At 72.1% G+C, this 57,671-nt stretch carries 45 protein-coding genes, 2 tRNA genes and 1 pseudogene (1 of these 48 running past the window's edge); 29 read left to right on the top strand and 19 right to left on the bottom strand.

Features of this window, described 5'->3' with window-relative positions; genetic code table 11:
* From ACIPYS_RS35995 to dnaB, 3 genes are all read right to left on the bottom strand, one after another.
* Positions 1–1,019, bottom strand: partial view of an acyltransferase family protein gene (locus ACIPYS_RS35995; RefSeq protein ID WP_400754226.1) — the 5' portion only. The gene continues 187 nt to the left of window position 1, outside the view; 1,019 of the gene's 1,206 nt are visible here — the first part of the coding sequence; the start codon lies at positions 1,017–1,019; the stop codon falls past the left edge of the window.
* Between the two features lie 186 nt (positions 1,020–1,205).
* Positions 1,206–2,876 (bottom strand): PKD domain-containing protein, encoded by a 1,671-nt coding sequence (locus ACIPYS_RS35990; protein WP_400754223.1) that lies wholly within the window; start codon positions 2,874–2,876, stop codon positions 1,206–1,208.
* A gap of 231 nt (positions 2,877–3,107) precedes the next feature.
* Entirely contained in the window at positions 3,108–4,598 is a 1,491-nt protein-coding gene (gene dnaB / locus ACIPYS_RS35985) for a replicative DNA helicase (RefSeq protein WP_093864984.1), read from the bottom strand.
* A 596-nt stretch (positions 4,599–5,194) separates the two neighbouring features.
* On the opposite strand from dnaB, the gene ACIPYS_RS35980 reads away from it, so the two are divergent.
* Positions 5,195–6,520, top strand: a complete 1,326-nt coding sequence (locus ACIPYS_RS35980) for an MATE family efflux transporter (protein ID WP_093861191.1) — start codon at positions 5,195–5,197, stop codon at positions 6,518–6,520.
* A 114-nt stretch (positions 6,521–6,634) separates the two neighbouring features.
* On the opposite strand, the gene rplI is transcribed toward ACIPYS_RS35980, so the two are convergent.
* The 4 genes from rplI to rpsF all read right to left on the bottom strand — a co-directional run bounded on the left by rplI (position 6,635) and on the right by rpsF (position 8,413).
* The gene (rplI, locus tag ACIPYS_RS35975; RefSeq protein WP_030392448.1) at positions 6,635–7,081 is read right to left on the bottom strand and encodes a 50S ribosomal protein L9; all 447 of its coding nucleotides are present in this window, start codon (positions 7,079–7,081) and stop codon (positions 6,635–6,637) included.
* A 17-nt stretch (positions 7,082–7,098) separates the two neighbouring features.
* Positions 7,099–7,335 carry a 30S ribosomal protein S18 gene (rpsR, locus tag ACIPYS_RS35970; RefSeq protein WP_030304537.1) on the bottom strand — a complete coding sequence of 79 codons (237 nt, stop codon included), beginning with the start codon at positions 7,333–7,335 and terminating at the stop codon, positions 7,099–7,101.
* Positions 7,336–7,412: 77 nt separating this feature from the next.
* Positions 7,413–8,027 (bottom strand): single-stranded DNA-binding protein, encoded by a 615-nt coding sequence (locus ACIPYS_RS35965; protein ID WP_030392447.1) that lies wholly within the window; start codon positions 8,025–8,027, stop codon positions 7,413–7,415.
* 95 nt (positions 8,028–8,122) lie between these two features.
* Positions 8,123–8,413, bottom strand: a complete 291-nt coding sequence (gene rpsF, locus ACIPYS_RS35960; protein ID WP_030304539.1) for a 30S ribosomal protein S6 — start codon at positions 8,411–8,413, stop codon at positions 8,123–8,125.
* Positions 8,414–8,712: 299 nt separating this feature from the next.
* On the opposite strand from rpsF, the gene ACIPYS_RS35955 reads away from it, so the two are divergent.
* From ACIPYS_RS35955 to ACIPYS_RS35945, 3 genes are all read left to right on the top strand, one after another.
* Positions 8,713–9,012, top strand: a complete 300-nt coding sequence (locus ACIPYS_RS35955) for a hypothetical protein (protein WP_093861192.1) — start codon at positions 8,713–8,715, stop codon at positions 9,010–9,012.
* A gap of 246 nt (positions 9,013–9,258) precedes the next feature.
* Positions 9,259–10,377, top strand: coding sequence for a peptidoglycan bridge formation glycyltransferase FemA/FemB family protein (locus ACIPYS_RS35950; protein WP_093861193.1), 1,119 nt, complete (start codon positions 9,259–9,261; stop codon positions 10,375–10,377).
* A 58-nt stretch (positions 10,378–10,435) separates the two neighbouring features.
* Complete coding sequence (locus ACIPYS_RS35945; RefSeq protein ID WP_093861194.1) at positions 10,436–11,470, top strand: alanine racemase; 1,035 nt, start codon at positions 10,436–10,438, stop codon at positions 11,468–11,470.
* Positions 11,471–11,636: 166 nt separating this feature from the next.
* Here the strand turns inward: ACIPYS_RS35945 and ACIPYS_RS35940 are convergent, their stop codons facing one another.
* Positions 11,637–13,175 carry a glycosyltransferase family 87 protein gene (locus tag ACIPYS_RS35940; protein ID WP_093861195.1) on the bottom strand — a complete coding sequence of 513 codons (1,539 nt, stop codon included), beginning with the start codon at positions 13,173–13,175 and terminating at the stop codon, positions 11,637–11,639.
* 201 nt (positions 13,176–13,376) lie between these two features.
* Positions 13,377–16,007, bottom strand: a complete 2,631-nt coding sequence (locus ACIPYS_RS35935; protein ID WP_400754214.1) for a transglycosylase domain-containing protein — start codon at positions 16,005–16,007, stop codon at positions 13,377–13,379.
* A 508-nt stretch (positions 16,008–16,515) separates the two neighbouring features.
* On the opposite strand from ACIPYS_RS35935, the gene ACIPYS_RS35930 reads away from it, so the two are divergent.
* From ACIPYS_RS35930 to ACIPYS_RS35910, 5 genes are all read left to right on the top strand, one after another.
* Positions 16,516–17,214 (top strand): PadR family transcriptional regulator, encoded by a 699-nt coding sequence (locus ACIPYS_RS35930; protein WP_093861197.1) that lies wholly within the window; start codon positions 16,516–16,518, stop codon positions 17,212–17,214.
* Positions 17,215–17,342: 128 nt separating this feature from the next.
* Complete coding sequence (locus ACIPYS_RS35925) at positions 17,343–18,425, top strand: inositol-3-phosphate synthase (RefSeq protein ID WP_093861198.1); 1,083 nt, start codon at positions 17,343–17,345, stop codon at positions 18,423–18,425.
* A gap of 129 nt (positions 18,426–18,554) precedes the next feature.
* Positions 18,555–19,892 carry an MFS transporter gene (locus tag ACIPYS_RS35920; protein ID WP_400754210.1) on the top strand — a complete coding sequence of 446 codons (1,338 nt, stop codon included), beginning with the start codon at positions 18,555–18,557 and terminating at the stop codon, positions 19,890–19,892.
* 110 nt (positions 19,893–20,002) lie between these two features.
* Positions 20,003–20,665, top strand: coding sequence for a hypothetical protein (locus tag ACIPYS_RS35915; RefSeq protein ID WP_400754207.1), 663 nt, complete (start codon positions 20,003–20,005; stop codon positions 20,663–20,665).
* Between the two features lie 34 nt (positions 20,666–20,699).
* Entirely contained in the window at positions 20,700–21,773 is a 1,074-nt protein-coding gene (locus tag ACIPYS_RS35910) for a hypothetical protein (protein ID WP_159424949.1), read from the top strand.
* 104 nt (positions 21,774–21,877) lie between these two features.
* Here ACIPYS_RS35910 and ACIPYS_RS35905 read toward each other — a convergent pair whose 3' ends face one another.
* Complete coding sequence (locus tag ACIPYS_RS35905) at positions 21,878–23,299, bottom strand: CCA tRNA nucleotidyltransferase (RefSeq protein ID WP_400754247.1); 1,422 nt, start codon at positions 23,297–23,299, stop codon at positions 21,878–21,880.
* Between the two features lie 380 nt (positions 23,300–23,679).
* Here ACIPYS_RS35905 and ACIPYS_RS35900 point away from each other — a divergent pair, with 380 nt between their 5' ends.
* From ACIPYS_RS35900 to trxA, 7 genes are all read left to right on the top strand, one after another.
* Positions 23,680–26,169 carry a DUF6049 family protein gene (locus tag ACIPYS_RS35900; RefSeq protein WP_400754204.1) on the top strand — a complete coding sequence of 830 codons (2,490 nt, stop codon included), beginning with the start codon at positions 23,680–23,682 and terminating at the stop codon, positions 26,167–26,169.
* Between the two features lie 56 nt (positions 26,170–26,225).
* Positions 26,226–28,781, top strand: a complete 2,556-nt coding sequence (gene murJ / locus ACIPYS_RS35895; protein ID WP_400754202.1) for a murein biosynthesis integral membrane protein MurJ — start codon at positions 26,226–26,228, stop codon at positions 28,779–28,781.
* 230 nt (positions 28,782–29,011) lie between these two features.
* A complete protein-coding gene (locus ACIPYS_RS35890) occupies positions 29,012–31,024 on the top strand; it encodes a protein kinase family protein (RefSeq protein ID WP_400754199.1) in 2,013 nt (670 codons plus the stop codon).
* A 43-nt stretch (positions 31,025–31,067) separates the two neighbouring features.
* Positions 31,068–31,805 carry an RNA polymerase sigma factor SigM gene (sigM, locus tag ACIPYS_RS35885; protein WP_400754196.1) on the top strand — a complete coding sequence of 246 codons (738 nt, stop codon included), beginning with the start codon at positions 31,068–31,070 and terminating at the stop codon, positions 31,803–31,805.
* On the top strand, positions 31,802–32,821 hold the full coding sequence (locus ACIPYS_RS35880) for an anti-sigma factor family protein (protein WP_400754193.1): 1,020 nt from the start codon (positions 31,802–31,804) through the stop codon (positions 32,819–32,821). Before sigM ends, ACIPYS_RS35880 begins: the two co-directional genes overlap by 4 nt.
* A gap of 173 nt (positions 32,822–32,994) precedes the next feature.
* The gene (trxB, locus tag ACIPYS_RS35875; RefSeq protein WP_093861206.1) at positions 32,995–33,960 is read left to right on the top strand and encodes a thioredoxin-disulfide reductase; all 966 of its coding nucleotides are present in this window, start codon (positions 32,995–32,997) and stop codon (positions 33,958–33,960) included.
* 133 nt (positions 33,961–34,093) lie between these two features.
* Positions 34,094–34,420, top strand: coding sequence for a thioredoxin (trxA, locus tag ACIPYS_RS35870; protein ID WP_045938899.1), 327 nt, complete (start codon positions 34,094–34,096; stop codon positions 34,418–34,420).
* Between the two features lie 126 nt (positions 34,421–34,546).
* On the opposite strand, the gene ACIPYS_RS35865 is transcribed toward trxA, so the two are convergent.
* The 9 genes from ACIPYS_RS35865 to rpmH form a co-directional block, all read right to left on the bottom strand.
* Positions 34,547–35,164, bottom strand: a complete 618-nt coding sequence (locus ACIPYS_RS35865) for a GNAT family N-acetyltransferase (RefSeq protein WP_093861207.1) — start codon at positions 35,162–35,164, stop codon at positions 34,547–34,549.
* Between the two features lie 123 nt (positions 35,165–35,287).
* Positions 35,288–36,355 carry a ParB/RepB/Spo0J family partition protein gene (locus ACIPYS_RS35860; protein ID WP_093861208.1) on the bottom strand — a complete coding sequence of 356 codons (1,068 nt, stop codon included), beginning with the start codon at positions 36,353–36,355 and terminating at the stop codon, positions 35,288–35,290.
* Positions 36,352–37,329, bottom strand: coding sequence for a ParA family protein (locus ACIPYS_RS35855; RefSeq protein WP_093861209.1), 978 nt, complete (start codon positions 37,327–37,329; stop codon positions 36,352–36,354). Before ACIPYS_RS35855 ends, ACIPYS_RS35860 begins: the two co-directional genes overlap by 4 nt.
* A gap of 268 nt (positions 37,330–37,597) precedes the next feature.
* Positions 37,598–38,443, bottom strand: coding sequence for a 16S rRNA (guanine(527)-N(7))-methyltransferase RsmG (gene rsmG / locus ACIPYS_RS35850; protein ID WP_093861210.1), 846 nt, complete (start codon positions 38,441–38,443; stop codon positions 37,598–37,600).
* 175 nt (positions 38,444–38,618) lie between these two features.
* Positions 38,619–39,149, bottom strand: a complete 531-nt coding sequence (locus tag ACIPYS_RS35845; RefSeq protein WP_093861211.1) for a R3H domain-containing nucleic acid-binding protein — start codon at positions 39,147–39,149, stop codon at positions 38,619–38,621.
* A gap of 84 nt (positions 39,150–39,233) precedes the next feature.
* Positions 39,234–40,433 (bottom strand): membrane protein insertase YidC, encoded by a 1,200-nt coding sequence (gene yidC, locus ACIPYS_RS35840; RefSeq protein WP_400754185.1) that lies wholly within the window; start codon positions 40,431–40,433, stop codon positions 39,234–39,236.
* Positions 40,430–40,801, bottom strand: coding sequence for a membrane protein insertion efficiency factor YidD (gene yidD, locus ACIPYS_RS35835; protein ID WP_045938903.1), 372 nt, complete (start codon positions 40,799–40,801; stop codon positions 40,430–40,432). The genes yidC and yidD overlap by 4 nt, the downstream gene beginning before the upstream one ends.
* Positions 40,798–41,226, bottom strand: a complete 429-nt coding sequence (rnpA, locus tag ACIPYS_RS35830; RefSeq protein ID WP_093861213.1) for a ribonuclease P protein component — start codon at positions 41,224–41,226, stop codon at positions 40,798–40,800. The genes yidD and rnpA overlap by 4 nt, the downstream gene beginning before the upstream one ends.
* Before the next feature lie 18 nt (positions 41,227–41,244).
* On the bottom strand, positions 41,245–41,382 hold the full coding sequence (rpmH, locus tag ACIPYS_RS35825) for a 50S ribosomal protein L34 (protein ID WP_030392420.1): 138 nt from the start codon (positions 41,380–41,382) through the stop codon (positions 41,245–41,247).
* A gap of 353 nt (positions 41,383–41,735) precedes the next feature.
* Here rpmH and dnaA point away from each other — a divergent pair, with 353 nt between their 5' ends.
* The 13 genes and pseudogenes from dnaA to ACIPYS_RS35760 all read left to right on the top strand — a co-directional run bounded on the left by dnaA (position 41,736) and on the right by ACIPYS_RS35760 (position 57,542).
* The gene (gene dnaA, locus ACIPYS_RS35820; protein WP_400754180.1) at positions 41,736–43,691 is read left to right on the top strand and encodes a chromosomal replication initiator protein DnaA; all 1,956 of its coding nucleotides are present in this window, start codon (positions 41,736–41,738) and stop codon (positions 43,689–43,691) included.
* Positions 43,692–44,644: 953 nt separating this feature from the next.
* Complete coding sequence (dnaN, locus tag ACIPYS_RS35815; protein WP_093861215.1) at positions 44,645–45,775, top strand: DNA polymerase III subunit beta; 1,131 nt, start codon at positions 44,645–44,647, stop codon at positions 45,773–45,775.
* Between the two features lie 194 nt (positions 45,776–45,969).
* Positions 45,970–46,866, top strand: a pseudogene (gene gnd / locus ACIPYS_RS35810) (phosphogluconate dehydrogenase (NAD(+)-dependent, decarboxylating)); the annotation flags it as partial.
* Positions 46,867–46,927: 61 nt separating this feature from the next.
* Positions 46,928–48,061, top strand: coding sequence for a DNA replication/repair protein RecF (gene recF, locus ACIPYS_RS35805; RefSeq protein ID WP_093861217.1), 1,134 nt, complete (start codon positions 46,928–46,930; stop codon positions 48,059–48,061).
* Between the two features lie 191 nt (positions 48,062–48,252).
* Positions 48,253–48,774 (top strand): DUF721 domain-containing protein, encoded by a 522-nt coding sequence (locus ACIPYS_RS35800; RefSeq protein WP_030392415.1) that lies wholly within the window; start codon positions 48,253–48,255, stop codon positions 48,772–48,774.
* Positions 48,775–49,033: 259 nt separating this feature from the next.
* Positions 49,034–51,055 (top strand): DNA topoisomerase (ATP-hydrolyzing) subunit B, encoded by a 2,022-nt coding sequence (gene gyrB, locus ACIPYS_RS35795; RefSeq protein WP_093864987.1) that lies wholly within the window; start codon positions 49,034–49,036, stop codon positions 51,053–51,055.
* Between the two features lie 121 nt (positions 51,056–51,176).
* Positions 51,177–53,723 carry a DNA gyrase subunit A gene (gene gyrA, locus ACIPYS_RS35790; protein ID WP_093864988.1) on the top strand — a complete coding sequence of 849 codons (2,547 nt, stop codon included), beginning with the start codon at positions 51,177–51,179 and terminating at the stop codon, positions 53,721–53,723.
* Between the two features lie 157 nt (positions 53,724–53,880).
* Positions 53,881–54,612, top strand: coding sequence for a DUF3566 domain-containing protein (locus ACIPYS_RS35785; protein ID WP_400754173.1), 732 nt, complete (start codon positions 53,881–53,883; stop codon positions 54,610–54,612).
* Positions 54,613–54,894: 282 nt separating this feature from the next.
* Positions 54,895–56,289 (top strand): cyclopropane-fatty-acyl-phospholipid synthase family protein, encoded by a 1,395-nt coding sequence (locus ACIPYS_RS35780; protein ID WP_093861218.1) that lies wholly within the window; start codon positions 54,895–54,897, stop codon positions 56,287–56,289.
* A 16-nt stretch (positions 56,290–56,305) separates the two neighbouring features.
* Positions 56,306–56,382, top strand: a tRNA-Ile gene (locus ACIPYS_RS35775).
* A gap of 158 nt (positions 56,383–56,540) precedes the next feature.
* Entirely contained in the window at positions 56,541–56,894 is a 354-nt protein-coding gene (locus ACIPYS_RS35770) for a DUF6191 domain-containing protein (RefSeq protein ID WP_353653577.1), read from the top strand.
* 256 nt (positions 56,895–57,150) lie between these two features.
* Entirely contained in the window at positions 57,151–57,279 is a 129-nt protein-coding gene (locus tag ACIPYS_RS35765) for a DLW-39 family protein (protein ID WP_014137031.1), read from the top strand.
* Positions 57,280–57,469: 190 nt separating this feature from the next.
* Positions 57,470–57,542: transfer RNA gene (locus ACIPYS_RS35760), tRNA-Ala, on the top strand.
* Positions 57,543–57,671 lie beyond the last annotated feature (129 nt).

The raw sequence follows: 57,671 nt of genomic DNA, 5'->3' as shown, positions 1-57,671 counted from the left end.
ACGTGCCAGAGGGCGAGGCCCTGCTGGATCGGGAACGCGTAGATGTAGACGCCGTAGGAGAGGTCGGCCTTGCTGCCGACCCTCGTCAGCGGGCGGGGCATGAAGCAGGCGAGCCAGATCAGCAGGTAGGCGAGGGCCGGCAGCCCGACCAGGTAGAACCCGCCGTACCGGGCGCTCCCCACCAGGAGGGCGAACGCCAGCAGCGCCAGGATCCCGTTCATCCGCAGGCTCTTCTTGTAGAGCTCGGCCACCGCCCCGAGACCGAACAACAGGCCCAGCGGCAGGAGCTTGTCCGTGCCCACCGTACCGAGGAAGGGCAGTCGCCAGTTCTCGAACCCCGTCGGGATGTAGATGGGTGACCGCAGACCGGGACCGTCGATCGCGAGGTAGACCATGAAGCAGTACAGGGCGACGACCGTTCCGAGCACCACCCAACGCGCCCGGTGCAGGACGCCCAGCGCGGCGAGGGCCGCCACCGCCAGGTAGCAGAGCACCTCGTAGACGAGCGACCAGAGCGAACCGTTGAACCCGGCGTCGGCGTTGTGGGTCAGCAGTCCGGAGATCCCCGGCTGACCGGTGCCTATCGACCAGTTCGCCATGACGTACCGCCACGGGCCCTGGGGGTGCGTCCAGAAGCCGTCCAGCAGGTGTTCCCGACGGGCCACGAGCGGCGCGACGACGAAGGCCGTGACCAGCAGGCAGACCCACAGGCCCGGCATGATCCGGATGGCCCTGTTCCACAGGAAGCGGGCCGGGGTGAGCCGCAGGCCGCTCCGGGTGATCAGGAGACCGGAGAGCACGAAGAAGCCGGCCACCGCGAGACCACCCAGCTCCACCTGCCCGCCCGACCAGTGCGCCCCGATGCTTCCCCTGCGCACGCCCAGCGGCATGGCATGGGCGAAGATCACCGACAGGGCCAGCAGGAGCCGCAGCAGACCGAACCCGTTCTCCCGGCCCAGCGCTTCGGACAAGGGCCGGGTGCCGAGCACGGCGGACCGGAACCGCGATATTCGAGACATGTGGGGGCATTCCTACGGAGCGGTGGGCGGCGACGGTGGGGGCGGAGCCACGGCGAGGACAGTAGCCCATCCGCGGAACCCGCCCTCCCGGGGCCCACCCGGTCCGGTCCACCGGGGCGGAACGCGGGGAAGCGCCCGGGAGCGGCCTCGCGGGGCCGCTCCCGGGCGTTCGGTCGCCCGCCGGGGTCAGCGGTTCATGTAGAAGCCGAACATGTCGACGACCAGGTCGGTGTTGCCACCGCTGGCGTTCCAGAAGTCGATGAGGCCGTCCGTGCCGAACTTCACCTGGACCAGGTTCGGCACCGTGTCGCCGGCCTTCCAGTTCAGCGTGGAGGCGTTCGGCTTGGCAGGCCAGGCCCAGGTGCCGTTGCCGTACTGCTGCCTGGTGTTCGGGTCCGGGAAGACGGTCAGGTGGCCGTCGGCCCGGGTGTTGGTCACCGTGCTGTTGAGCACGAGGTCGGTGTACTCCGGGGCCCACCCGCTCAGACCCATGTAGGAGTACCCCGGGCCGGGGACCTCGCCGTCCGGCACGTCCCGGGTGTCCCTCAGCCGCAGCGGCGTGACCGGGACGTAGGCGCTCCCGCCGGCCCCGTAGTAGCCGACGACGTCCACGATCACGTCCGAGGAGCCCTGGGCACCGTTGAGCACCTGGATCCGGCCGGACGCGTCGACCGGGACGATCACCGCGTTGGCGATGGTCTGGCCGCGGCGGAAGTTGAGGTTGGACACGCTCGGCGCCTGGCGGTCACCGGGGTGGACGGTCAGGTGGCCGTCGCTCTGCGGGTCGGTCACCGTGACGTTGAGCGCCACCGCGCCGACCCCGGCGGGAATGCCCGCCCGACCCGCGACCTGGACCGGGAAGGAGGTCCATCCGGGCACCTGGCCCTGGTCGGTGCCCAGTCCCTCGCGGGTGTCGACCAACCGGGTCGGGCCGACCGAGGTGTAACCGCCGGCCTCCGAGTGGCTGAAGTAGCCCGCGACATCGGCGAGCAGGTCGACGGCGGCGGCGCCGCGGTTGAACAGGTTGACGTAGCCGTCGGCGCCGACCGGGACGATGGCCAGGTTGGGGACCGTCTGGCCCGCGGTGTAGTTGACGTTCGAGGTCTCCGGGCGGTCCTCCCCACTGGGGTAGGCGATGAGGTGGCCCGCGCCGCCGGCCGGGTCGACCACGGTGAGGTTGAGCGCCACCGCGGTCACCCCCTCCGGGATCCCGCCGTTGCCGGCGATCTTCACCCGGGTCTCGCCCCAGGGCTGGACCCGGGCCGCCGGGGCGCCGGTGCCGTCCCGGGTGTCGAGCAGCCGGGTCGGACCGTAGGGGGTGAACTCCGAGCCGCCGGTCGCCACGGTGACACTGTTGGTCGCGGTCTCGCCGTTGGCGTCCGAGACCGTGACCGTGACCGTGTACTGGCCGAGGCCGGCGTAGGTGTGGTCGAAGCTGCTCTCGCCGGTACCGGCCCCGCTGACGCGGTCCGAGGAGCCGTCGCCCCAGTCGACCACCACGTCGAGCGGCGCGATGTCGCTGTTGATCCAGGTGTCCACGTGGACGTCGTAGGCGCTGGTGGCGTAGACGGAAACGTCCAGGGCCAGGCTCTCGTTGGCGGTCGCGGCGGCGGCGCCCTGGGCCTTGGCGGCCTTGCCCGGCTGCCGCACCGAGGCCCCGGCGGGGCTACGCACAGTGCCGAAGGCGGCGGAGGCGATGTCGGCGAGCGACTTGGCCGGCTGCGCCGGCACGGCGCCCGCCGCCGGGTGGGCCGGAGCCCCCGAGGTACCGGTTCCGGCCGCGACGGCCAGGCCGGGACCGACGACCAGGCTCGTCGCCACGGCGGCGGCGACGATGATGTGACGGTGACTGGGCACCGTACCCCCCATGGGTGTTGTCGAACGACGCACCGAACAGGTGCTCGCGCAGGCTACTGAAGGACCGCGTACGGAGCAATGGTTTTCCGCCAGTCCCGGTCCCTGCGCGGGGGCGTACCGGACAGAACGGTCCGGACCGCCAGCGGGACCGCTCGCGGCGCGGTCCCGCACTCACTCGCAGTCACCAACGGGCGTGGTTCGCGGGGTCGGTCCGGTCAGGCGTCGGTCCGGTCAGTCGCGCGTCATGTCGACGAAGCGCGAGTAGTGGCCCTGGAAGGCCACGGTGATGGTGGCGGTCGGGCCGTTACGGTGCTTGGCGACGATGAGGTCGGCCTCGCCGGCGCGGGGGGACTCCTTCTCGTAGGCGTCCTCGCGGTGCAGCAGGATGACCATGTCCGCGTCCTGCTCGATCGAGCCGGACTCACGCAGGTCGGAGACCATCGGCCGCTTGTCGGTGCGCTGTTCGGGACCACGGTTCAGCTGGGACAGCGCGATCACCGGCACCTCCAGCTCCTTGGCCAGCAGCTTCAGGTTTCGCGACATGTCGGAGACCTCCTGCTGACGGTTCTCGGCCCGGCGGGAGCCGCCGGACTGCATCAGCTGGAGGTAGTCGATGACGACCAGTTTGATGTCGTTGCGCTGCTTGAGCCGGCGGCACTTGGCGCGGATCTCCATCATCGACAGGTTCGGCGAGTCGTCGATGAACAGCGGCGCCTCGCTGACGTCGGGCATCCGGCGGGCGACCCTGGTCCAGTCGTCGTCCGTCATCGAGCCGGAGCGCATGTGGTGCAGCGCCACCCGCGCCTCGGCGGAGAGCAGACGCATGGCGATCTCGTTGCGGCCCATTTCGAGCGAGAAGATCACGCTCGGCAGCTTGTGGTGGATCGAGCAGGCCCGGGCGAAGTCCAGTGCCAGGGTGGACTTTCCCATCGCGGGACGGGCCGCGATGACGATCATCTGGCCGGGGTGGAGTCCGTTGGTGAGCGCGTCGAAGTCGGCGAAGCCGGTCGGGACACCGGACATCTGGCCGTTGCGGGAGCCGATGGACTCGATCTCGTCGAGGGCGCCCTCCATGATGTCGGCGAGCGGGGCGTAGTCCTCGTTGGTGCGCTGCTCGGTGACGGCGTAGATCTCCGCCTGGGCCGCGTTGACGATCTCGTCGACGTCGCCCTCGGCGGCGTAGCCCATGCCCGCGATCCGGGTGCCCGCCTCGACCAGCCGGCGCAGCACCGCGCGCTCGTGCACGATCTGCGCGTAGTACTCGGCGTTGGCGGCGGTCGGGACGGAGTTGACCAGGGTGTGCAGGTAGCCGGGGCCGCCGACCCGCTGGAGCTCGCCGCGCTTGGTCAGCTCACCGGCGACGGTGATCGGGTCGGCCGGCTCGCCGCGCGCGTAGAGGTCGAGGATCGCGCCGTGCACCAGCTCGTGCGCGGGACGGTAGTAGTCCGCGGGCTTGAGCACCTCGACCACGTCGGCGATGGCGTCCTTGGACAGCAGCATGCCGCCGAGGACGGACTGCTCGGCCGCGAGGTCCTGCGGGGGGACCCGCTCGAAGCCCTCCAGGCCGCCCTCCCCGGAGCGCTCGTCCTCGCCGCCCTGGCGCCGCTGACCGTCCCGCTTGAAGCCGCCGCCCGAACCGCCGGAGCCGCCCTTGCCGCCCTTCTGGAAGCCGCCGCCCTGTCCCTTGCCCTGACCGTTGTCACGGGCGCGCGAGACCGGCAGCCGGTCGCCGGGACCGTCCGGGAAGGGGGCGTCGGCGAAGGCACCGACCGGGAAGGGGTCGTCGGCACCCTGCCAGTCGTCCTCCGGCGGGGGCGGGGCGTCGTGGTCGTCGTACTGGGGGCCGGTCACGCGTGTTCCCCGATCAGCGAGTGGTGCGAGTTGGAGCGGGCCTTGCCGGTGGCGGCCGGGAGGGAGCGGAACCCGACTCCCCGCCACCGCATTTCTACGCCACCGCACCGACAAATCGGACGCCGGGGCGGGTGGGAGTGTCGGCCGGAGGCCCCACGCTAAGGCGCCGGGAGCCATTCGGCCAAGGCGGTTATCCACAGGGGGTGTGGACGAGTGCCCGATGGCTGTGGAGAAGTACCGCAAACCTGTGGACACCCCTGTGGAAAGCCCTGTGGATAACCAGACCATCGATCCACCGTCAACCCGCTGACCTGGGAGTCCCTCCTCCAGGGCCTGTGCATGAGAAATTCTTCACACACAGTCGGGTGGCGGTGGACACAGACCCGGACGGCCCGGTCGCCCAGGCGTACGAGTAAGTACTCCAATCCCCTGGCAACACTTACCTGTGGATGAGTAGCCTGGACCCCATGACCCTCACCGCCGACCGCCGCCGCCACGACCGGGAGATCCTCGCCCTCGCCGTCCCCGCCTTCGGCGCCCTGGTCGCCGAGCCGCTCTTCCTGATGGCCGACTCCGCCATCGTGGGCCACCTCGGCACGGCCCAGCTGGCCGGTGTCGGCGTCGCCTCGGCCGCCCTCGCCACCGCGACCGGGGTGTTCGTCTTCCTCGCCTACGCCACCACCGCCGCGGTCGCCCGCCGGATCGGCGCCGGGGACCGCCGGGCCGCGATCCAGCAGGGCATCGACGGCATCTGGCTGGCCCTGGTGCTCTCCGCCGCCGTGGTCGCGCTGACCCTGCTGCTCGCCCCCTGGACGGCCGACGTCCTCGGCGCCTCGGCGACCGCCGCCCCCTACGCGGTGACCTATCTGCGGATCAGCGCCCTCGGCATCCCGGCCGTCCTCATGGTGATGGCCGCCACCGGCGTGCTGCGCGGCCTCCAGGACACCCGGACCCCGCTGTACGTGGCCGTCGCCGGGTTCGCCGCCAACCTCGGGCTGAACGCCGGTCTGGTCTACGGCGCCGGGCTGGGGGTGGCCGGCTCGGCCTGGGGCACGGTGATCGCCCAGACCGGTATGGCCGCCGTCTACGTGTTCGTGGTGGTGCGCGGTGCCCGCCGGGAACGGGCCTCGCTCCGGCCGGACGCCGCCGGGATACGCGCGAGCGCCCGGGCCGGCGGACCGCTGATGGTCCGCACCCTGAGCCTGCGCGCGATCCTGATGATCGCCACCGCGGTGGCCGCCGGGCTCGGCGACAAGGAGATCGCCGCACACCAGATCGCCATGACGGTGCTGCTGTTCATCGCCTTCGCGCTGGACTCCGTCGCGATCGCCGGCCAGGCGATCATCGGCCGCTACCTGGGCGCCTCGGACGTTCCCGGCACCCGGGCGGCCACCCGGCGGATGATCGAGTGGGGCGTCGGCGCCGGGACGGTGCTGGGCCTGCTGATCGTGGTCGCCCGGCCGCTCTACGTCCCGCTGTTCACCCCGGACCCGGCGGTGCAGCAGGAGCTGGACACCGTCCTGCTGCTGCTCGCGCTCTGCCAGCCGGTCTCCGGGCTGGTCTACGTCCTGGACGGGGTGCTGATGGGCGCGGGGGACGGCACGTTCCTGGCCTGGGCGATGCTCGCCACGCTCGTCGTGTTCGCCCCGGCCGCGCTCGCGGTGCCGGCCAGTGGCACCGGGCTGGCCGGGCTCTGGTGGGCGCTGAACCTCTACATGCTGGTCCGCGCGGGCTTCCTGGTCCTACGGGCCCGGGGCGGCAAGTGGCTGGTCACCGGCGCCGTCCGGAGCTGAGCCCCGACGCGCTGCGGGGGGGCGTACCGGGTCGGGAGCCCGGGAACGACCGAGGGCCGGCCTCCCCCGAGGGGGAGACCGGCCCTGCGGCCACTGCTACCGCGTTGTCGCTGATCAGGCGGCGACGACGGCGATGTCCAGGTTGGCCTGGACGTCCGAGTGCAGCTTGACCGAGACCTTGTGGGTGCCCACGGTCTTGATCGGCGAGGCGATCGCGACGGCGCGCTTGTCGACCGCCGGGCCGCCGGCGGCCTTGATGGCCTCGACGACGTCGGCCTGGGTCACCGAGCCGAACAGACGGCCGGCGTCGCCCGAGCGAACGGCCAGCTTGACCTGGACGCCCTCGAGCTTGCCCTTGACCTCGTTGGCGGCCTCGAGGGTCTGGATCTGGTGGATCTTGCGGGCGCGACGGATGGCGTCGACGTCCTTCTGGCCACCCTTGGTCCAGCGGATGGCGTAGCCACGCGGGACCAGGTAGTTGCGGGCGTAGCCGTCCTTGACCTCGACGACCTCGCCGGCGGAGCCGAGACCCGGCACCTCGTGAGTGAGGATGATCTTCATTGTTCGGTCACCCTCTCTTAGCGCGCGGTGCTGGTGTAGGGCAGCAGCGCCATCTCACGGCTGTTCTTCACGGCCGTGGCGACGTCACGCTGGTGCTGGGTGCAGTTGCCGGTGACCCGGCGGGCACGGATCTTGCCACGGTCGGAGATGAACTTCCGCAGCAGGTTCGTGTCCTTGTAGTCAACGTAGTTGACCTTGTCCTTGCAGAAGACGCAAACCTTCTTCTTCGGCTTGCGAGCAGGCGGCTTCGCCATTGTGTGCTCCATTGGGTTCACGACCGGGCCGGCGTCTCACGACGCCGGACCCCTGGCCGCACGAAATCTGTCAGCTCTTAGAACGGGGGCTCTTCCGAGAAGCCGCCACCGGACGGGGCGCCCCAGCTGCCGCCACCCTGGTTTCCACCGGAGGGAGCGCTGGACGCCCACGGGTCGTCGGAGGGGCCGGACTGGCCACCGGAGTTTCCACCCCAGCCGCCGCCCTGCTGGCCGCCACCGCCGCCCCAGTTGCCGCCGCCCTGGCCGCCGCCCTGAGGGCCGCCGCCGAAGCCGCCGCCACCGGGGGCGCCACCGGGACCACCGGACCGGTTGGCCCGGGTGACCTTCGCGGTCGCCGAGCGCAGGCTCGGACCGACCTCGTCGACCTCGACCTCGAAGACCGTCCGCTTCTCGCCTTCCTTGGTCTCGTAAGACCGCTGGCGCAGTCGGCCCTGCACGATGACGCGCATGCCGCGCTGCAGCGACTCGGCCACGTTCTCCGCCGGCTGCCGCCAGACGTTGCACGTGAGGAAGAGGCTCTCGCCGTCCTTCCACTCGTTCGTCTGGCGGTCGAAGGTGCGGGGGGTGGACGCGATGCGGAACTTCGCGACCGCCGCACCCGACGGGGTGAAGCGCAGCTCGGGGTCGTCGACGAGATTGCCGACGAGGGTGATGACGGTCTCGCCTGCCATGTGGTGATGACCTCTCGGGAAGATGTCCGTTCACCGCTGTTTCACGTGAAACAGCGGACGCGAGCTACCCGAGACCCGAAGGCCTCAGAGGTGGCTCAGTGGGTGTCCGGGCGCAGGACCTTGGTCCGCAGAACCGACTCGCTCAGGCCCATCTGGCGGTCGAGCTCCTTGACGACCTCAGGCGTGGCCTGGAGGTCGATGACCGAGTAGATGCCCTCGGACTGCTTGTTGATCTCGTAGGCCAGACGGCGGCGACCCCAGGTGTCGACCTTCTCGACCTTGCCGCCCGCGTTGCGGACGACAGCCAGGAAGCTCTCGATCAGGGGGGAAACGGCGCGCTCCTCGACCGAGGGGTCGAGGATGACCATCACCTCGTAGTGACGCATGAGTAACCCACCTCCTTTGGACTCAACGGCCACGGTCTCTCCGTGGCAGGAGGGTTGTGCAGCGTCGACACCGGTGCAGTGCCGACTTCGGCCACCGTAGCGGCCGGGTCGGACAGCCCGTCCCCGTTCACCCGAAAGAGGGCAGCGGAGGGCACAACTACACCAGTGCAGACGACCCACCCTACCCGCACCCGGACGGACGAACAAAACGCATAGGGGTTGTGAGACCGACCCAACCGCCGCAATCTGGACGGAACGGGTTTCCTGCTCGTTCGTCTCCACGCCAGGAGGTGGGACACATGGCCCAGACCGTCCACCGCATGCCCGCCCTCACCCTGAACACCGACGGCCACCCTCACCCGCGCGAGAACACCCTGGTCGGCGTCACCGCCGTCCTGGGCGTGATCGCCTTCACCACCTCGTTCTTCCACAACCTGCATCTGCTGACCTCGTGGACCGGCCTGTTCGGGATCATCACCGGCCTGCTCGGGATGTACATCTCGGTGACCACGGCCGAGCGCTTCGTCCTGATGGTCACGCTCGGCGCCTCGGCGATCGGCTTCTACCTCGGCATCGCCCGCGGCGGGCTGTGGGGCTAGCTCCCACAGCGCGCGAGGAACCCCCGGCGCCCCCGCGGCGTATCTGTCTTCGACGGACCGGTACGCCGCGGGGGCGTCGCCGTGCCCGCGGCGGACGACCCGCGACAGCCGGGCTCCACCGCGGGCGGGACCCGCGGCCGACGGAACCCGCGGCCGACCGGACCCGTGGCCGACCGGACCCCGGACGATAGGGTCAGCCCGAGAACACGGGGCCCACCGCAGCCCGACCGACGAGGAGCACCGAGCATGAGCCTGCGCCTGAGGACGATCACCCGCGAGGAGCACCTCGCCTTCATCAGGAGCCGCGCCTCGGCCAGCCACATGCAGGTTCCGTCCTGGGGCGACGTGAAGGCCGAGTGGCGCACCGAGTCGATCGGCTGGTTCGACCAGAACAACCAGCTCGTCGGCGCCGGCCTGGTGCTCTACCGCCAGCTCCCCAAGGTCAAGCGCTACCTCGCCTACCTGCCCGAGGGCCCGGTGATCGACTGGTTCGACCGGGACCTCGACCGCTGGCTGCAGCCGATGCTCGCCCACCTGAAGTCCCAGGGCGCCTTCTCGGTGAAGATGGGCCCGCCGGTGGTCATCCGCCGCTGGAACGCCCCGACCATCAAGGAGGCCATCGCCGGCAAGGAGGCGAAGCGCCTGCGCGACATCGAGGCCGACTGGTACGAGCCGCGCGCCTTCGAGGTCGCCGACCGGCTGCGCAAGGCCGGCTGGCTCCAGGGCGAGGACGGCGGCGCCGGCTTCGGCGACGTCCAGCCCCGCTACGTCTTCCAGGTGCCGCTGGCCAACCGCTCGCTGGACGACATCCAGAAGGGCTTCAACCAGCTCTGGCGCCGCAACATCAAGAAGGCCGAGAAGAGCGGCGTCGAGGTGGTCCAGGGCGGCTACGACGAGCTGCCGATCTTCCACCAGCTCTACCTGGTGACCGCCGAGCGCGACAGGTTCACCCCGCGCCCGCTGTCGTACTTCCAGCGCATGTGGAACGCCCTCACCGCCGAGGACCCGAACCGGATGCGCCTGTACATCGCCTACCACGAGGGCGAGCCGCTGGCGGCGACCACGATGCTGGTCGTCGGCGAGCACGTCTGGTACTCCTACGGCGCCTCGGCCAACCACAAGCGCGAGGTCAAGCCGTCCAACGCGATCCAGTGGCGGATGATGCGCGACTCCTACGCGCTGGGCGGCGGTGTGTACGACCTCCGCGGCATCTCCGACACCCTGGACGAGAACGACCACCTGTTCGGCCTGATCCAGTTCAAGGTCGGCACCGGCGGCCAGGCCGCCGAGTACCTCGGCGAGTGGGACTTCCCGCTCAACAAGCTGCTGCACAAGGCCCTCGACCTCTACATGTCGCGCCGCTGAGCAGCACCCCGCCGAGCCCCCGAGCCGCCGTGCCCAACACCCCCTGGGAGATGACCCGATGACGCTGTCGCTCTATCTCGACACCGAACGCTGGCGTACCCACCAGCGCTCCGTCCTGGCCGAGTTCCCCGGCCTGGTGCCGGTGGCGAAGGGCAACGGCTACGGACTGGGCAACCACCGCCTGGCCGAGGAGGCGACCCTCCTCGGCACCGGCGTACTGGCCGTCGGCACCGCCTACGAGGCCGCCGACGCGGCCGACTGGTACGGCGGCGAGCTGCTGGTCCTCACCCCCTACCGGGTGGGCGAGGAGGCGCTCCCGCTGCCGCACGCCCGGGTGATCCGGACGGTGGCGAGCGTGGAGGGCCTGCGGGCGCTGCACGGCGCCCGGGTCGTGCTGGAGTGCATGACCACCATGCGTCGGCACGGCGTCTCGGCCGCCGACCTCCCGGCGGTCGCCGCCGAGCTGGAGGGCGTCGCCTTCGAGGGCCTGGCGCTGCACCTGCCGATGGACCGGCCGGACGGCTCCAGCCCCGTCGAGGAGGTCGCGTACTGGGTGGAGACCGCCCGGGCCGCCGGCCTCCCGGTGCACACCGTCTTCGTCAGCCACCTCGGCGCGGCGGGCATGGAGCAGCTGACCCAGCGCTTCCCCGGCACCGTCTTCCGGGCCCGGATCGGCACCCGGCTCTGGCTGGGCGACCACGGCGCGCTGGAGGTCAGGGCCACCGTGCTGGACGTGACCCCGGTCAAGAAGGGCGACCGGTACGGCTACCGCCAGCACCCGGCGCCGGCCGACGGCCACCTGCTGGTGGTCGCCGGCGGCACCGCGCACGGCATCGGGCTGGAGGCGCCCAAGTACGTCCAGGGCATGTCCTCGCGGGCCAAGGGCATCGCCCGGGCCGGTCTGGCCACCGTCAACAAGACCAAGTCGCCGTACCACTGGGCGGGCAAGCAGCTCTGGTTCGCCGAGCCGCCGCACATGCAGGTGTCGCTGCTGCTCCTGGACGGCGAGAGCGAGCCGCCGGCGATCGGCGACGAGCTGGGCCTCCAGGTCCGGCACACCACCACGCACTTCGACCGCGTGGTCGACCGCTGAGAAGCGCTGAGAAGCGCTGAGACGCGCTGAGACGCGCTGAGACGCGCTGAGAACCGCAGGTCGACCACGGATCGGCCGCGTGGCCGACCGCCGATCGACCGCCGATCGACCGCCGATCGACCGCTGATCGACCGCCGAGGGCCGGCCCCCGCGGGGGCCGGCCCGGTCAGACCTTCTCGGCCGGTTCCGCGGCGGGCGGCTCCTCCAGCCACGCCTCGGGGCCGGCCGGCGCGTACCCGGCGTAGCTCTCCTCCTCGCGCAGCCGGCGGGCACTGCCGAGCACGAACACGTCCGGGGCTCCGTCGAGCACCCCGCCGGACGGGTCGTCGCTGCCGTCCCAGCGGACCGGGTCGCGGTCCGGCAGCAGGATGTCCCGGACCACCAGGCCCACCAGGTAGAGCGTGCCCAGCAGGTGCAGCACGATCGCGAAGTGGTACCAGGACTCGCCGATCCCGTGCTGCTTGGCACCGGTGACGAAGCCCAGGTGGGACCAGATGCCCAGGGTGTAGAGCACCTCGCAGGCCTGCCAGATCAGGATGTCCCGCCAGCGCGGCCGGGCCAGCACCGCCAGCGGCAGCAGCCAGAGCACGTACTGCGGCGAGTACACCTTGTTGAGGAGCACGAACGCGGCCACCACCAGGAAGGCCAGCTGGACCACCCTCGGCCGGCGGGGCGCCGCGAGCCCGAGCCACGCTATCCCCGCGCAGCTCAGCAGCATCAGGACGGCGATGAAGGTGTCGAGGTTGGCCAGTCCGACGCCGCGGTTCTGCATCAGGATCAGCCAGAGCGAGCCGTAGTCCTCGGTGCGGTGCTTGCTGAAGACGTAGAAGGTCGACCAGCCCTGCCAGTTCGCCATCATGATCGGCAGATTGACCAGCAGCCAGGCGCCGACCGCGCCGCCGAGCAGGGCCCGCAGGTCGCGGCCGCGCCCGGCCCGCCAGCAGAGCACCACCAGGGGGCCGAGCAGCAGCAGCGGGTAGAGCTTGGCCGCGGTGGCGAGCCCGATGAACACGCCGGCCCAGAGCGGTCGCGAGCCGGACCACCAGGCGAGCGCGACGGCGGCCAGCGCCACGGCCAGCAGGTCCCAGTTCACGGTGGCGTTGAGCAGCAGCACCGGCGCCAGGGCGAACATCAGCGCGTCCCAGGGGCGGCGCCGGTGGGTGCGGGAGAGCGCGACCACGGCGACCACCGCGCAGGCCATCAGCAGGCCGGCGTTGATGGTCCAGAACCAGCGCTCCTGGTCCTGGAGGGCGCCGCCGCCGGGCGTCAGCCAGGCCGCGACCTGCATGAACAGGCCGGTCAGCACCGGGTACTCGAGGAACTGCAGGTCCCCGGAGGTGCCCGGGATCCGGTCCACGTAGGGGTGCAGTCCGGCCGCGAATCCGCGCCCGGAGAACAGGTGCGGGATGTCGCTGTAGCAGGCGTGCACGTACTGCGGCGAGCCGGGCTGGAACCAGGCGGCGTTGTAGCAGGGCAGCTTCTGCGCCATGCCCAGCACCGAGACCACGATCACCACCAGCGCCAGGAAGCGGGCCGGGATCCACCAGGAGACGCCGAGCAGGGCGCGCCGCCCGGGCGGGCCGCCGATCACCTCACTGCCGGCGGCCGCAACCGGGTCCTCGTCCGCCGGCACCACCACGGTGTTGGCCTGTGGACCGGGCGCCGGCGCGACCCGGTCCTCTTCCGCACGAGTGCTGGACGTCATGGCGGACATCCTGCCGCACCCCGCCCGCCCGTACGAGGAGGCCCCTGCCCCTTTTCCCGGGGCCGCGACGGCCGGGGCGGCCCCGGAACGGCCCCGGGACGGCGGCTCGGGGCCCGGCTACCGGCACGAATCGCTCCGAATACGGCGAAACGGCGGTGGGAGGCTCCGAGGAGCTCCCACCGCCGTCACGGTCACCCGGTACTACGGCGCCACCGCGCTGCCGCCGCCCGGCGAGGGCGAGGTGGACGGCTTGGGCGGCTTGCTGGTCGGGCCGCCGGTCGCGCCGCCCGCCCCGCCGCCCGGGTCCGGGGTCGGGGTGGTCGGCTGGGTCGGCGTGGTGCAGCCGATCGGACCGAGCAGGCAGCTCGGCGAGGGCGTGGTGCCGCCGCCGCCGTTGGCACCGCCACCGTTGGCACCACCGCCGTTGGCACCGCCACCGGTGGTCCCGCCGCCGTTGGCACCGCCGCCATTTGCACCGCCACCGGTCGTGCCGCCGTTGGCACCGCCGCCCGGGTTCGGGTTGGTCTTGGTCGGACCGGGCTGGGTGGGCACCGTGCCCGGGCAGTCGACGCCCGGGACGCAGGCCGGCCCCTGGGTGACCGGCGGCTGGGTCGGCTGCCCGGCGTTCGGGTCGACCGGGGGAGCGGTCACGGTCTCGGTGGTGGTCGGGGTCGGCGCGGCGCTCGCCGTGCTCGGCGCGCCCGAGGAGTCGACCTGCGAGCCGACCGGCTGCGGGGTCGGGAAGTTCAGCTTCTTCTCGTTGGCCAGCGCGACCTTCATGTACCGGGTGAAGACGTCCGCGGGGACGTCACCACCGTGCACCGAGTCCTTGCCGCCGGTGCCGTTCAGCGAGAGCCGCTCGTGCACGGTCGGGTCCTCGCGCCACATCGCCACGCTGGTGGCCAGCTGCGGGGTGTAGCCGACCCACCAGGCCGACTTGTTCTCGTCGGTGGTACCGGTCTTGCCGGCCACCGGACGGCCGAGGGCGTTGGTCTTGGTACCGGTACCCTTCTGCGCCACGTTCACCAGCACGTCGGTGATGTTGTCGGCGACGGCCGGCTCCAGTGCCTGCTTGGTCTCGTGCTTGCCGAAGCCGGCCCGCTCCTTGCCGTCCACCAGGACCTTGGTGACCGAGTAGGGCTCGGCCTGCTTGCCGCTGGCGGCGAAGGTGGCGTAGGCGTCCGCCATCCGGATCGGGCTGATGGTGGAGACGCCGAGCGGGAAGGTCGCCGTCTTCGCCTCCTTCTCGATGCTCTCCTTGCGGATGCCCAGCGCCTCGGCGGTCTGCATCACGGCCGCGCCGCCGACGTCCTGGTTCAGCTGCACGAACGGCACGTTGTAGGAGTACTGCATGGCCATCCGCAGCGAGACGTAGCCGCGCTTGCCCTTCTCCTCGTTCTTCTGCCGGTACGGCTTGCCGTCGTCACCGAGCAGCAGCGAGCCGTCCGGCTTGCGGATCTCCGAGAGGTCGTCGGACAGGTAGCGGCTGTCGGCGTTGATCCGCTTGGGCTTGCCCTTGTCGTCGGTCGCGGTCAGCACGCCGGTCTGCATGGCGGTGGCCAGGACGAAGGGCTTGAAGGTCGAGCCGACCTGGACGCCCTGGGCGTCGGCGTTGTTGCCGAAGTTCCCGTTCTCGACCCCCTCACCGCCGTAGATGGCGACGATCGCGCCGTCACCGGGGACGATGCTGGAGGCGCCGAACTGGACGAAGTTGTCGTTGTTCGGGCGCTTCTGGACGTTGAGGGTCTCCGCCTTGACGTCGTCCACGGCCTTCTTCAGGGCGTCGACCTTGTCCTTCTGGAAGGTCGTGTAGATCTTGAAGCCGCCCTTGTCGATCGCCCGCTGGTCGATCGTCGGGTCCTTGGCCATGACGAACTTGTTGGCGGTCTCGACCATGTAGCTGATCTGACCGTTCATATTCGCCGACGGGACCTGCTTGATCGGGGTGGGGAAGGCGGTGCACTTCGCCCGCTCCTCGGCGGTGGTGTTCTTGGTCTCCACCATCCGGTCGAGGATCCACTTCCAGCGTTCCTCGGCGCGGGCCTGGTTGGCCTTGATGGTCGGGTCGTAGTACGACGCGCCCTTGAGCAGGCCGGCCAGCATGGCGCTCTGGCACAGGTCGAGGTCCTTGGCGTTGACGCCGTAGTACGCCTGGGCGGCGGCCTGGGCGCCGGTGGCGCCGCGGCCGAACCAGCTGGTGTTGAGGTAGCCCTTGAGGATGTCGGGCTTCTCGTACTCCTGGTTGACCTTCAGGGTGATGAAGAACTCCTTCATCTTGCGGCTGAGGGTCTGCTCCTGGGTCAGGTAGGCGTTCTTGACGTACTGCTGGGTGATGGTCGAGGCGCCCTGGGTCTGGCCGCCCTTGGCCATGTTGACCACCGCGCGCAGCATGCCCTTGGGGTCGATGCCGCTGTCCGTGCGGAAGGTCTCGTTCTCCGCCGCGATGACCGCGTTCTGGAGATTGGGCGAGATGTCGGCCAGCTCGACGATCTGCCGGTTGGTCTCGCCCTTGCGGACCATCTCGGTGCCGTCGGCCCAGAAGTAGATGTTGTTCTGATCGTTCACCAGGGCGTTCAGCGGCGGGATCTTCGTGCTCTGGTAGACGTAGAAGACCGCCCCCACGCAGACCGCGGCGAAGAGCAGCACGGCGCTCAGCCACTGCCGCCAGGAGGGCAGCCAGCGGCGGACGCCCTGCTTGCCGAAGCGCGGGTAATCGATGAACCGCTTCTTGCCGGGGGCGCCGCCCCGGCCGGCGGCCGCGGCACCGGCGGCCGTCTCGGCACCGCGCCGGCCGCCCTTCTGGGCCGCCTTCCGCATTTCGGCACGGGTCATCCGGGGCTGCTGGGCGGTGTCCCGCGCTCCCGGCGGGCGCCGTCGGCCCAGACCCTCCGAGCCAAGCTCGTCGCGCCCGGCTCCTTCCGACCGCCCGTTGCCGTCGCCCGGCGGGCGACCGTCGCCGCCGGGCGACCTGCGCCGTCGTTCGCTCATTTTCCAGCTACTCCTCGCCAGGCCGGTCGAGCCTGAAGGCAGGGTCCACGTCCGATGCCCGTAACCGCCCTAACCCCGGAGGTGGTCCTCGTGCACACGCGACAGCGTACGCAGCTCCGAATCCGAACTAATCGGGCATCAATCGCCAATAACCGCAAAACGGCAACAGATCATTACATGCCCGTTGCCAACCGCACCCGCGCGTCGTCTTGTGATCACATTCACGCGCGTCCCCCTTGCCCGTTCGCGGACCCAGGCTTACTGTTCTCGATATATCGAGCCGATACATCGGAACGGCATAACGCCGGTCGAGGCGGATCGCGGACCGACCGGAGAGGGGAGGACGAAGGCAGTGGGCAGACGCTCAGGAGTGCTGGAGTTCGCCGTTCTCGGACTGCTCCACGACGCCCCGATGCACGGCTACGAGCTGCGCAAGAGGCTCAACGTCCTGCTCGGCTCGTTCCGCGCCTTCTCGTACGGGACGCTCTACCCCTGTCTGAAGAGCCTGGTGGCCCAGGGTTTCCTGGTCGAGGACAACCCGGACGTCGAGTACGTGCCGGCCACCGCGCTCAACGGCAAGCGGTCCAAGATCGTCTACCGGCTGTCCGCCGAGGGCAAGCAGCGTTTCGAGGAGCTGCTCGCCGACGCCGGTCCGGACGCCTGGGAGGACGAGCACTTCGGAGTGCACTTCGCCTTCTTCGGTCAGACCGACCGGGCCGTGCGGATGCGCGTCCTGGAGGGCCGCCGCAGCCGGCTCGAGGAGCGCCTGGAGCGGATGCGCAACTCGCTGGCCCGGGCCCGCGAGCGGTTCGACGACTACACGGTCGAACTGCAGCGGCACGGACTGGAGTCGGTGGAGCGCGAGGTCCGCTGGCTGAACGAGCTGATCGAGACCGAGCGGGCCAACCGCTCCGGCCGGGCCGGGGCGCCCGGCGGCGGGACCGGCTCCGCAGTACCCCAGACTTCGGACGGCCGAGGCCAGGAGGACGGGTCCGTCGACCCGCCCGGGCCACCGCACGACCGCCCGGGGCGTTCCGCCCAGGAGCGCTGAGACCGCGTCAGCCCTGTGCCGCGCGGCAGGAGTGGGCGCGTCATGCGCCCGTTTGCAGTCATCGAAGAAGCAGGACGAGCACCGCCGACCCTCGGCGGCGCTCATGAGATCACAGGGAGCAACCGGGAATGGGTTCGGTTCGCGTAGCCATCGTGGGTGTGGGCAACTGCGCCACGTCGCTGGTGCAGGGTGTCGAGTACTACAAGGACGCCGACCCGGCCGGCAAGGTCCCCGGGCTGATGCACGTCCAGTTCGGTGACTACCACGTCAGTGACGTGCAGTTCGTCGCCGCCTTCGACGTCGACGCCAAGAAGGTCGGCCAGGACCTCGCGCACGCCATCACGGCGTCCGAGAACAACACCATCAAGATCTGCGACGTGCCCCCGACCGGGATCACCGTCCAGCGCGGCCACACCCTCGACGGCCTGGGCAAGTACTACCGGGAGACCATCGAGGAGTCGGACGAGACCCCGGTCGACGTCGTCCAGGCCCTGAAGGACGCCCAGGTCGACGTCCTGGTCTGCTACCTGCCGGTGGGCTCCGAGGCCGCCGCCAAGTTCTACGCCCAGTGCGCCATCGACGCCAAGGTCGCCTTCGTGAACGCCCTCCCGGTGTTCATCGCCGGCACCAAGGAGTGGGCGGACAAGTTCACCGAGGCCGGTGTGCCGATCGTCGGTGACGACATCAAGTCCCAGGTCGGCGCCACCATCACGCACCGCGTGATGGCCAAGCTGTTCGAGGACCGCGGTGTCGTCCTCGAGCGCACCATGCAGCTGAACGTCGGCGGCAACATGGACTTCAAGAACATGCTCGAGCGCGAGCGCCTGGAGTCCAAGAAGATCTCCAAGACCCAGGCCGTCACCTCGCAGATCCGCGACCGCGAGCTGGGCGCCAACAACGTCCACATCGGTCCCTCGGACTACGTGGCCTGGCTGGACGACCGCAAGTGGGCGTACGTCCGCCTCGAGGGCCGCGCGTTCGGCGACGTCCCGCTGAACCTGGAGTACAAGCTCGAGGTCTGGGACTCCCCGAACTCCGCCGGTGTCATCATCGACGCCGTGCGCGCCGCGAAGATCGCCAAGGACCGCGGCATCGGTGGCCCGATCCTCTCGGCCTCCTCGTACTTCATGAAGTCCCCGCCGGTCCAGTACTTCGACGACGAGGCCCGCGAGAACGTCGAGAAGTTCATCAAGGGCGAGGTCGAGCGCTGAGCTCGCCCCACCCCGTGCTGAGTCCCTGAGCACCGAACGGGTCCGCGGTCCACGACCGCGGACCCGTTCACCTTTTCCCGGCGAATGTTTCACGTGAAACGCCGCCCGGATCCATGGCACCCTGAGCGGGTGGCGATCACCGAGAACGGCAGTACCCACCGTGCCGCGCACCGCGCCACGCTCTTCGGCCTGCTCCGCGGCCGCGACTTCCGCCGGCTGCTGACCGCCCGGGTGCTGTCGCAGCTCTCCGACGGCGTGTTCCAGGTCTCGCTCGCCGCCTACGTCGTCTTCTCCCCCGAGAAGCAGTCCTCGCCCGCCGACATCGCCTCGGTGCTCGCCGTGATGCTGCTGCCGTTCTCGGTGATCGGCCCCTTCGCCGGCGTCCTGCTGGACCGCTGGCGCCGCCGGCAGGTGCTCTACCTGGGCAACCTGGCCCGCTTCGGGCTCGGCCTGCTCACCGGCGGGCTGCTCCTGGCCCAGGCGCCGACCTCGCTCTTCTTCGCCTCCGCGCTGCTGGTCACCGCGCTCAACCGGTTCATCCTGGCCGGACTCTCCGCCGCGCTGCCCCGGGTGGTGCGGGCCGAACAGCTGGTGACCGCCAACGCGCTCTCCCCCACCCTGGGCACCGTCGCGGCGGCCTGCGGCGGCGGCCTCGGCTTCCTGCTGCACCAGGTGATGCCGCCGGGTCCCCGGGCCGACGCCGCCCTGGTGAGCCTGGCCGCGCTGCTCTACCTGTCCGCCGCGCTGGCCGCGCTGCGGATGGACAAGGACCTGCTCGGCCCGGGCGTCCACCCCGGTCGGCCCGCGCTCGGCCAGGCCCTGGCCCAGGCCGCCCGCGAGCTGCGGGCCGCCGTCACCCACCTGGTGCGGGACCGCCGCCCGGCCGCGCACGCGCTGGCCGCCGTGACCGCCGCCCGGTTCTGCTACGGCGTGCTGATCGTCGTCGTGGTGATGCTCGCCCGCTACACCTTCAACGACCCGGCGGACAGCGCGGCCGGGCTGGCCACCCTGGGGCAGGCGGTCGGCCTCTCGGCCGCCGGGTTCTTCGTGGCGGCGGTGATCAGCCCCTGGTGCAGCCGCCGGCTCGGGCTGGCCGGCTGGATGACGCTCTGCCTGGCCGCCCCGGTGGTCTTCGTCCCCGCGCTCGGCCTCGGCTTCACCCTGGTGCCCTGCCTGATCGCGGCGTTCCTGCTCGGCGTGGTCACCCAGGGCACCAAGATCTGCGCCGACACCGTGGTGCAGGAGTCGGTGGAGGACGAGTTCCGGGGCCGGATCTTCGCCATCTACGACGTGCTCTTCAACGTCGCCTTCGTGGCCGCCGCACTGGTCACCGCACTGGTGCTGCCGCTCTCCGGCCGCTCGGTCACGGTCGTGGTCGGCGTCTCCCTGGTGTACGCGGCCTCGGCCGCGCTCTACCTCCGCGCGGCCCGCCGCACCGGCCCGCTCCCCGGCGACCCGGCCCGCTGACCGCCGCCCGTGGGCCCGGGCGGCCCCTGCGCCCCGGGAGCGTCGTTCCGAGTCGCTAAGGTACGTCAGATCTGTCGCAGCGGCAGCACTCTGTCTCGGGGGACAATCTGATGAGCACACCACCCAGTCCGTACGGGCCGCCTCCTGGTTACGGCACCGCGCCGGCGCCGCAGCCCTACGGTCCCCCGGCACCGCCGCCGTACGGCCCGCCCCAGCCGGTCCCCGCGGGCTACGGCGCACCGCCGCCCCCGCCCGGCTACGGCTACCCCGCCGCGCCGCAGGCGGCCCAGCCGTACCCGCAGCCCGTCCACCCGCAGGGCCCCTACCCGCCCGCGCCGTACCCGCAGGGTCCGCAGGCGCCGGGGCCGTACGGGCAGACCTCGCCGCACGGCTACCCGCCGGCCCCGCCGCAGCCCGGACCGCCCGCCAAGGGCCGCGGCAAGGCCCGGCTGAAGGCGGTCGGCCTGGTCCTGGGTGTGATCGCCCTGATCGTCGGCTACTTCGTCACCGGCCCCAGCGTCAGCAGCGCCAAGGCCGGCGACTGCGTCAAGGCCTCCGGCTCGCGCGACGTCTCGGTGGTCAAGTGCACCGACAGCAAGGCGAACTACAAGGTGCTCGCCAAGTTCGAGTCCACCACCGACACCGCCAAGTGCCGCGAGGCCGCGGGCACCACCAGCACCGTCTCGGGCAAGAGCGGCCGTCGCTGGAACAAGAAGCGCTACGTGCTCTGCCTCGGCCCGCTCGCCGGCGTCCCGCCGGTCAAGAAGTCCTGACCGTCCGCCACCTGAACTTCCCCGGGGGATCCCCTTGTCCGTTCCGCCCCAGATGCCGTACGGCTCGCCGCCCCCAGCCGGCGGCGCCAACCCGTACGCCACCGGCAACCCGTACGCCGGGGCGCCGTCCCCGCAGCCGGCGGGCGCACCGCCGCCGGCCGGCTACGGCTACCCGGCCGCGCCGCCGCCGGCCGCACCCGGCTACGGCGCGCCCGCCCAGGCCCCGCCCGGGGGCTACGCCTACCCGCCGCAGGCCGGGGGCTACCCCGCACCGGCCGGCTACGCCCCGCACGGCGGTCCGGTGTGCCGGTTCTGCGGCGGCTTCCCCGCCGTCGAGACCACCGTCCGCGGCCACCAGGGCATCATCGTCGTCATGCGGTTCCTGAAGCAGCCGGGACCGTTCTGCCGCACCTGCGGCACCGCCGTGGTCCGCGACATGTCCGCCCGCACCCTGGTGCAGGGCTGGTGGAGCTACCTCTCCGGCATCTTCACCGTAGTCACCCTGCTGCGGAACCTCGCCGCCCACAACCGGATCAAGGACCTGCCGCCGCCGGCGCCCGGCACCCACGGGCCGCAGCTGGACCCGGGCGTGCCGCTCACCAAGCGGCCGCACATCTTCATGCTGCTGCTGCCGGTGCTCGGGATCGGCTCGTGGATCGTCCTGATCGCCACCGGCGCGCTCTTCGCCTCCACCAAGCACGACGACCCCTACCGCCCGCTGGTGATGCCCTCGGTGACCGTGCCGGCCTTCCCGTCGCCGACCTTCCCGTCCGTCCCGGCCGCGACGGTGCCGGCGGCGCCGGTGCCGGTGCCGACGATCACCCTGCCGACGCCGACCCCCACCAAGGTGGCCAGCGACATCGACAGCGCCAAGGCCGGCGACTGCCTGCGCAACGAGAACGGCACCACCGCCACCCACGACGCCAGCCCGCGGATCACCATGCTGCCCTGCGGCGACCCGAAGGCCCAGTACAAGGTGATCAAGAAGGTCTACGGGACCAGCGACAACGACAAGGCCTGCGAGAACGTCACCGGCGCCGAGAGCACCTACACCCGGGAGTCCGGCACGGAGGCGCTCAGCTACGTGCTCTGCCTGAAGAAGCTCTGAACCCGCGCCCGGGCCCGGACGCGGGCCCGCGCCGACCGGCCCGCGCACGGACGAGGGGCGGCCCCGGAAGAACCCCGGGGCCGCCCCTCGCGGCGGTCCGCGTCCTACTGCTGGGCGGCCCACCAGTCGCGCAGCGCGGCGACCGCCGCGTCGTGCTCCATCGGACCGTGCTCCAGCCGCAGCTCCAGCATGTGCTTGTAGGCCTTGCCGACCGCGGGGCCGGGCTTCAGGCCGAGCAGTTCCATGATCTGGTTGCCGTCCAGCGCGGGGCGGACGGCGTCCAGCTCCTCCTGCTGCTTCAGCTCCTCGATCCGGCTCTCCAGACCGTCGTAGGTGCGGGAGAGCGCGGCCGCCTTCTTCCGGTTCCGGGTGGTGCAGTCCGAGCGGGTCAGCTTGTGCAGCCGCTCCAGCAGCGGGCCGGCGTCGGTGACGTAGCGGCGCACCGCCGAGTCGGTCCACTCGCCGCCGCCGTAGCCGTGGAAGCGCAGGTGCAGCTCGACCAGCCGCGAGACGTCCTCGGTGAGCTCCTTGGAGTACTTCAGGTCGCGCATCCGCTTGCGGGTCATCTTGGCGCCCACCACCTCGTGGTGGTGGAAGGAGACCCGGCCGTCCTGCTCGAAGCGGCGGGTGCGGGGCTTGCCGATGTCGTGCAGCAGCGCGGCCAGCCGCAGGGTGAGGTCGGGACCGTCCTGCTCCAGGTCGACCGCCTGCTCCAGAACGGTCAGCGAGTGCTCGTAGACGTCCTTGTGGCGGTGGTGCTCGTCCCGCTCCAGGCGCAGCGCCGGCAGCTCGGGGAGGACGTGGTCGGCCAGGCCGGTGTCGACCAGCAGCCGCAGGCCCTTGACCGGGTGCGCGGCCAGCAGCAGCTTGTTCAGCTCGGCCTGCACCCGCTCGGCGGAGACGATGGTGATCCGGTCGGCCATCGCGGTCATCGCCGCGACCACCTCGGGGGCCGGCTCGAAGTCAAGCTGGGCGGCGAACCGGGCGGCCCGCATCATCCGCAGCGGATCGTCGGAGAAGGACTCCTCGGGGGTGGCGGGGGTGCGCAGCACCCGGGCCTCCAGGTCGTCCAGGCCGCGGTGCGGGTCGACGAAGCCCCGGCCGGGCAGGTCGACGGCCATCGCGTTGACCGTGAAGTCGCGGCGGACCAGGTCCTGCTCGATGGTGTCGCCGTAGCTCACCTCGGGCTTGCGGGAGGTGCGGTCGTACGCCTCGGAGCGGTAGGTGGTGATCTCGATCAGGAAGGACCCCTCCGGGGTGTCCTTGCGCGCGCCGACCGTGCCGAAGGCGATGCCGACGTCCCAGACCGCGTCGGCCCAGCCCTTGACCAGCTTCAGCACCTGCTGCGGACGCGCGTCGGTGGTGAAGTCGAGGTCGTTGCCGAGCCGGCCCAGCAGGGCGTCCCGGACCGAGCCGCCGACCAGCGCGAGCCGGTGACCGGACGCCTGGAAGCGGCGGGCGATCTCGTCGGCGACCGGGGAGACCCGCAGCAGTTCCTGCAGACCCAGGGTCTGCGCCTCGCTCAGGCCGGGGACGACCTGGACGGCGGAACTGGAATGATGGGTGCCGGTCGGGTGGGCGGTGGGCTCATTGGCAGTGGACACGGCTCACAAGGGTACGTGGCCCGGCGGCCCGGTCGCCCGCGTGTTTCCGGCGGCTCACTCCCCGGCCCGCAACACCGCACCCCTCACCACATCGTTACCATGCCGGTGGAACGAGTCCGGATGCACCGAGCACGGGCCACGGTGCCGTGCGCCGCCACGGCCGCCGGGGCACCGGACCGCCACATTTTCTTCACGGCTGCTCCTCACGGCATCCCACGGCCGACGGAACATCCGCAGCAGCACGGCAGCAGCAGCAGCGATCGAGAACGGCGAGGGCGAACCCGTGAGCGAGGGCGAACCGCGTGAGTGAGCCGGCACGGCACCCCGGTCCGGAGCCGGACGGGCGCCCCGGACGGGGCCTGGGACGAACCGTCCGACGGCTGGCGGGCGCGCTCGGCGCCGCCCTGGTGCTCGCCTCGGCGCTGCCCGGCGGCTCCGCCGGCGCGGCCCCGGCTGGGGGAGCCAGGCCGGTGGCCGACACGGCGGTCAGTGCCGAGCTCCCGGTGACCATGACCATCGAGTCGGTGAGCAAGCCGGTCGCCGTGCAGAGCGGCACCGTGACGATCACCGGGCACGTCACCAACGCCGGCCGGTCGGTGCTGAAGTCCGCGCACGCGGCCGTCCGCCGGCCCTGGCCGAGCAAGCCGCTCACCACCCGCAGCGACCTCGCGTCGGTGTCCTCCCGGAGCGTCCCGCTCAACGCGGACGGCGTCTCGATGGACAGCCCGCAGTACGCCCTCAACGAGCTCGGCCCCGGCCAGACCCAGCCGTACACCCTCAGCGTCGCCGTCGCCGACCTGCAGCTCTCCGGCGAGGGCGTGTACGAGCTGGCGGTGGACGTCTGGGGCTCGACCGCCGACAACCAGCGCGACCGTCCGCTGGGCATCGCCCGCAGCTTCCTGCCCTACAACCCCTCGCCGGCCGACGCCCAGCCGTCCAGGGTGACCACCCTCTGGCCGCTGGTGCACGCGCCGGTGCTGGCCGCGCAGACCCTCTCCGAGAACGACCAGACCGTCCCGGTGCTCCGGGACGACAGCCTGGCCACCGAGTTCGCCCCCGGCGGCCGGCTGTACGCGCTGGTCGACACGGGCGCCGCGCTGACCGGGCTGACCTGGGTGGTGGACCCGGACCTGCTGGACACCGCGTTCGCGATGACCAGGCGCTACGTGGTGCAGAAGCCGGGCACCGAGGGCAACGCGGCCAAGGAGGACAACACCGTCCCCGGCACCGGTACCGCCGCCGCCACCGCCTGGCTGGAGAAGCTGCGGGCCGCCGTGGCCAAGCCGGGCAGCCAGGTGGTGGCGCTGCCGTACGCCGATCCCGACCTCGCCTCGATCGCGCACAACGCCCCCGAGCTGGAGGGCATCGACACCGCGCTCGGCAAGGCGGCCACCGCCGGCCGGCTGACCGTCGAGGGCCGGCTGTCGGTGGACACCCGGGCCGATGTCGCCTGGCCCTACGAGGGCTACCTGGACCAGCGGATCACCGCCGTCGCCCAGCGCACCGGCAACAGCCTGGTGCTGGTGAACGGCGCGAGCATGCCCGAGTCCGACGCGCTGAAGTACACCCCCTCGGCCGCCCGGCCGATCGGCAACGGGCAGACCGCGGTGGTCGCCGACCAGCTGATCTCCTCCCTGTTCGAGGGCGGGCTCGGGACCCAGGAGGAGCAGAGCCGGGCCGTCCAGCGCTTCCTCGCCGAGACCTTCGTGATCTCCCGCCAGGAGCCGCAGAACCCGCGCGGCCTGCTGGTGATGCCGCCGCGCGAACTCGACGCCAACGCCGCCAAGGTGCTCGCGACCGCCCTCCAGGCCGCCCAGGACGGCAAGTGGGTCGAGCCGGTCAAGCTGGACACCCTGGCCCAGCTGCCGCCGGACCCGAAGGCCAACACCACCGTCCCGGCCCCCACCGACTACCCGGCCCGGGCCCGCGACGCGGAGCTGTCGGCGTTCGACCTGACCACCACCACCCGGATCCAGACCGACCTGGACACGCTGATGCGGGTGCTGACCCTGCCGCAGCGGGTGCGCGGCCCGTTCAGCGCGGCCATGGTCCGCTCGCTGTCCACCGAGTGGCGCACCGAGGGCTCGGCCGGGGCCGGCTACCGGGAGGGCGTGAAGCGCTACCTCAAGGAGCTGACCGGCGCGGTGAAGGTGCCGCCGAAGCGGGAGATCACCTTCGCGGGCGACACCGGGGTGCTCCAGGTCAGCGTCCGCAACGACCTGACCCAGACCGTCACCAACCTCAAGCTGGTCCTCACCCCGGCCCAGCCCAACCGGCTCCGGGTCGAGCTGCCGACCGAGGAACTGGTGCTGCCGGCCTCGCAGAGCGTCACCCTGCGCTTCCCCGCCGAGGCGAAGAACAACGGGCCGGTGAGCATGACGGCCCAGCTCTACACCACCGGGCCGAACCCGCAGAAGTACGGCGAACCGGTGACCTTCACCGTCCAGGTCACCTCGGTGACCAACGGGGTGCTCTACGTCTTCGGCGGCGGCGTGCTGCTGCTCCTGCTCGCCGCGCTGCGGTTCGTCCGCCAGCGCAAGCGGCGGGTGGCGCACGGCGACGAGGGCGACGCGCCGCTCGCCCCCCAGGACGGCGGGGCCGGCCCGGACGACACCGACGGCCCGGGCCGGAGCGAGCGCGGGGAGGGCCCCGGGACCGCCGCCGACGCCGCGGACGCCGACCGCCCGGCCGGTCCGGGACGGCCGGATCAGGACGGAGCGGCGCGGACACCGCGCGACAGCAGCGCGGATGGCCGGGATCGGGCCACCAGTGATGAGAAGGTTGGTCCTTGACAGCGCCGATACCGCCCGACTCCGGAGCGGCCTCCCCACGACAGCGAAGAGGTGACATGACCGGGCGCAGCGAGGAGCGGCCTCCGGGCCGCGGAGAGGGCCGTCCGGGGGCCGAGTCGCCTTCCGGCGACTGGTACGTGGCCGACACCTACGCCCAGGACCCGTACGCGGCCGACGCGTACCGCGACGGTCCGGGCGAGCCGGACCCGTACGGTCTGCGGACCGCCCCGCCCGCCGCGCCGCAACAGCCGGTGGCCGCGTACGACGTTCCCCCGCAGCTGCCGCCGCAGGGCGGCGACTACCCGGCGCCGGTGCCGCCGACGCCGTTCGGCCCGCCGGTGCCCCCGGTCCAGCCCGGCTGGGACACCCCCGCGCGGGCGGACTGGCGCGACGACCGGCCGCAGCAGCCGGGCGTTCCGGCCGCCCCGGCCGAGGGCTGGGGCGGGCAGCAGCAGTGGCAGCCCGGACCGGCGCACTCCGCCTGGGACTCCGAGTCCACCGAGTACGTCGGGGTGGACTCGCTCTTCGGCGGCCGGACCACGGCCGAGGCCCCGCGCCCGCCGGCCCAGGCGTCCCCCGGCCGGCCGTACCCGGCCCAGCAGCACGCCGCGCAGCAGCACCCGCTCCAGCAGCAGCACCCGGTCCAGCAGCCCGGCGGGCAGCCGCCGGCCGCGGCCGTCCCGCCCGCGCCGTTCCCCCCGGCCGGCGCGTACCCGGGACAGCACACGCCGCAGCACGGGCCTCAGCCCGCCTACGGCCACGGCGGCCACGGCGGCCAGGACGGTCCCAGGCCGTTCGTCCCGCCGATCGAGTTCGACCCGCCGCTCTCCGAGGAGGAGGCCACCCTCCAGGTGGCCGCGGTGCAGCTGCCGCCCGCCGTGGAGCCGCTCGCCGACCTCGCGGCCGAGGAGCAGGCCCGCCCCGCGGACGCCGCCCCGGCCGCGCCCGCCGAGCAGACCGCCGGCGGCGGCAGGATCGCCTCGGTGCTGAGCTCCAGCGCGATCATGGCGGCCGGCACCCTGGTCTCCCGGGGCACCGGCTTCCTGCGCACCATGGTGATCGCCGGCGCGATCGGCATCGCCGTGATGGGCGACTCCTACAACGCCGCCAACACCCTGCCGACGCTGCTCTACATCCTGATCGGCGGCGGCGCGCTGAACGCCGTCTTCGTGCCGCAGCTGGTCCGCAGCATGAAGAACGACGCGGACGGCGGCACCGCCTACGCCAACCGGCTGCTCACCCTGGTGATGGTCGGCCTGGCCGGCGTGGTCTTCCTGGCCGTGCTCGGAGCACCGCTGCTGGTCCAGCTGATCGCCCACCCGATGATGGAGAACCCGGCCCGCGCGGACACCACCGTGGCCCTGGCCCGGTACTGCCTGCCGACCATCTTCTTCATGGGCATCCATGTGGTGATGGGCCAGATCCTCAACGCCCGCGGCCGGTTCGGCGCGATGATGTGGACCCCGGTCCTGAACAACCTCGTGGTGATCTTCACCTTCGGCGCCTACATCTGGGTCTACGGGGGCTTCAACGGCACCCACGTCACGCCGGAGACGATCACCCCCGAGGGCGTCCGGCTGCTCGGCATCGGCACCCTGGTGGGCCTCGCCGTGCAGTCCCTGGCGATGATCCCGTACCTCCGGGCGGCCGACTTCTCCTTCCGGCCGCGGTTCGACTGGCGCGGGCACGGCCTGGGCAAGGCCGCCCGGCTGGCCAAGTGGACCTTCTTCTTCGTCCTCGCCAACCAGGCCGGCTACCTGGTCATCACCCAGCTGGCCACCGCCGCCGGCGCCGAGGCCGCGACCGGCGGCCACGGCGGTGTCGGCCTCGCGGCCTTCTCCAACGCGCTGCTGATCTGGCAGCTCCCGCAGGCCGTCATCACCGTCTCGATCATGAGCGCGGTGCTGCCCCGGCTGTCCCGCGCGGCCGCCGACGAGGACGCCGGCGCCGTCCGTGACGACATCTCCTACGGACTGCGCACCACCGCCGTCGCGGTCGTCCCGGCCGCGTTCCTGTTCCTCGCGCTCGGACCGGCCATCGGCCAGTCCATCTACGCGGTGGGCGGCGGCGGCACCGACCTGGAGAACGCGCGCAACGTCGGCCTGATGCTCTCCGCCTTCGCCCTCGGCCTGATCCCGTACTCGGCGCAGTACGTGATGCTCCGCGGCTTCTACGCCTACGAGGACACCCGCACGCCGTTCTCCAACACCGTGTGGGTGGCCGCCTGCCAGGCCGGCTTCTCGCTGCTCTGCTGGGTGCTCCTGCCCCCGGAGTGGACGGTCACCGGGATGGCCTTCGGCTACGGACTCGCGTACGCCGTCGGAGTGACGGTCGCGGTGCCCAAGCTGAAGAAGAAGATCGGCGGGCTGGACACCAAGCGCATCGGCAAGACCTACTCCCGCCTCACGACGGCCTCCGTCCCGGCCGCGGTGGTCGGTCTCGGCGTCAGCCTGGCGGTCACCGAGGTCGTCGGCGGCTGGGCCGGCGCGGTGCTGACGGTCGTCCTGGCCGGCGGACTCCAGCTGGCCGTCTTCGTGCTCATCGCGAAGCGGCTGCGGATCGAGGAACTCAACGCCATGCTGGGTATGGTGCGCGGCCGACTGGGCCGCTGATCCGGGGTCGGGCCGCCACCGGCCCCGGGTCGTCCCGGGCCCGGCAGGGCGGCCCGGCGTCGGATCTGCACCACATCTCTCCACCAACAGGCAACCGCCAGGACCTTTCGGCGGTCGTACCCGGTGGAGAACAGTGGGCACAATTGTCCTGGAGCACCGGAGTCACCCGCCGATGCGCTCCAACGACTCTCTCTCAGGCCCGGGGCGACACAAGGGGAGGCAGGACCACGGTGGCTGATGGCACCAAGGCGGTCGTCGACACATCGGCAGCTGACGGGGCGGCGGACGAGGCCGCGCTCGCGGCGGCGATCGACGAACTCGCCGACGGCACGGCCCGGGCCACCGCGGCCGGCTCCCCCGCCACGAAGAACGGCCGCGGCGGCCGCACCGACGACGGCGCGGCCGCACCCGCCCCGGCTCCGGCCGCGCCCGCAGCGCCCGGACCCGCCGGGACCGGACCCACCGGCACCGGACCCGCCCCGGTCGGACCGGCCCCCGCCGAGCCGACCGCGGAGTCGACCGCCCCGCTGTCGGTCTCCGAGATCGCCGCCGAGCTGGCCTCGGCCGACGCCGCCGGCCGGACCGACCCGGGCCCGGCCGCCGCGGCACCCGCCAAGCGCCCCCCGCGGGACCCCCAGCCGACCCACGACCCCCGCGACACCGCCACCCTGCCGAAGACCCTGCCCGCCCCGCAGCGGCGCAGCGGCGACATGATCGGCCACCGCTACCGGCTGGAGGAGTGCATCTCCTCCACCGAGACCTTCAGCAGCTGGCGGGCGGTCGACGAGAAGCTCCGCCGGGCGGTCGGGGTCCACCTGATGGCCTCCGGCCACCAGCGCGCCCGCAAGGTGCTGGCGGCCGCCAAGTCCGCCGCCCTGCTCGGCGACCCGCGCTTCGTACAGGTCCTGGACGCCGTCCAGGAGGGCGAGCTGGTCTACGTGGTGCGGGAGTGGCTGCCGCACGCCTCCGACCTCGCCAAGCTGCTCTCCGACGGCCCGCTGGAGCCGCACGAGGCCTACCAGATGGTCCGCCAGGTCACCGACGCGGTGGCCGCCGCCCACCGGCGCGGCCAGGCCCATCTGCGGCTCACCCCGCGCTGCGTGCTGCGCACCGACAGCGGTCAGTACCGGATCAACGGCATCGCGGTGGACGCCGCGCTGCGCGGCCTCACCGGCGAGGGCGGCGGGGAGGACGCCGAGCGCGTCGACACCCGGGCCATCGGCGCCCTGCTGTTCGCCGCCCTCACCCACCGCTGGCCCTACCCCGAGGACCGCTACGACCTCAAGGGCCTGCCCAGGAACCTCCGCGAGGTGGCACCGGACCAGGTCCGCGCCGGCGTCCACAAGGGCCTGTCCGAACTGGCCGCCCGGGCCCTGCTCGACCACCCGCCGCACCACGCCGAGCCGATCACCACCCCCGACGGGCTGGCCCGGGCGATCGCCCTGATGCCCCGCATCCGCCAGCCCCAGCCCGAGCTCCCGGCCTTCACCAGCCCGCCGCGCCACAACACCCACGCGCTGCCGACCGCGCCCAACCCGACCCGGGTGGTCGCCGCCCCCGGCACCGCCCCGGTCCCGGTGGCCGCCCCGGTGCGACGCAACGGGCGGCGGCTGCGCACGGTGGTCAAGGTGACCGCGTGGACGGTGGCGCTCGGCGCCATCGGCGTCGCCTCCTGGCAGCTGGTGGACAACCTGCGCCCCGGGAGCACGGCCGTCGCCTCCCCCCAGCCCAGCTCCTCCTCCGCCACCCCGACCGCCCACGCGGCCACCCACGACCCGGCTCCGGTCCCGGTCAAGGAGGCGCTGTCCTACAACCCGCTGGGCGACCGTGCGGACGGCGCGGCCAGCCTCGCCAAGGCCATCGACGACGACCCGGCCAGCGAGTGGCAGACCAACTGGTACAACGACGCGTTCGGGTCCAAGGGCACCAAGGAGGGCACCGGGCTGCTGCTCGACCTCGGCTCGGTGCAGACGGTCTCCAGGGTGACCCTCAAGTGGAGCACCGCCACCACCGCCGAGCTCCGGATGCCCGGCAAGAGCGTCGGCAACGCGCAGACCGCCAAGCCGGGTGATTTCACCGTCCTGGGGAAGAAGGCCGGCACCGCGGTCGAGTACAACCTGGACAGCCCGGTCACCACCCGCTATCTCTTGATCTGGCTGACCAACCTGTCCAAGAATCCGGACGGCGGTCCGAACGCGGGCAAGTACCAGGCTTTCCTCGGCGACGTGAAGGTCTTCGGCTGACCCGTCCACCGCGGTGGCGGGGCACGAACGGCGAGGGGTGGACGTGGCGCAGGACGGACCGGAGCGGGCCGACGAGGACGCGGCGCTCCTCGCCCGGCACGTCGGCGGCGACCGGGAGGCCTTCGGCCTGCTGGTGAACCGCCACCGGGACCGGCTCTGGGCCGTCGCCCTGCGCACCCTCGGCGACCGCGAGGAGGCCGCCGACGCCCTCCAGGACGCCCTGGTCTCCGCCTTCCGGTCCGCCCACACCTTCCAGGGCCGTTCCGCCGTCACGACCTGGCTGCACCGGATCGTGGTCAACGCCTGCCTGGACCGGGCCCGGCGGGCGGCCACCCGCCGGACCAAGCCGCTCGACGACGATCCGCAGCGGCTGGACGCCCTGGTCGGCTCGGCCGAACCGGCCGACTCCCCGGTGGTGCGCGCCGAAGTGCACCGCGAGCTCTCCGCCGCGCTCGCCGAGCTTCCGGTCGAACAACGGGCCGCACTGGTCCTGGTCGACATGCAGGGCTATCCGGTCGCCGAGGCGGCCGAACTGCTGGGCGTCCCGGTGGGCACGGTGAAGAGCCGCTGCGCCCGGGGCCGGGCCCGGCTGCTGCCGCTCGTCCGGCACCTGCGCGAGGAGCCGGACCCGGGGCCGCGGGGGAGCGGTGTTTCACGTGAAACACCGCCCCCGGGCAACACCGCCCGACCGACCGGGAACCCACCGGACGGCCGCACCGTCACAGGGACAGCCCCGGATCCAGCCCGGCCGATTCTGGAAGGAGATGCGAGCACGCGATGACAGCACCGCTCCCCTCCTCCGACCCCACCGCCGGACCGCACCCCTCGGTCGACGAGCTGGCCGACCTCGCCGAGGACCTGCTCGCCCCCGCCGGGGCCGATGCGCTCCGGAAGCACCTGGCCGGCTGCGCCGACTGCCGGGAGACCGTCGACGCGCTCACCGAGGTGCGGGCGCTGCTCGGCGCCGTCGAGCCTCCGGCCGTGCCGGCCGATGTCGCCGCCCGGATCGACGCCGCCCTCGCGGCCGCCGCCGCCGCCGGACCGCCCGCGGCGGCCACGTCCGCCGATGTGCCCGGCGATGTGCCCGCCACGGCAGCCGCGGCAGCGCCGACCGTGCCGGCCGCCCGGCCCGCGACCACCACCGGCGCCACCGGCGCCACCCCGGCCGCCGCACCGCCCAAGGCCCCGCCGTCCCGCCCCGCGGCCGGCGGCGGCCCGGGACGGTCCCGCCGCGGGCGCCGGAGGGCCCTGCTGCTCGGCTCGGCCGCCGCGCTGGTCGTCCTCGGCCTCGGCGGCGCCTTCCTCTCCCTGTCCTCCTCCGGGCGGCAGGACCTCAGCGCCACCGCCGGCAGTGCCGCCGCCGGCACCGCCGCCCCGGAGAGCTCCGCCGCCGGGGCCAAGACCGACCGTTCGACCGGCGGCACGGCCTACCAGGACGACCGGCTCGCCGCCCAGGTCGCGCAGCTGCTCGCCACCACGGGCACCGCCCGCCCGGTCAAGCCCTCCGCCGGCCCCGGTTCGGGCCCCGCCGCCACCGACCCCTCGGAGGGCTCCGGAGCGACCGCCGTACCGCCCGCCGAGAGCGGCCAGGGCCTCACCGGCGGCAACCGCTCCACCCCGGCCTGCCCGCCCCCCAGCACCGCCACCCTGCTGGCCACCGACCGGGGCAGCTACGCCGGCGCGGCCGCGGACCTCCTGGTGTACACCCTGCCGGGCCGTCCCGAGCTGGTCGACGTCTACCTCCGCGCCCCCGACTGCGGGCCGGTCCTGCACCATCTGACCGTCCCCGCGCCCTGACCGGAGGTTCCCGTGCGATCCATGCCGCGGACCGCGCGACACTCCCACAGTGCGGTCGCCTGGTACTGATCCCCCTGGGAATGCGAGACACTGGTCAGTCGTTGTCCCGGGCGGCGGAGCAGGACCGCCCTCCCCGCAGCAAACGCGGGTCGCGATGCGAACCAGGAGATGCAGTGAGCGACGTCCGTAACGTGATCATCATCGGTTCCGGCCCCGCCGGCTACACCGCCGCCCTCTACACGGCCCGCGCCTCCCTCAAGCCCCTGGTCTTCGAGGGTGCCGTCACCGCCGGTGGCGCGCTGATGAACACCACCGAGGTCGAGAACTTCCCCGGCTTCCGGGACGGCATCATGGGTCCCGAGCTGATGGACAACATGCGGGCCCAGGCCGAGCGCTTCGGCGCCGAGCTGATCCCCGACGACATCGTCTCGGTCGACCTCACCGGTGACATCAAGACCGTCACCGACTCCGAGGGCAATGTGCACAAGGCCCGCGCGGTGATCGTCACCACCGGCTCCCAGCACCGCAAGCTGGAGCTGCCCAACGAGGACAAGCTGTCCGGCCGGGGCGTCTCCTGGTGCGCGACCTGCGACGGCTTCTTCTTCCGCGACCAGGACATCGCGGTGGTCGGCGGCGGCGACACCGCCCTGGAGGAGGCGACCTTCCTCTCCCGCTTCGCCCGCAGCGTCAAGGTCGTCCACCGCCGGGACACCCTGCGCGCCTCCAAGGCGATGCAGGAGCGCGCGTTCGCGGACGAGAAGATCAGCTTCGAGTGGGACAGCGCGGTCGAGGCCATCCACGGCGACCCGAAGCTGACCGGTGTCACCCTGCGCGACACCACCACCGGCGAGCTGCGCGAGCTCCCGGTCACCGGCCTCTTCATCGCGATCGGCCACGACCCGCGCACCGAGCTCTTCAAGGGCCAGCTGGAGCTCGACGCCGAGGGCTACCTCAAGGTCGAGGCCCCCTCCACCCGTACCAACATCCCGGGTGTCTTCGCCGCCGGCGACGTGGTCGACCACACCTACCGCCAGGCCATCACCGCCTCCGGCACCGGCTGCTCGGCCGCCCTGGACGCCGAGCGCTACCTCGCCTCGCTGGCCGACCTGGAGGCCCAGGCCGCCACCGTCGCGGTCTGACCCGAAGCGATCCACCGTAAGGGCGGGCGCGTTCCACGTGGAGCGCACCCGCCCCGCCGGGACGAAACAGATCCGCCCCGTGCGGTGTTGTAGCCCTGGCAGCCCCTCGCCCGTTTGACCCCTAGGAGTGACCGTGGCCGGCGCCACCACCACCGTGACCGACGCGACGTTCGATGCGGACGTCCTCAAGAGCGACAAGCCCGTTCTCGTCGACTTCTGGGCCGAATGGTGCGGCCCGTGCCGTCAGGTCGCCCCGGTCCTGGAGGAGATCGCGGCCGAGCACGGCGACAAGCTCACCATCGCCAAGCTCGACGTCGACGCGAACCAGCAGACCGCCGCGACGTACAACGTGATTTCCATCCCGACCCTGATCCTCTACAAGAACGGCGAGCCGGTGAAGCAGATCACCGGGGCCCGTCCGAAGGCCGCGCTGCTGCGCGAGCTGGACGGCCTGATCTAGGTCCGTTCCCCCGGAACGCCACGAGGGCGGGACTCCCCACCGGGAGTCCCGCCCTCGTCCGTTGTCCCCGGCCCTCCGGGAGACCGTCCCGGAGGTCGCCCGGAGCGCTCGGAACGCCCGGAGCACTCAGAACGGCCGGAGCGCCGGCTCCTTCCGGCCGCCGCCCAGCAGCCGCTCCAGCGCCCCCTCCACGTCCCCCCGCCAGGAGAGCGTGTTCCGCGCCTCCAGCCGCAGCCGCGGATAGCGGTGGTGCGGGCGGACCGTCTTGAAGCCCACCGCCAGCAGGTGCTCGGCCGGCAGCACACAGCTGACCGGCTGCCGCCCCACCGCCCCGAACGCCTCGATCGCCCGGAAGCCCCGGCCCAGCAGGTCCTTGGCCACCGTCTGCACCAGCACCCGGCCGATCCCCTGCCGCTGGAAGCCCGGCAGCACCCGGCTGACCATCAGCTGGACGGCGTCCGAGGCCACCGGGCTGGTCGGGAAGGACTGCGAACGCGGCACGTACGCGGGCGGGGCGTAGAGCACGAACCCGGCCGGCTGCTCGTCCACGTAGACGACCCGGCCGCAGGACCCCCACTCCAGCAGCACGGCGGAGATCCACCCCTCCTTCTCCAGCTCCGGCTCGCCGGACTCCACCGCCGCCCGGCCGCTGACCGGGTCCAGCTCCCAGAACACACAGGAGCGGCAGGTCGACGGCAGGTCCGCGAGGTTGTCCAGCGTCAACGGAACGATCCGGCGTCCCATGCCCCGCACCTCCTCGTCCACTCCACAACCGAGCATTCCCCCCGAACGCCGATGGGTGCATGTTTCACGTGAAACAGCGCCCACGTGGAACATGCACCCATCGCGTACCGCGATCGGCCCGGTTCAGCCCTGCGACAGCCGCAGTCCGTCCTCACCGGGCGCGAGGCTGTCCAGGATCCGGTTGAGGTCCTCCACGGAGCCGAACTCCAGCACCACCTTGCCCTTGCCGAGCTTGCCGGCGCGCTGTGAGACCTCGACCTTCACCCGGGTCTCGAAGCGGTCGGAGAGCCGGCTCGCCAGATCGTTGAAGGCCGGCGAGAGGATCTTCCCGGCCTTGGGCGCCTGGCGCTTGGGCCGCTCCTCCCGGTCCATCAGCGCGACGATCTCCTCGGTGGTCCGCACCGAGAGCCCCTCCGCGACGATCCGCTTGGCAAGCTCCTCCTGCCGCTCCGGGTCCGGCGCCCCGAGCAGCGCCCGGGCGTGGCCCGCGGTGAGCACCCCCGAGGCCACCCGCCGCTGGACCGCCGGCGGCAGCTTCAGCAGCCGCAGGGTGTTGGACACGTGCGAACGCGAGCGCCCGATCCGGTCCGCCAGTTCGTCGTGGGTGCAGGAGAAGTCCCGCAGCAGCTGGTCGTAGGCGGCCGCCTCCTCCAGCGGGTTGAGCTCCGCCCGGTGCAGGTTCTCCAACAGGGCGTCCAGCAGCAGCTTGTCGTCCTCGGTGGCCCGGACGATCGCCGGGATCTGCTCGAGCCCGGCCTCCCGGGAGGCCCGCCAGCGCCGCTCGCCCATGATGAGCTCGAAGCGCCCCGGCGCGGACTGGCGCACCACCACCGGCTGGAGCAGTCCCACCTCCTTGATCGAGGCGACCAGCTGGGCCAGCTTGTCCTCGTCGAACACCTCGCGCGGCTGGCGCGGGTTGGGGGTGATCGCGTCCAGCGGCAGTTCGGCGAAGTAGGCGCCCTCCACCCGGGCGAGCTCCACCTCGGCGGCGGCCTGCTCCCGCAGACTCTCCGCGGCGGCCTTGGCCGCCAGCGTGCCCCGGCCCGAGGGCAGTGTCGGCACCGCCGTCGGCGACGCCGCTCCGGACGGGGCCACCGCGGGCTGCGCCGCGCCCCCGGCCCCTCCACCCGCCGGGGCCACCGGGGAGATCAGCGCCCCGAGTCCTCGTCCCAGACCCCTGCGACCACTCACCGATTGCCCTCCGTCGTACCGTGCTGTGCCACCGGGGCGCCCTGCTGCCCCGAACCGTCCCGCTGCTGCCCCACCAACGAGCCGCCGCCCGCGGCGGGCACCGCCCGCAGCGCCAGCTCCCGGGCCGCCTCCAGGTAGGAGAGCGCACCGGTGGAGCCGGGGTCGTAGGTGAGCACCGTCTGACCGTAGCTGGGCGCCTCCGAGATCCGGACCGAGCGCGGGATCGCGGTGTGCAGGACCTCCTGCGGGAAGTGCGTCCGGACCTCCTCCGCCACCTGGGCGGCCAGCCTGGTCCGGGCGTCGTACATGGTGAGCAGGATGGTGGAGACGTGCAGCGCCGGATTGAGGTGCGCCCGGACCAGCTCGACGTTGCGCAGCAGCTGGCCGAGGCCCTCCAGCGCGTAGTACTCGCACTGGATCGGGATCAGCACCTCCTGGCCGGCGACCAGGGCGTTGACCGTCAGCAGGCCGAGCGAGGGCGGGCAGTCGATCAGGATGTAGTCCAGCGGTTGCTCGTACGCGGCGATGGCGCGCTGCAGCCGGCTCTCCCGGGCCACCAGCGAGACCAGCTCGATCTCCGCACCGGCCAGGTCGATGGTGGCGGGGACGCAGAACAGCCCCTCGACCTCGACCACCGGCTGGACCACGTCGGCCAGCGGCTTGCCCTCCACCAGTACGTCGTAGATCGAGGGAACCTCGGCGTGGTGGTCGATGCCGAGCGCGGTCGAGGCGTTGCCCTGCGGGTCGAGGTCGACCACCAGCACCCGCAGCCCGTGCATGGCCAGCGAGGCGGCGAGGTTGACGGTGGTGGTGGTCTTGCCCACCCCGCCCTTCTGGTTGGCCACCACCATCACCCGGGTGGTGGCCGGCCGGGGCAGTCCTTCGCCCGCTCGGCCGATGGCCTGGACCGCAGCCTGGGCGGCACGCGCGATGGGCGTGTCATCGATCTGGTCGATGGTCTCCGAGTCCTGCATGGGGCTCAGTGTTTCACGTGAAACCGGAGCGGCAACAGTCACCGCCCGGCTGCGGGCGAGGATTCCCGAGAGCAGAGAGCGACGTTTCACGTGAAACACCATGCCCGCAATGTCGGAATTCTGACGATGCGACACTCCGGTGGACCCCAGGTCGCCTGTCCGCCGCCCTCCCGTCACCGGACGGCCGGATACGCTCCGCGACCCCCGCGGACGACCACGGGCGGGTGGTCCGAGGACCACCCGCCCGTGTCGACTCCCGTTCCGCCGGTCAGCGGGGACGCCGCCGGGGGTTGCGGGCGCGGTCACCACCGCGGGTCGCGCCACCGGCGGCGGCCCGGCCGGCCCTGGCCGCGGCCTTGGCCCGGCGGGTCGCCGCCCGCACGCCGCCCGGGCTCTCGCCCACCTTGACCTGGATCACCCGGGTCGAGGTCTCCAGGGTGCCGTCACCGACCGAGATCACCGACCACTCCACCCCGCCGAGCTTCGCCAGCCCGGCCCGCGAGTCGGCGAGCTCCTGCTCCGCGCTGTCGCCCTTGAGCGCCAGCATCTGGCCGTGCGGCCGCAGCAGCGGGAGGCCCCAGCCGGCCAGCCGCTCCAGCGGCGCCACCGCACGGGCGGTCACCACCTCCACCGCGACCTTGCCGACCATCTCCTCGGCCCGGCCGCGGAGCACGGTGACGTTCTCCAGACCGAGCTCGCGGACCACCTCCTCCAGGAAGGTGGTCCGGCGCAGCAGCGGCTCCAGCAGGGTCACCGAGACGTCCGGGCGGGCCAGCGCCACCGGGATGCCGGGCAGCCCGGCGCCGGAGCCGACGTCGCAGAGCGTGGTCCCGGCCGGCAGCAGCTCCGCGAGCACCGCGCAGTTCAGCACGTGGCGGTCCCAGAGCCGGGGCACCTCGCGCGGGCCGATCAGCCCCCGGGTCACGCCCTCGGTCGCCAGCAGCTCGGTGTAGCGGACGGCGGCGTCGAACCGCTCGCCGAAGACCTCCCGGGCGACGGCCGGCGGGGCGGGCGGCGGCTCGACCGCCGGCCGCCCACTCGCGGACGCGCTCCCGGCGTCCGGACCACCGGCCCCCGACTCCGGCTCTCCGGCAGGCACGCTCTCCGTGTCCATCTCGACCTCTCCGCTCCCCGGATCCACCGACCCGCTCCTGCACCGTTTCACGTGAAACATCTCTCGCCGGGCCAGCGCCCCGCGAAGGGACGACGACCCCGCCCGCGCGTGGCGGACGGGGTCGGGTCCTCGTGTCGCTTGCCGGCCGCCCTGGCGGCCGACGGTCGCCCGGCCGTCAGGCCGGCAGCACGACCACGCAACGCTGGGGCTCCTCGCCCTCCGACTCACTGCGCAGACCGGCCGCGGCCACCGCGTCGTGGACGACCTTGCGCTCGAACGGGGTCATCGGACGCAGCTTGACCTGCTCCCCGGAGCTCTTCACCTGCTCCGCGGCCTCGGACCCGAGGGTTGCCAGCTCCGTGCGCTTGCGGGCCCGGAACCCGGCGATGTCCAGCATGAGGCGGCTGCGCTCGCCGGTCTCCCGGTGGACGGCCAACCGGGTCAGCTCCTGCAGCGCCTCCAGCACCTCGCCGTCCTGGCCGACCAGCCGATGCAGGGCCCGGTCGTTGCCGTCGCTGACGATGGAGACCAGGGCACGGTCGCCCTCGACGTCCATGTCGATGTCACCGTCGAGGTCCGCGATGTCGAGCAGACCCTCCAGGTAGTCCGCCGCGATGTCGCCCTCCTGCTCCAGGCGGGCGACGATGTTCTCGTCGGCGCCGGGGGCGGCCTCGGCCTCGACGGCGGAGGTGGTGCCTTCCGTCACTGATGGACTCCTTCGGAGATGGGCCCGGTTGGTGGGCCGGTAACGAGGTTCAGGGGGCCGCGGCGGCGGATCGGACCGGGCCGGTCACTTCTTCTTCGGCCGCTGCCCGCCGCGCTTGGGCTGCTGACGGCCGCCCTGCTGACGGGTCGGGGCCGGCTTGGCGCCCGCCGGACGGGCCGCGGTCTGCTTGGCGGAACCGGCGGAACCGGCCGCTCCGGCCGCACCGGCGCTCGCGGCGTCGGTCGGGTCCGCGGACGTCGAGTCGGCCGGCACCGCGTCGGCGGACTGGCCGGACGGGGCGTCCTTGGTCAGGCTCGCCGGCTGGCCGGCACCGTGCTGGCGCTGCGACTTGGTCTGCTTCCGCGGCTGCTGGCGGCGCACCTGCACCGACTCCTCCACCACGGCCTCGGCGGTGGCGGCCGACTTCTTCGCCGGCAGCAGGCCCCAGAGCGGGCCCTGGACGACCGAGCCGTCCGGGTTCAGCCGGCCCTGCTTCTTCAGCCGCTCCTGACGCTCGTCCCAGGCCTTGCTGCCCGGCGTCGGGTTGTTGCGGATGACGATCAGCTGCTGGCCCATCGACCAGATGTTGGTGGTCAGCCAGTAGACCAGGACACCGACGGGGAAGTTGATGCCCATCACGGCGAACATGATCGGGAAGACGTACATCAGCATCTTCTGCTGCTGCATGAACGGCGTCTTCACGGTGAGGTCGACGTTCTTCGTCATCAGCTGGCGCTGGGTGACGAACTGCGAGAGCGACATCAGGACGATCATCACGGCGACGACGATCTTGACGCTGACCTCGCTGCTGCCGACGAAGGTCGCCGAGAGCGGGGCACCGAAGATGTGGGCCTGCTGGGCGCTGTCCAGCAGGGTGCCGTCGATCACGCCGATCGGCTTGCCGTCGGCGACCTTGGCGAGCACGCCGTAGAGCGCGGTGAAGAACGGCGCCTGCACGATGATGGGAAGGCAGCTGGAGAACGGGTTGGTACCCGCCTCCTTGTACAGCTTCATCATCTCTTCGGACTGGCGCTGGCGGTCGTTCTTGTACCGCTCCTGGATGGCCTTCATCTTCGGCTGGATCGCCTGCATGGCCCGGGTCGCCTTGATCTGCTTCACGAAGAGCGGGATCAGGCAGATCCGGATGACGACCACCATCGAGGCGATGGCCAGACCCCAGGCCCAGCCGCCGTTCGGATCGAAGACGTGGCTGTACAGCGAGTGGAACTGGACGATGATCCAGGACACCGCTGTGTACAAGGGGTTGAGGAAGGAGAAGGTCACCGGTCAGGCTCCTTGGACATTGGGATCGGCCCCACGGGGCCAATGGTCGCCGGGCCCTCTGGGTCCGGACCGGCGGGGGGCATGATCACCGGCTGGTCGGCGGCGGACCGGCCCTTCAGCCGGTCCCGCAGCCGGCGGTGCCACACCGGATGCTTGCGCGGCGGGACATGGTCGACCCCACCGGGCGTCCATGGATTGCAGCGCAGAATGCGCCACACGGTCAGTGCGCCGCCCTTCACCGCTCCGTGCGTCCGCACGGCCTCGAAGCCGTAGTGCGAGCAGGAGGGGTAGTAGCGGCACACCGGACCGAGCAGTGGGCTGATGGTCCACTGGTAGACCCTGATCAGACCCATCAGCAGGTACTTCATCGACCTGCTCCCGTCGGCGCCGAAACAGCATGCTCGGCCTTGAGCAGCCGTTTGAGCGCCGCGTCCAGGTCACGTTCGAGTTCCTGGTACGAGGCGGACGCGGCCGGAGGCAGCGCACGCACCACTATCAGGCTACCGGCGGGCAGCCGGGACAGACGATCACGCACAAGGTGCCGCAACCGGCGCTTGACCAGGTTGCGGGTGACCGCCGGGCCGACGGCCTTGCTCACGACGAAACCCGCACGCGCCGAAGGAGTCCCCTCGGCGACGTGCGGGCGGATGTCGCTGGTCCGGTCGGTGTGCTCCCCCGAGCCGTCCTCTCTGGCGAGATGGACGACCAACAGGGGCTTACCGGCCCGACGACCGCGTTTGACCGCGGTCGCGAAGTCCTGGCGCCGCCGCAGCCGATTCTCGGAGGGCAGCACAGCAGACTCTGGTGCGGATCAGGCGGACAGGCTGGTGCGGCCCTTGCCACGGCGGGCAGCCAGGATGGCGCGGCCGGCGCGGGTACGCATACGCAGCCGGAAGCCGTGGGTCTTCGCGCGACGACGGTTGTTCGGCTGGAAGGTGCGCTTGCTCACTCGGGGGCTCCTGAGGTGAATCGTAGGATGACGGGTGATCGCTTGGCCGTCACCGTGCGTCCGCGTGATCTCCCCGATTACGGAAATCCGGCCCATCACCCCAGTTCGGCTGGGGTTTGAGGCAATCCACGGCGCCCGTGCTGCGCGCCTTATGGAGCGGGTGGACCCGCGGACATGCGGCAGCGGCCATCGACAACTCGACCTGGTTACGGTACGCGGGACGGGGCACGAGGGTCAAACCAGCCGCCCGGAGGCGGTTTGCCCACAGCCTGTGGACAACGACTTGATCCGGCTCTGTTCGCTGACTACCGTTGCAGGACTTGTCTGGTTTGTTCATTGGAAAGCGTGCACCAGTGGCTGATGTCAACAGCGACCTCGTCCCGGTCTGGGCGAGAGTCGTAGAGCGGCTGGTCGGCGACCCGGACATCGGGGAGATGGACAAGCAGTGGGTGCAGCGCACCCAGCCGATGTGGATGATGCACGACACCGCCCTGCTGGCGGCCCCCAACGAGCGGGCCAAGCAGGTGCTGGAGGGGCGGCTGCTGCCGCAGCTGACCGAGGCGCTCTCCCGCGAGCTGGGCCGCCCGGTGCGGATCGCCGTGATGGTCGACGCCAACGCGATGCCCACCATGCCGGTGGCCGGCCAGGCACCCGCGGAGCCGTACCCGAACCCGTCCGGCCACGACGAGCACGAGGAACCCGACGACCGGCACGGCCACGACGAGCGCCAGCGGTACGCCGACGATCGCCACCCGCAGGACGAGCGCCGGCGCCAGGACGAGCGCCACCCGCAGGACGACCGGCACCAGCAGGACGAGCGCCGGCGCCAGGACGACCGGCACCCGCAGGACGAGGGCCACTACGGCGGCCCGGGCTACCCGCGCCCCTACGAGCCGGACTACGACCGGCCCCGCTACGACACCGGCGGCTACGAGCAGCGCCCCGCGCCCTACGGCGGTCCGGCGGCCGGCCCGGTCTGGCCCGGTTACCAGGAGCAGCAGCCCGGCTACCGCGAGGCCGACGAGCCGGCGGACCGGCCCGCGCCGAGGGCCCTGCCCCCGTCCTCGACCACCCAGGGCGACCTCTTCGGCGGCGCCTACGGCCCCGGCCCCGGCGAGCACCCGCGCACCGCCTCCGGTCGCCGCGGTCCGGGCGGCCGCCCCGCCCAGCGCCACGACAAGGCCCCGGCCGAGCGCGCCACCGACCGGCCGGCGGTACCGGGGGTCCCCCCGCCGCCCGGCGCACCGCCCGCCGGCGGGTCCCGCAAGGACGAGCCGGCCGCCCGGCTCAACCCCAAGTACCTCTTCGACACCTTCGTCATCGGCGCCAGCAACCGCTTCGCGCACGCGGCGGCGGTGGCGGTCGCCGAGGCCCCGGCCAAGGCGTACAACCCGCTCTTCATCTACGGCGAGTCCGGGCTGGGCAAGACCCACCTGCTGCACGCCATCGGGCACTACTCGCGCAGCCTGTTCCCGGGCACCCGGGTGCGGTACGTGTCCTCGGAGGAGTTCACCAACGAGTTCATCAACTCGATCCGGGACGGCAAGGCGGACACCTTCCGCAAGCGCTACCGGGACATGGACATCCTGCTCGTGGACGACGTGCAGTTCCTGGCGAGCAAGGAGTCCACGCAGGAGGAGTTCTTCCACACCTTCAACACCCTGCACAACGCCAACAAGCAGATCGTGCTCTCCTCCGACCGGCCGCCGAAGCTGCTGACCACGCTGGAGGACCGGCTGCGCAACCGCTTCGAGTGGGGGCTGATCACCGACGTCACCCCGCCGGAGCTGGAGACCCGGATCGCGATCCTGCGCAAGAAGGCGATCCAGGAGCAACTCAACGCCCCGGCCGACGTGCTGGAGTTCATCGCGTCCCGGATCACCCGGAACATCCGCGAGCTGGAGGGGGCCCTGATCCGGGTCACCGCCTTCGCCAACCTCAACCGGGCGCCGGTCGACCTGGAGCTGGCCGGGATCGTCCTCAAGGACCTCATCCCCGGCGGCGACGAGGACGCCGGGCCGGAGATCACCGCCCAGGTGATCATGCAGCAGACGGCGGCCTACTTCGGCCTCGGTGTGGACGACCTCTGCGGATCCTCGCGCAGCCGGGTGCTGGTGACGGCCCGTCAGATCGCGATGTACCTCTGCCGCGAACTGACCGACCTCTCGCTGCCGAAGATCGGCGCGCAGTTCGGCGGCCGCGACCACACCACGGTGATGCACGCGGACCGCAAGATCCGCTCGCTGATGGCGGAGCGGCGCTCGATCTACAACCAGGTCACCGAGCTCACCAACCGCATCAAGAGCTGACTTCCCGGCCCGTCCGCGGAGACGGCGGCGGGTGGCCGGAAAAGGGCGTCAGGAGCGATCCTGACGCCCTTTCGGCATATCCACAGGTGTGCGTCGGCGGCCGGCGGGGCAGGGATCCCGGTGACGGACACCGCGCCAGTGCGCGGCCCGCGCCGAACATCTGACCAGGGATTCGAACGCCCGGGGTGCGCGAGGCCGAAATCCACAGGCCGGACGGGTTCTCCACCGTCCACAGGCCCGGCGGCCGGAAGTTATCCAGAATTCCTCCACAGGGCGGCCGACGCTACGCTCTTCCGCGCAGGTCAGGTGCCTGTGGACTTGTGCACAACGGTTGTCCACAGGCTGTGGACAATTGGCGGCCCGTCACTGGGCCGTCCGGGTTGTCCACCGGTTGTCCCCAGGAAGAGGAAGGTTGTCCCCAGGTTGTCCACAGCTGTGTCCACAGTTCGACAACCTTCTGCGGGCGTTCATGCCCAGGTGTGAAAGGCGTCACGAAAAGTTGACCGGGGCCCGTGGATAACCGGGCCCGGATCTGGGGACGGAGCTGGGGATAACCTGTGGATACCCAGCGTGCCCTGTGGGTAACGCTCCGCCGTCCACAGCGGGCCGTGTTCGTCCACAGCCGCCGTCCACATGTCCTGTGGACAAAAAACCGGGCCTGACCTGCTAAAACAGGGTTATCCACGGTTTCCACAGGCCCTACTACTACCACTACACCTATAGACCCATCGACTTGCTCAAAAGCAGGTGGGCCCGAAATCTGTGGACAACCGGGCCCCGACATCCGTTCGAGTTGCTTCCGCCCGTCTGCCCCGTCTGTCGGTGGAGTACGTCAGACTGTCCTCGGCGACTGGAAGCGGAGCGGCGGAGCTCGGTGGACAGCCGCGGCGAAGACCAAGATCAGAAGAACCAGACGTGCGAGCGGGAGCGCTCGATCCAGGAGGCGGTTACCGGTGAAGTTCCGGGTGGAGCGTGACGTCCTCGCGGAGGCGGTGGCCTGGGCTGCTCGCAGCCTCCCGGCACGGCCGCCGGTGCCGGTGCTGGCCGGCCTGCTGCTGACGGCGCAGGACGGCAGCCTGGCGCTGTCCGGCTTCGACTACGAGGTCTCGGCCCGGGTCGGGCTGGAGGCCGACATCGAGGAGGCCGGCACCGTCCTGGTCTCCGGCCGGCTGCTCAACGACATCTCGCGCAACCTGCCCAACCGCCCGGTGGAGATCTCCACCGACGGCCAGCGGGTCAGCGTGGTCTGCGGCAGCTCCCGGTTCACCCTGCCGACCCTCCCGGTGGACGAGTACCCGGCCCTGCCGGCGATGCCGACCGCGACCGGCACCGTTCCGGGCGACGTCTTCGCCTCCGCGGTCAGCCAGGCCGCCGTGGCCGCCGGCCGCGACGACACCCTGCCGGTGCTCACGGGCGTCCGGGTCGAGATCGAGGGCGACCGGATCACCCTGGCCGCCACCGACCGCTACCGCTTCGCCGTCCGCGAGCTGATGTGGAAGCCCGAGCAGTCCGACATCTCGGCGGTCGCGCTGGTCCCGGCCAAGACGCTGCAGGACATCGCCAAGTCCCTGGGCAGCGGCGACAGCGTCTCCATCGCGCTCTCCTCGGGCGGCGCGGGCGAGGGCCTGATCGGCTTCGAGGGCGCCGGCCGGCGGACCACCACCCGGCTGCTGGAGGGCGAGTTCCCGAAGTACCGCAGCCTCTTCCCGACCGAGTTCAACGCGATCGCGGCGATCCAGACCCAGCCCTTCCTGGAGGCGCTCAAGCGCGTCTCCCTGGTGGCCGAGCGCAACACCCCGGTCCGGCTGAACTTCGAGGAGGGCGTGCTCACCCTGGAGGCCGGCTCCGGCGACGACGCCCAGGCCACCGAGCGGATCGACGCCTCGCTCGAGGGCGACGCCATCTCGATCGCCTTCAACCCGGGCTACCTGGAGGAGGGCCTCAAGGCCATCGACTCCCCGTTCGCCCAGCTGAGCTTCACCACGCCGACCAAGCCCGCGCTGCTCAGCGGCAAGGCCGCGGTGGACGCCGAGGCCGACGAGGCCTACCAGTACCTGATCATGCCGGTCCGCCTCTCCGGCTGAGCCCGGGACACCCGGCCGGACGCTCCGGCCGGGTCCGCGCACCGGCCGGCCCCCGGCCCGCCGGGCCGTTCGCCCACAGCCCTGTGCACAACCTGTGGAAGCCTCCCCCGGTCGGCCCCGATCGCGGGGAGGCGCTCGCGCTCCAGCACGTAGGCTCAAGGAGGCGCGGCAACGGCGCCGCCCGCAGAGACGTCACCACAGGTAAGGATTTGGCTATGGAGCTCGGCCTCATCGGTCTCGGCAAGATGGGCGGCAACATGCGCGAGCGGATCCGCCGCGCCGGCCACACCGTCATCGGCTACGACCGCAACCCCGACATCTCCGACGTCGAGAGCCTCCAGGAGCTGGTCTCCAAGCTGCAGGGCCCGCGCGTCGTCTGGGTCATGGTCCCGGCGGGTGCCGCCACCCAGGCCACCGTGGACGAGCTGGCCGAGCTGCTGTCCCCCGGTGACGTGGTCGTCGACGGCGGGAACTCCCGCTGGACCGACGACGTCAAGCACGCCGAGGCGCTGGCCGCCAAGGGCATCGGCTTCGTCGACTGCGGCGTCTCCGGCGGCGTCTGGGGCCTGGAGAACGGCTACGCGCTGATGTACGGCGGCGACGCCGCGCACGTCGCGCTGGTCCAGCCGGTCTTCGACGCGCTCAAGCCCGAGGGCGACTTCGGCTCCGTGCACGCGGGCGCGGTCGGCGCCGGCCACTTCGCCAAGATGGTCCACAACGGCATCGAGTACGCGATGATGCAGGCCTTCGCCGAGGGCTGGGAGCTGCTGGAGGCCGCCCCCGAGGTCACCGACGTCCGCGAGGTCTTCCGCAGCTGGCAGGAGGGCACCGTGATCCGCTCCTGGCTGCTCGACCTGGCCGTCCGCGCCCTGGACGACGACGAGCACCTGGCCAAGCTCAAGGGCTGGGCCGCCGACTCCGGCGAGGGCCGCTGGACCGTCGAGGCCGCGATCGACCACGCCGTCCCGCTGCCGGCGATCACCGCCTCGCTGTTCGCGCGCTTCGCCTCCCGTCAGGACGACTCGCCGCAGATGAAGATGATCGCCGCGCTGCGCAACCAGTTCGGCGGCCACGCGGTCGAGTCGAAGTAGTCCCGAAGCTTCTCCACAGCACCCGAGGCTTCTCCACAGAAGGCGAGCGCAGTCCACCGCCATGCACGTCGCGCACCTGTCGCTCGCCGACTTCCGCTCCTACGCCCGGGCCGAGGTTCCCCTCGACCCGGGCGTGACGGCGTTCGTCGGCCCCAACGGCCAGGGCAAGACCAATCTGGTCGAGGCGGTCGGCTACGTCGCCACCCTGGGCAGCCACCGGGTCGCCACCGACGCCCCGCTGATCCGGCTGGGCGCCGAGAGCGCGGTCGTCCGCACCTCGGTGGTCGACCGGGGGCGCTCCACCCTGGTAGAGCTGGAGATCACTCCGGGCAAGGCCAACCGGGCCCGGATCAACCGCTCCGACAACGTCCGTCCGCGCGACGTGCTGGGCCTGCTGCGCACCGTGCTGTTCGCCCCCGAGGACCTCGCCCTGGTCAAGGGCGACCCGGGGGAGCGCCGGCGCTTCCTGGACGAGCTGCTGACCGCCCGCGCGCCCCGGCTGGCCGGGGTCCGGCAGGACTACGAGCGGGTGCTCAAGCAGCGCAACGCCCTGCTGAAGACCGCCGCGATGGCCCGCAGGGCCGGTGGCGGCAAGGGCGCCGACCTCTCCACCCTGGAGGTGTGGGACGGCCATCTGGCCCGGGCCGGCGCCGAGCTCACGGCGTTCCGCCTGCAACTGGTGGCGTCCCTCCAACCGCTGGTCTCGGCCGCCTACGGGCAGCTCGCGCCGGGGGGCGGCGACACGGCGCTGGAGTACCGCAGCTCCTTCGAGGGCGAGCTGCCGACCAGCCGCGAGGAGGCCGAGGAGCAGCTGCTCCAGGCCCTGCGGACGGTCCACAAGCAGGAGGTCGACCGGGGGATCACCCTGGTCGGCCCGCACCGGGACGAGCTGGTGCTCAAGCTCGGTCCGCTGCCCGCCAAGGGCTACGCCAGCCACGGCGAGTCCTGGTCGTTCGCGCTGGCGCTGCGGCTGGCCTCGTACGAGCTGCTGCGCTCGGACGGGGGAGAGCCGGTGCTGATCCTGGACGACGTCTTCGCGGAGCTGGACGCCGCCCGCCGCGACCGGCTGGCCGAGCTGGTGGCCGGCGGCGAGCAGGTGCTGGTCACCGCCGCGGTCGCCGAGGACGTGCCGAAGGCGCTGGCCGGGGCCCGGTACGCGGTCGCCGACGGCGCGGTTCAGCGCGTCACCGCCTGATCCCGCCCGCCGCGTCCCCGCCCCGGGGCGGCTCTCCCCCGCCCCGCCGGACCGGTTCCGGCCGGGGCCTGCCGGTTCCGGACGGTTCCGGACGCCCCCGTACGGCACCCACCCGCGCCGCCCGGGCCGGTCCGGCTCCCGTACGCTGGACGGCTCACCGTTGTCCACAGGGTGGGGATAAGGAGATCGCCGTGAGCGAGTCGGCGGAGCACCCCGGGCCGACCGGTGCCGATCTGGCGCGGTCGGCGCTGCGGGCGGCCCGGGCGCAGGCCCGCCAGCGCGGTGAGCAGGTGCGCGAGAAGCGCGAGGCGAAGCGGACCGGTCTGCGCAGCGGGGCCCGCTCGGACGGCCGTGACCCGGTGCCGCTGGGGGCGGCGCTCAACCGGCTGCTGACCGAGCGCGGCTGGGAGTCCTCGGCGGCGGTCGGCGGGGTGATGGGCCGGTGGCCGCAGATCGTCGGGCCCGACATCGCCGCGCACTGCACCCCGACCGCCTACGACGACGAGGCGGCGGTGCTCACCGTGCAGTGCGACTCCACCGCCTGGGCGACCCAACTGCGCTGGCTGGCCCGGCAGTTGGTGGCACGTCTGAACCACGAACTGGGGCACGGCACGGTGCGCACGATCAAGGTGCTCGGCCCGGCCGCCCCGGTGCGCGGCTACGGCCGGCTGCGCGCCCCCGGGAGCAAGGGGCCGGGTGACACTTGGGGGTGACCCCGGAGGGTGCCGGGAGGGAGCGGACCGTAATCCTCCGGAACCCCTGACGGCCCTTCCAGGCGCTCTGAGCCCCCCGGTCGAGTATCGGGACATGTCCCGAGGGGATTCAGGGCGGCATTTCTGCCCTCAGAGGCTGCCAAACGCCCATCGATGTCAGTCGTACCGGTAGACTGAAGGGCAAACACTGTTGCTAGTGGCAACCGAGTCGAAACGCCGTGGTCGCACGCCCGCCCGTAGGGGAGCGGGGATGCGGCCCGTGCTGTGCCAGAGAGGGCGCTTCGTGGCCGATTCCGGCAACCCCAGCCAGATCCCAGACCAGACCGACCAGGCCGAGAGGTCGTACGACGCCAGCGCCATCCAGGTGCTGGAGGGCCTCGACGCCGTCCGCAAGCGCCCCGGCATGTACATCGGCTCCACCGGCGAGCGCGGCCTGCACCACCTGGTGCAGGAGATCGTGGACAACTCCGTCGACGAGGCGATGGCCGGGCACGCGGACACCATCAACGTCTCGCTCCTGGCCGACGGCGGCGTCCGTGTGGTCGACAACGGCCGAGGCATCCCGGTCGGCATCATGCCGGGCCAGGGCAAGCCCGCCGTCGAGGTCGTGCTGACGGTCCTGCACGCGGGCGGCAAGTTCGGCAACGGCGGCTACGCGGTCTCCGGCGGTCTGCACGGCGTCGGCGTCTCGGTGGTGAACGCGCTCTCCACGCGCCTCGCCGTGGAGATCCACACCGACGGCCACCGCTGGACCCAGGAGTACAAGGTCGGCGCGCCGACCGCCCCGCTGTCGCAGCACGAGGCCACCGAGCGCACCGGCACCAGCGTCACCTTCTGGGCCGACCCGGACATCTTCGAGACGACGGTCTACTCCTTCGAGACGCTCTCCCGGCGCTTCCAGGAGATGGCGTTCCTCAACAAGGGCCTGACCATCGCCCTGACCGACGAGCGCCCCGAGCACGTCGACGAGGAGGGCAAGCCGCTCTCGGTCACCTACAAGTACGACGGCGGCATCGCCGACTTCGTCGCCCACCTCAACTCCCGCAAGGGCGACGTGGTCCACCCCTCGGTGATCGACTTCGAGGCGGAGGACAAGGACAAGGCGATCTCGGTCGAGGTCGCCATGCAGTGGAACTCCTCGTACACCGAGGGGGTCTACTCCTTCGCCAACACGATCCACACCCACGGCGGCGGTACCCACGAGGAGGGCTTCCGCGCCGCGCTGACCGGCCTGGTCAACCGCTACGCGCGGGACAAGAAGCTGCTCCGCGAGAAGGACGACAACCTCTCCGGCGAGGACATCCGCGAGGGTCTGACCGCGATCATCTCGGTCAAGCTCGGCGAGCCGCAGTTCGAGGGCCAGACCAAGGACAAGCTCGGCAACACCGAGGCGAAGACCTTCGTCCAGCGGGTGGTGCACGAGCAGCTGAACGACTGGCTGGACCGCAACCCCAACGAGGCCGCGGACATCATCCGCAAGTCCATCCAGGCCGCCACCGCGCGCGTCGCCGCCCGCAAGGCCCGCGACCTCACCCGCCGCAAGGGCCTGCTGGAGTCCGCCTCGCTGCCGGGCAAGCTGAGCGACTGCCAGTCCAAGGACCCGTCCGAGTGCGAGATCTTCATCGTCGAGGGTGACTCCGCCGGCGGCTCGGCCAAGCAGGGCCGCGACCCGCGCACCCAGGCCATCCTCCCGATCCGCGGCAAGATCCTGAACGTCGAGAAGGCCCGGATCGACAAGGTGCTGCAGAACACCGAGGTCCAGGCGCTGATCTCGGCCTTCGGCTGCGGCATCCAGGAGGACTACGACGAGTCCAAGCTGCGCTACCACAAGATCGTGCTGATGGCCGACGCCGACGTCGACGGGCAGCACATCCGCACCCTGCTGCTGACCCTGCTGTTCCGCTTCATGCGGCCGCTGGTCGAGTCGGGCTACGTCTACCTCGCGATGCCGCCGCTGTACAAGATCAAGTGGGGCAAGGACGACTTCGAGTACGCCTACTCCGACCGCGAGCGCGACGCCGTGATCGCGGCGGGCGTCGAGGCCGGCCGCCGGCTGCCCAAGGACGACGCGATCCAGCGGTTCAAGGGTCTCGGCGAGATGAACGCCGAGGAGCTCCGGGTCACCACCATGGACACCGAGCACCGCCTGCTGCTCCAGGTCACCCTGGAGGACGCCGCCCGCGCCGATGAGCTGTTCTCGGTCCTGATGGGCGAGGACGTCGAGGCCCGCCGCTCCTTCATCCAGCGCAACGCCAAGGACGTCCGCTTCCTGGACGTGTGACGCCTGTCCGCAGGCCCCGCACGTACCAGTCCGCGTGAAAGGAAACTGACCACCAGTGGTCGACGACAACCGTCCCGACGGCGAGCAGCCCGAGACCCCCGAGGCCGCCGTCACGGCGACCATGCGCATCGAGCCGGTCGAGCTCGAGACCGAGATGCAGCGCTCGTACCTCGACTACGCCATGAGCGTGATCGTCAGCCGGGCGCTGCCCGAGGTGCGCGACGGCCTGAAGCCGGTCCACCGCCGGGTGCTGTACGCGATGTACGACGGGGGCTACCGCCCCGAGAAGGGCTACTACAAGTGCGCCCGCGTCGTCGGCGACGTGATGGGCAACTACCACCCGCACGGTGACACCTCGATCTACGACACCGTGGTCCGGCTGGCCCAGCCGTGGTCGCTGCGGATGCCGCTGGTCGACGGCAACGGCAACTTCGGTTCGCCGGGCAACGACCCGGCCGCCGCCATGCGGTACACCGAGTGCAAGATGGCGCCGCTGGCCATGGAGATGATGCGGGACATCGACGAGGAGACCGTCGACTTCGCCGCCAACTACGACGGCCGCTCGCAGGAGCCGACCGTCCTGCCGGCCCGCATCCCCAACCTGCTGGTCAACGGCGCCACCGGGATCGCGGTCGGCATGGCCACCAACATCCCGCCGCACAACCTCCGCGAGGTCGCCTCCGGCGCGCTCTGGGCGCTGGAGCACCCGGACGCCTCCAACGAGGAGCTGCTGGAGGCCCTGATCGAGCGGATCAAGGGCCCCGACTTCCCCACCGGCGCGCTGATCGTCGGCCACCGCGGCATCAACGACTACTTCCGCACCGGCCGCGGCTCGGTCACCATGCGCGCCGTGGTCGAGGTCGAGGAGATCCAGGGCCGCCAGTGCCTGGTGATCACCGAGCTGCCGTACCAGGTCAACCCGGACAACCTCGCGCTGAAGATCGCCGACCTGGTCAAGGACGGCCGGGTCGCCGGCATCGCGGACGTCCGCGACGAGTCCTCGTCCCGCACCGGCACCCGCCTGGTGGTCGTGCTCAAGCGCGACGCGGTCGCCAAGGTCGTGCTGAACAACCTGTACAAGCACACCGAGCTGCAGACCAACTTCGGCGCCAACATGCTGGCCCTGGTCGACGGCGTGCCGCGCACGCTGTCGCTCGACGCCTTCATCCGGCACTGGGTCAACCACCAGGTCGAGGTCATCGTCCGGCGCACCACCTTCCGCCTGCGCAAGGCGGAGGAGCGGGCCCACATCCTGCGCGCCCTGCTCAAGGCCCTGGACCTGATCGACGAGGTCATCGCGCTGATCCGGGCCTCGGCCAGCGCCGACGCCGCCCGCAGCGGCCTGATGCAGCTGCTCTCGATCGACGAGCTCCAGGCCAACGCGATCCTGGAGATGCAGCTGCGCCGGCTGGCCGCCCTGGAGCGGCAGCGGATCATGGACGAGCACGACGAGCTGCAGCGCAAGATCGACGAGTACAACGCGATCCTCGCCTCGCCGGTCCGTCAGCGCGAGATCATCTCCGAGGAACTCACCGCGATCGTCGAGAAGTACGGCGACGAGCGGCGCTCGACCCTGATCCCCTCCGACGGCGACCTCTCGATCGAGGACCTCATCGCCGAGGAGGACATCGTCGTCACGATCACCCGCGGCGGCTACGTCAAGCGCACCCGCTCCGACCTCTACCGCTCGCAGAAGCGCGGCGGCAAGGGCGTGCGCGGCGCCCAGCTCAAGCAGGACGACATCGTCGACCACTTCTTCGTGACGACGACCCACAACTGGATCCTGTTCTTCACCAACAAGGGCCGGGTCTACCGCGCCAAGGGCTACGAGCTGCCGGACGCCGGGCGCGACGCCCGCGGCCAGCACGTGGCCAACCTGCTGGCCTTCCAGCCGGACGAGCACATCGCCCAGGTGATGGCCGTGCGCACCTACGAGGACAAGCCCTACCTCGTCCTGGCCACCCGGGCCGGCCTGGTGAAGAAGTCCCCGCTCAAGGACTACGACTCCCCGCGCTCCGGCGGCCTGATCGCGATCAACCTGCGCCAGGACGACGAGGGCCGGGACGACGAGCTGATCGGCGCCGAGCTGGTCTCCGCCGCGGACGACCTGCTGCTGGTCTCCAAGAAGGCGCAGTCGATCCGCTTCACCGCGACCGACGACGCGCTGCGCCCGACCGGGCGCGCCACCTCGGGCGTCAAGGGCATGTCCTTCCGCGAGGACGACGAACTGCTCTCGATGAACGTGGTCCGCCCGGACACCTACGTCTTCACCGCGACCGACGGCGGCTACGCCAAGCGCACCGGGGTGGACGAGTACCGTGTCCAGGGACGCGGCGGCTACGGCACCAAGGCGGCGAAGATCGTCGAGGGCCGGGGCTCGCTGGTCGGCGCCCTCGTCGTGGACGAGAGCGACGAGATCATGGCGATCACCCTGTCCGGTGGGGTGATCCGCACGAGGGTTTCCGAGGTTCGTGAAACCGGACGTGACACCATGGGCGTCCAACTGATCAACCTGGGTAAGCGCGATGCGGTCGTGGGCATGGCCCGCAACGCGGAGGCCGAGGACGAGGAGTCGGTCGAGGACGAGGTGGCCATCGAGGCCGCCGGGTCCACCGAGGCGGCCGAGGGTACGGGAACGGCGCCGGGCGAGCAGACCGCCCAGGCCTGATCCCGCACCGCGCCGGCCGGTACCGGCACGCCGCACACACGTGCGCGGCGTGCCGGTACCGGCCGACGACCAGTACCGGGCAATCCCGCCGGGCGCTGGATGACGAGTGACGAAGCAGGGCGGTGCGGCCGTCCTGGTGGGAAGTGCGGGAGGACCAGTGAGTGGAGCCACGGGTGCTGCGGGAGGAGCCGGCGGCGGCCGTCCGGGCGCGGCACAGGGCGGCGGGGCGTACGGCGTGCCGCAGCCCCCGGCCGAGCACCCGGCCGCGTCCACCTCGCTGATGCCCCCGGTCGGCGGTGCGGGCCAGGGCGCGGGGTACGGCGGCCAGCCGGCCCCGCCGCCGGGTGCACCGGCGGGTGGCGGCAGCGGGTTCTCGCAGCCGACCACCTACGCCAAGGGGCAGCCGACCCCGCCCCGGGGCACCCGGGTCGGCGGCGGCCCGACCCCGCCCGGCGGGACGCCCGCCGGCGGCACCCGCCGTCCGGCCGCCCCGCCGGCGGTCGGCGGCCTGGGGCGGACCAGGAAGGCCCGGCTGCGGGTGACCAAGGCCGACCCGTGGTCGGTCATGAAGGTCAGCTTCCTGCTGTCGCTGGCGGTCGGGATCATCATCATCGTGGCGGCCGCGGTGCTGTGGATGACGCTGGACTCGCTCGGCGTCTTCGACTCGCTCGCCAAGACGCTGAAGGACGTCACCGGTTCCGACACCAACGGCGGCGGCCTGAACCTGATGGACTACGTGGGCTTCGGCAAGGTGATGACCTTCACCTCGCTGATCGCCGTGGTCGACGTGGTGCTGCTGACCGCGCTGTCCACGCTCTCGGCGTTCATCTACAACGCGGCGGCCGGCTTCACCGGCGGCATCGAGCTCACCCTGGCCGAGGAGGACTGACCGTCCGGGCGTGACCCGGACTCAGTTCCCGCCCCGCACGGGGCGCTTCCGCCCGGGGGCGGAATCAGCGGGCCCCACCGGCTGTTGCAGCCGGTGGGGCCCGTCGGCATTTCGGGTGACAGCCGCGGCGCGCGGCGCGCCACCCGGACGGCTCGGGTGGGCGGTGGGCTTAGCTTGGTCAGCCCGTTCCGCGTCTCCCGGTCGCCGCAGGCCTCCCGGTCCCGCCCGGATCCACCGGTCGACCGGCACGGCCGCACAGGCACAGCTGGACGGAGGCGCGCGGTGGCGGAGCTCGCAAGGCGACTGGTCGAGGCCCTGGACGGGCTGCTGGGGGTCACGGTGCCGCTGCGGCTGCGGACCTGGGACGGCAGCGTCGCCGGCCCGCCCGGGGCACCCACCCTGGTGCTGCGCAACCGCCGCGCGCTGCGCCGGCTGCTCTGGCGGCCGAACGAGCTGGGCCTGGCCCGTGCCTATGTCGCGGGCGACCTCGACGTCGCGCCGGGCAGCGACCTGTACGAGGTGCTGCGCACCGTCGCGCGGGTCGCCGAACTCCCGGAGGTGCGCGGGTTGCGGCTCGGCCCCGGGGACGTGCTGGGGGCCGGGGGCCGCCGTGCCGTGGGCGCCCTGCTGCGAGCCGGTGCGTTCGGCCCCGAGCCGGCCCCGCCGGCCGAGGAGGCGCCGGACGGCCGCGGCCGGGCGCACACCCGGAGCCGGGACCGCGCCGCGATCCACCACCACTACGACGTCGGCAACGACTTCTACGCCCTGGTGCTGGGCCCCTCGATGGTCTACTCCTGCGCGTACTGGGAGCCGGCCGCCAGGAGTCTGGAGGCGGCCCAGGAGGCCAAGCTGGACCTCGTCTGCCGCAAGCTCGGGCTGCGGCCCGGGATGCGGCTGCTGGACGTCGGCTCCGGCTGGGGCTCGCTGGTGCTGCACGCGGCCCGCCACTACGGGGTGACGGCGGTCGGGGTCTCGATCTCCGCGGAGCAGGTGGCGCTGGCCCGCCGGCGGATCGAGGAGGCGGGCCTCGCGGACCGGGTGGAGATCAGGCTCCAGGACTACCGGGAGGTCCCGGACGGCCCGTTCGACGCGATCTCCAGCGTGGGCATGGCCGAGCACGTCGGCGAGGCCCAGTACCAGGTGTACGCGGAGCACCTGTACCGGTTGCTGGCGCCCGGCGGCCGGCTGCTCAACCACCAGATCGCCCGCCGGCCGGACCGGCCCGGCGAGCCGTACCGCCCCAGCCCGTTCATCGACCGCTACGTCTTCCCGGACGGCGAGCTGTCCCCGGTCGGTTCCACGGTGTCCCGGCTGGAGGCGGCGGGCTTCGAGGTGCGCGACGTCGAGTCGCTCCGCGAGCACTACGGGCTGACCCTGCGTGAGTGGGTGGCCAATCTGGAGGCGCACTGGACGGAGGCGGTCCGGCTGGTCGGCCGCGGCCGGGCCCGGGTCTGGCGGCTCTACATGGCGGCCTCCGCGCTGGCCTTCGAGGAGAACCGGATCGGGGTCAACCAGATCCTCGCGGTCCGCACCGGCCCGGACGGCGCGGCCCGGTTGCCCGCCACCCGCGCCGACTGGCTGGCCGCCCCGGGCACCGCCTCCGACCTGCCCGTCCCGGAGGGGCCCGGCGGAGGGCCGGGCGTATCGGATTTGGGGGATCGGCGATCGGTCCGCTAATCTTTCAGTGCGGCAAGGGGCTATAGCTCAGACGGTTAGAGCGCTTCCCTGATAAGGAAGAGGCCACAGGTTCAAGTCCTGTTAGCCCCACCACCGCGAAGGGCCCGGAGCAACGCTCCGGGCCCTTCGGCGTTTTCCCGGCCCGGAGCCGGAACCACGGACCCCCGCCGGGGGTTGTACCGGGCGGGACCGGGACTCCCCGGCGGCATCCGACGGACGAGGCGGTGGCGCGAATGGCGATGGTCTTCGCGATGACCATTCCGGGACTGGTCTGCGTACTGGTGGCGCTGTCCTTCGTCGACCAGTTGGCCCTGCGGGCGCGCCGGTCGCGGCTGGTGCCCTGGCGGGGGACCGGCCGGGAGGGACAGATATCCGCGACCGGCTTCGAGCAGCTGCACGCGCAGTTCGCGGCCGGGAAGCAGCACCAGCTCGACGAGCGGCAGAGCAGTCTGATGCTGCGCGACGAGGAGGGCGAGGGTGCGCCGCCGCGCACCAGGGTGGACCTCGCGGGCGGAGTGGCGGTGGTGGTGGCGCCGACGGCGTCCGCCGCCGCCCCCGGGCGGGCTTCCGGCCCGGTGCCGGGGTCGCTCGGGCAGGAACGGTGACGGCCCTGCGGAGGGTCTGCGCCGGGCGGAACGTACGACAGGAGGTGTGGCGTCAATCCTCCGACCGGACGGGTCGGTTGGAGGCAGCGGTGGCTGGTCACGATTGGGACACCGGTGTGTATCATCGGCCGCAAGGGCAGTCCGGCCAGCCGACAGCCCGTTCGTGCTCGTAACAAACCATGGACTCGTCGGCCCGATCGCAACGATCGGCGCACGGCTGCTGAGTCCGTCAACGCAAGAAGGACGAGGTCCCGCGGTGAAGAAGCTTCTCCTGGTCGCCCTGGTCGCCCTCGGCGGCTTCTTTGTCTACCGTCAGGTCCAGGCGGACCGCGCCGAGCAGGACCTGTGGACCGAGGCCACCGACCCGGTTCCGGCCGGTCGCTGAGCCCCGGACGGTCTGACGACCGACAGTCTTCGGAGGTGCCGGACGGTGCCTCCAGGGCCGGTCGGCCCGGTCGGTCGACCGGGCCGACCGGACGTTCCCGGCCCCGTCCGGCAGGAGAGTCGGGACGGGGCGCCGGATTCGCGCCGGAACCGGGTACTCTTGTGCCCGGTGGTGCGCTCGGTGCCACCTCGGGGCTTTAGCTCAGTTGGTAGAGCGCTGCCTTTGCAAGGCAGATGTCAGGAGTTCGAGTCTCCTAAGCTCCACAGTCCGTCCACCGCGTGTGGACGGCCCGGCGGGGGCGCCGCCGGGAGAAAAGCGGGGGCGCCCCGCGCGTTTTTATAAAGGGTTTGTGGGGGGGAGTGGGGTGTGGGGGGGGGGGGGTGCCCGGGGCG

The organism is Kitasatospora sp. NPDC089913 (assembly GCF_044748625.1).
In the GTDB taxonomy this organism is placed as follows: domain Bacteria; phylum Actinomycetota; class Actinomycetes; order Streptomycetales; family Streptomycetaceae; genus Kitasatospora.
This window is presented reverse-complemented; position numbering and strand designations above follow the sequence as displayed.

Coding starts and splice junctions, on each gene's coding strand:
- ACIPYS_RS35945 (WP_093861194.1), top strand. CDS start 10,436: ATGACGCTGTCGCTCTATCTCGACACCGAACGCTGGCGTACCCACCAG.
- ACIPYS_RS35855 (WP_093861209.1), bottom strand. CDS start 37,329: ATGCAGGACTCGGAGACCATCGACCAGATCGATGACACGCCCATCGCG.
- ACIPYS_RS35865 (WP_093861207.1), bottom strand. CDS start 35,164: ATGGGACGCCGGATCGTTCCGTTGACGCTGGACAACCTCGCGGACCTG.
- ACIPYS_RS35770 (WP_353653577.1), top strand. CDS start 56,541: ATGACCATTCCGGGACTGGTCTGCGTACTGGTGGCGCTGTCCTTCGTC.
- rpsR (WP_030304537.1), bottom strand. CDS start 7,335: ATGGCGAAGCCGCCTGCTCGCAAGCCGAAGAAGAAGGTTTGCGTCTTC.
- ACIPYS_RS35925 (WP_093861198.1), top strand. CDS start 17,343: ATGGGTTCGGTTCGCGTAGCCATCGTGGGTGTGGGCAACTGCGCCACG.
- ACIPYS_RS35980 (WP_093861191.1), top strand. CDS start 5,195: ATGACCCTCACCGCCGACCGCCGCCGCCACGACCGGGAGATCCTCGCC.
- ACIPYS_RS35935 (WP_400754214.1), bottom strand. CDS start 16,007: ATGACCCGTGCCGAAATGCGGAAGGCGGCCCAGAAGGGCGGCCGGCGC.
- ACIPYS_RS35955 (WP_093861192.1), top strand. CDS start 8,713: ATGGCCCAGACCGTCCACCGCATGCCCGCCCTCACCCTGAACACCGAC.
- murJ (WP_400754202.1), top strand. CDS start 26,226: ATGACCGGGCGCAGCGAGGAGCGGCCTCCGGGCCGCGGAGAGGGCCGT.
- rpsF (WP_030304539.1), bottom strand. CDS start 8,413: ATGCGTCACTACGAGGTGATGGTCATCCTCGACCCCTCGGTCGAGGAG.
- recF (WP_093861217.1), top strand. CDS start 46,928: ATGCACGTCGCGCACCTGTCGCTCGCCGACTTCCGCTCCTACGCCCGG.
- rplI (WP_030392448.1), bottom strand. CDS start 7,081: ATGAAGATCATCCTCACTCACGAGGTGCCGGGTCTCGGCTCCGCCGGC.
- ACIPYS_RS35915 (WP_400754207.1), top strand. CDS start 20,003: ATGAGCACACCACCCAGTCCGTACGGGCCGCCTCCTGGTTACGGCACC.
- yidD (WP_045938903.1), bottom strand. CDS start 40,801: ATGAAGTACCTGCTGATGGGTCTGATCAGGGTCTACCAGTGGACCATC.
- gyrA (WP_093864988.1), top strand. CDS start 51,177: ATGCGCATCGAGCCGGTCGAGCTCGAGACCGAGATGCAGCGCTCGTAC.
- ACIPYS_RS35880 (WP_400754193.1), top strand. CDS start 31,802: ATGACAGCACCGCTCCCCTCCTCCGACCCCACCGCCGGACCGCACCCC.
- rsmG (WP_093861210.1), bottom strand. CDS start 38,443: ATGGACACGGAGAGCGTGCCTGCCGGAGAGCCGGAGTCGGGGGCCGGT.
- ACIPYS_RS35965 (WP_030392447.1), bottom strand. CDS start 8,027: ATGGCAGGCGAGACCGTCATCACCCTCGTCGGCAATCTCGTCGACGAC.
- ACIPYS_RS35950 (WP_093861193.1), top strand. CDS start 9,259: ATGAGCCTGCGCCTGAGGACGATCACCCGCGAGGAGCACCTCGCCTTC.
- ACIPYS_RS35940 (WP_093861195.1), bottom strand. CDS start 13,175: ATGACGTCCAGCACTCGTGCGGAAGAGGACCGGGTCGCGCCGGCGCCC.